Genomic DNA, 57,671 nt, shown 5'->3' on the forward strand with positions numbered 1-57,671 from the left:
ACGGAAACTCCTCCTGGATGTGTGGATGGATTGACTTGTCCGACTGGGGATTCAGACCTGGTCTTGATCACTCGGTGTCGATTCACATCGGTTGGGCACGACGAATCTCGACTTGATCGAGTGGGGGCTCGCCTACCGCGAGAAACCTCGGGGACTGCCGGTCGACGACCCCACGTCCCTCCGGTTCCACGTCATCTTGCGGGGATGGCCATCGGACTATGCCGCAAACTGATCGCTTCACAGGCGGCGACCTCGGCCATCGCCTTGTGTCACAGCCCTGCACCCGTGGAGTGCACCGACTTCCGAAGGCGCACTCCACGTTGCCTGGAAATTGACGAGATATCCGGACTCTGCGGGATCAGGACCCGAAGATATTGCCGAACAGATCGCCGAGGCTACCTCCATCTCCGGGGGTACCCGGATCGGTAGAGCCGGGAACCGTCAGCGCCTGCGGAGCAGAAGCCGAACCGATAAACCCTGCAGCGCCGCTGAATTCGGCGGTGATGCTGTACTCACCCGAATTGTTGAACGTGGTTGGGAGCGTCGCAACGCCGTTCACCACAGTGACGGGACCGCCGAGAGGGGCACTACCGATCTTGAATTGGACTGTACCGTTGGCATTGGCCGGATCGACCGTTGCTCTCAGCGTGACCGGGGTGCCTTTGGCAATCGTTCCAACCGCGTCGAGCGTGGTTGTGGATTGAACAGCGGCCGGCGGCGCATTGGTGACACTGACCGGGAATGCCGGTGCAACAGAACCTGACACACCTTGAGTGCCCGAATAACGTGCGACAACCTTATGGGTGCCGGTGCTGTCGAAATTGTACGGCGCGACCGCGGTGCCATCGGTGCCGACGGTACCGGAGACTGTGTTGTTGCCGTCGACGGTGAACTCCACGGTGCCACCCTGAACTGCCGGGGTGACCTGTGCGCGAAGATTGACGTCTTGTCCGACGTACGCCTCGTCCGGACTCGTCATCGTGAGGGTGGTGAGAGTGTCGTCGGTGCTGACATTGATGGTCTTGACCGACGACGTCGAGGCGATGAAACCAGCCGAACCGGAGAATGCCGCTGTGATCGAGTGGTCACCATCCGTGTCGAATGTGTGCGTAATCGAAGCTTTGCCGGCAGCGACGTCGACTGTTCCAAGTGAGGTTGCGCCGTCGAAGAACTCGACCGTCCCACCCGGCGCCGCAGGGGCGACGTTCGCGGTCAGGGTGACCTCCGCGCCGTTCTTTACAGCACCGGCAGCATCGATGGTGGTGGTGGTCTGCTTGTCGGCTTCGATGATATTGGTCGTAACCAACGGGCCTGCACCGGCGTTGAGTGACGAGGCTTCGTCGTCGCGCGGCGTACAACGGGTCGGCGCCCACGCGGTAATCACCAAAGTGGCTTTAGGAAGGAACGACAGAAAGTTCTTGTCGTTGTTCCACGTCCCGGAGTCGCCGCCAGTGCGCAATGTCATCTCGACCTTGCCCGATTCGCCGGCTCTGAGCCTCGCCTTGACCTGCGGCAACTTGAAGGTCGTGTTTTCGCCGCTGGTGGCCAAAGCGACGATGCCGCCCTCGCTACCGGTGCTCGTGTTGGGACCGTTTCCGATCGTGGCATTGTTGCCCGAGAGTCGGATGATTTTACCGGAGGGGTCAGGGTATCCGGATTCATTGATGCGCAGCACATTCGGCACCACACCACTGAGGCCGACGCTGGTGCCCGGAACGATCTCACCGCCCAGATACTCGGCATTCTGGGGAATATCTACGTCGATCTTGATGCGCGAAACACTCTTCACACTCGCACCCGAGACCGAATTAGGGACCGATATCGGCGGCGGTGTAATGATGACGTCAAACTCGTCACCGGCATTGACCGACGCTGGAGCCTCGGCGGACACCGTGGCCAACTGACTCATGGCGGTCGGCCCGGCTACCGCAGACGGCGTTGCCAGACATGACGACAGGAATGTGGTGTCGACGGTTTGAGCCTGCGCAGGTACTCCGGCGAACATTGTGACGCCGACGAGCGCTCCCACACCGATCGGTGTGACGAGTCGGCGAATCCTCTTCTTCTGCACGAATTCTCCTACGGATGAGTGGAAGTTATCGGGGTTGCCCCGCCTAAGGTTTCGGGGCGCTGCGTGCGCGCGCTCCGAACCTGGCTACGGGCGCGGAACTAGCTACCGAAGATGTCGGAGAGCGAACCCAAACTGCCGGTGCCGCCTTCGGGAGTGGTTGCGGTGGAGATACTGACGACGGTGGGGCCGGATACGGAGTCCTTCCAGTCGTCGCCGCCTGTGAAGACGGCCGTAACTGCGTAGGTACCTTCGGTTTCGAAGGTGTGCGAGGTGGTGGCGACACCGTCTACGACGGCGACGGGTGCACCGATCGGGGTGGTACCGACTTTGAACTGGATCATCCCGTTTGCGGTCGACGGAGCGACAGTTGCGGTGAATGTCATTGCGGTGCCTACCCTGGAGGATCCGGTGACGCCGAGGGCGGTGTTGGTGTCAGCGCGGTTGGGTTGGACTGCCGTGACGTTTACCGAGTACTGGGCAGATGTGGAATCGGTGAAACCGGGGGTTCCGAGGTACTTCGCGACCACTGTGGATGTTCCGACGGCGTCGAAGGTATGTGGGAGAACCGCGACACCGTCACCGGTACCTACGCTGGCAGTGCCAACCGGTACGCCGTCGACAGTGAACTCGACCTGACCGGCGCTGGGGATCGGACGCACGGTCGCCGAAAGGTTCGTCTCGACTCCAACCGTCGCCGTGACCGGCTCGAGGACCGTAGTGGTGGTGCCGAAGTCGGCGTCTGTGACGTTCAGTGCCGACGCGGTAGATGTAGAAGCGTTGAATCCGGCTTCGCTGGTGAAATCAGCTGTGAAGTTGTGCGAGCCTGCCTCGACGAAAGTGCGGGTGATCGTGGCCTGACCGTTCACGACTGCGACGGGTTCACCGACGTTGACGGAGCCGTCCTTGAACTGAATGGTGCCCACCGCGTCGGCGGGCGTGACGGTAGCCGCGATCGTGACGTCGGCGCCAACTACCGCGGTGGCCGGAGCGCTCAGTGTGGTCGTGGTGTCAGCAGTAACGTTCACGGTCGAGATTTCGGAGGTGGCGCCGTGGAATCCGGCTTCGCCGGTGAAGACTGCAGTGACGGCGTGCGCACCTACCGCATCGAACGTGTGCTGTGTAGATGCCGCACCACCCGATACTGTGACCGGTCCACCGATGTTGTCGTCGCCGTCCTTGAACTGGACGGTACCGACGGCGTTCGCAGGACCGACGTTGGCGCTGAGGTCGACCTGCTCACCTGTCTTTGCGTCGGTCGGGGCGGTCAGAGTGGCTGTAGTCGTCACATTCGGATCGACGACGCGCACCCCCGCACTGGAAGGGTTAGCGCCCGACTGCGAACCGAAGGCGTAGACATCGAACACGAAACCGGCATTGAAGTCGCCAAACGCCTGGGTAGTGGGGATTTGATAGGTTACGGCAAAATCACCTGATCGTAGTAGCCCTTGTTTCCCAGGATCGGCACCTTGCTGCAACCGCCGCCAGCGCAATAGGCCGTAATCCCCGCGGCGCCCCCGTTCGTGACTGACGACTCCCTGCTGACCGTGTGAGAGAGGTACTCGAAGCCGGCAGGCTGGATCTGCCGCATTCCGGTTATGTACCGGCCGATCCCGCCGGCACTCCAAATCTGTGAGGTCAAGGTGACGGTGTCGCCGGGGTGAACAACATTGACCCCCGGCTGCGTACGGTCGACCACGTTCCCGTTCACGGCGGTCAAGCTCAGGCTCCATCTGAGATTGTCCGCCGTCTTATCTCCCGACCACGCAGGCGGCGGTGGGGTCGAATCATCGGCGACGGCAGTGCCCGCACCGCTGAACATCAGCGTGATCGCGGCACCGGCCGCGATGACGGGTGTCGCAAGGCGACGGATCAAGGATTGGCGCATGGATACCTCCAGGTAGAACTACCAAGGTGGATGAAAATGTGATCTTCACGACATTACTGACGGGTAGCGTAGCCGTCGCAAACAGATTCTGGTGGGCGTTTTGAGAAGAATCTGAACATTCGTCCAATTTCGTGGTTGTGAGCGACATTTCTTCCGGTCGATCACGACTGGCTGGGCGCAGAGGGCCACCGGTGTCCCTATCGGCGCTGCCAGCAAGCTCGTGGTCCCTGCCCTGCAGACCGCTGCCATATGTCGAGTCGACGGAGCTACTGTGATCTTCGTAAGCGAAGGCAAGTGGTGACGGCTTCGGCGGGAGTTCATCTCCGGCGCGCGGCGGCGCTTCACCAGTTACCCGATCGCACACTGAAAGCACCTTCGCCGAACTGGCGATGTCAGGCCATCAGCCGATGCCGATGCAGAGCCGTTTCCCGGTCTCAGGTCGTGTCGGGTCGACGCTCAGGGCAGCTGAGAAATGCTCTCTGGGCCCTGGTGGGCGCCGAAGCCGCGCCCCACCGCTACAGAACCTTCGTGAAGATCTGCGCCGGCGCTGCCGTCTCGAGCTTGTCCAGCGCCTCAACCAACCTGACGAAGTGCTCGGTATGAGTGTGGGCGTCGAGGTGCTCCTGCGATTCCCATTCCTCCGCCAACACGAGCTCGCAGGGATTGTCGGTGCGCTGCAGTAACTCGTAATTGATGCAGCCGACCTCTTTTCGGGTCTCGGTGACAAGTTCGTCGTACAACCGAAGCACTTCCGCGAGATCGCCCTGCTCCACCGTTGTTGGCACCAACACCCTGATCACAAAGACTCTCCGATTCGACTGTCCTGCAATAGCCCGTCGGCCCGAAGTCTGCCGTAGACCTCCGACAGATCGACATTTCCGTTATGACTCGAAGTTTGCGGACAGGCGCAATATCTACGAAACACCCCCGATACCCGAGGTTCGTAGGGTTTGCCGAAGTCGGGCTCGCAATCAGCAGCGCAGCCCTGGGCCCGGGCGAGGGGTAAGCACATGAGTGGAAATGCAGTTCGCTTGCAAGCGATCAAGGACGTCGAGGCCTACACACCTCCGGTGGTCAGTTTCACCACCGACGAGACACCCGGCGAGGTGTTCGGTGCCAACGTCTTCAACAAGGTGGTCATGCAGAAGCGACTGCCCAAGCTCGTCTACAAGTCGGTGATGGCGACGATCGAGCAAGGCAAACCGCTTGATCCCATGGTCGCCGATGCGGTCGCGTCGGCGATGAAGGACTGGGCGTTGGAGAAAGGCGCAACCCACTACGCCCACGTCTTCTATCCACTGACCGGTTTGACGGCCGAGAAGCACGACAGCTTCCTCGAGCCGGTCGGCGACGGCAGTGCACTGGCGGAGTTCGCCGGCAAGACCTTGATCCAAGGTGAACCCGACGCTTCGAGTTTCCCGAACGGCGGGCTGCGCAACACATTCGAGGCTCGCGGATACACCGGCTGGGATGTCACGAGCCCGGCCTACGTTCTCGAAAACCCCAACGGCAACACACTGTGTATCCCGACCGTGTTCGTTTCGATGACCGGCGAAGCGCTCGACCACAAGACTCCCCTGCTGCGTTCACAACAGGCAATGGGTTTCCACGCCGAACGAATCCTGAAGTTGTTCGGCCACGACGACCCCGAGCACATCGTGTCGTTCTGCGGTCCCGAGCAGGAGTACTTCCTGATCGATCGACACTTCTTCCTCGCCCGCCCCGACCTCCTCAACGCCGGCCGAACACTCTTCGGCGCAAAGCCGCCCAAGGGCCAGGAGTTCGACGACCACTACTTCGGGGCGATCCCGGAACGTGTGCTCGGATTCATGATGGACACCGAGCGGGAACTGTTCAAACTCGGCATCCCCGCCAAGACACGGCACAACGAGGTTGCGCCCGGCCAGTTCGAAATCGCCCCGATGTTCGAGCGAGGCAACATCGCCGCCGACCACCAGCAGTTGCTGATGACCACCTTCAAAACCATCGCCAAGAAGCACGGCATGGAATGTCTGTTCCACGAGAAGCCGTTCGACGGTGTCAACGGCTCCGGCAAGCACGTCAACTTCTCGCTGGGCAACTCCGAACTCGGCAGTTTGCTTGTCCCCGGAGACAATCCGCATGACAACGCCCAGTTCCTCGTATTCTGCGCCGCAGTCATCCGGGCCGTCCACAAATACGCCGGCCTCCTGCGCGCGTCGGTCGCATCGGCAACCAACGATCACCGTCTCGGTGCCAACGAGGCTCCCCCGGCCATCATCTCGATCTTCCTCGGCGATCAACTGGCCGACGTCTTCGAGCAGATCGCCAAGGGCGCGGCAACATCGTCGAAGGACAAGGGCACCATGATGATCGGAGCCGACACCCTTCCCGTCCTGCCGACCGATCCGGGCGACCGCAACCGCACGAGCCCATTTGCCTTCACCGGCAACCGTTTCGAGTTCCGCGCACCAGGATCGCTGCAAACAGTCAACGGCCCGATGGTCACCATCAACACGATCATGGCCGAGGCCTTGGACTACATGGCCACCGAACTGGAGGCCGCGGTCGCCGACGGCGCGGATTTCGACACCGCCGTCCAGAATCTGCTCACCGAGATCATCACCAACCACGGTGCGGTTGTCTTCAACGGCGACGGTTACTCGGAGAACTGGCAGATCGAGGCCGAGTCTCGCGGTCTGCCGAACCTTCGCACGACGCTGGACGCCCTTCCTGAACTGATCACCGAGTCCTCGATGGAACTCTTCGAGAAGTACAAGGTCTTCAACCACCGAGAGATGCACAGTCGCTACGAGGTCGGACTCGAACAGTACGCACTGAGCATCGGCGTCGAGGCACGCCTGGCCGCCGAAATCGGTACGACGCTGATCCTTCCGGCTGCAGTGCGCCACCAGACGGAAGTTGCGCAGAACTTCGTCGCACTGAAGTCCGCCGGCCTCGAACCGGATTCAGCTCCGCTCGAAGAAGTGTCGGCGCCCGTTGCGGCTCTGCGCACAGCGCTCGCGGCCCTGCGCGCAGCAATCGACACCGACGCCGGCGAGTCGCCATTCGATCAGGCCAAGCACGCACAGGACGCACTCCTGCCCGCCATGGCAGAGGTACGTGCAGCGGCCGACTTCCTCGAAACCATCGTCGCCGACGATCACTGGCCACTCCCGACGTATCAGGAAATGCTCTTCATTCTCTGAGCATCACCGAAATCAACGCTCACAAAACTGTGGCCTGCAACTCGATCGAGTTGCAGGCCACAGTTGTCGAATCTTGCTCGGGCTAGCGGTCTTCCGGCATCGTGACTTCGAGGACGCGAGCCTCACCGGTGGTCGCGGGGTCAGGACGATCGCGCGAATCCGATGACGCCATCTGGAGTCCGTTCAAATCGGTCCGCATGTAGATGACGTTGTAACGGTCCCACGTGGTGGCGACGAATTCGAGGAACTGTCCGCTCGCCCACGGGTGCATGAATCCGCCGTACAACGCGGGCAACGTGATTCCACTCAACAGGGTCTGCGTACCACTCCACGGGCCTTGCGGTTGGTCGGCCTGACGGATCACCAGGTTGCCCTCGGCACTGGTGTACATGGCAACGTACTTGTTCAGGTAGTCGTTCCACTGCACGGCAAGTTCACTGACCGGTGCCTTGATGACCTGAACGGCATCGGTATCTCGCGGACTCCAACCGGAGCCGTCCCAGTATTCGTAGGCGCCGAGGTTTCTGATGTCGGCGCCGGCCACTCGCGCCAGGACCGCCTTACCGAAACGACCTGAGGGAGTTCCGTATTCGTACAGGTAACCATCGCGTCCGTCGAGGAAGGCGCTCTGCTGGAAGTTGGAATTGATCGGTGATACCGCCGGAATCCCCGGGATACCGAGTCCTTCTGTGTTCGCGCGAACCGTCGCCGGATCGAGCTCCCAGTTCTCGCCGTTGTCCGTGGAGAAAGCCAGAGCCGAGTAGTTGGTGGTCCAGGCTCCGGGTTCGTCCCACGACCGAACGGACATGAATCTGATGTACTGCACACCACCGTAAGAGATTCCAGCGGTCGGGATGGTGGTGAACTCGCCCGGAATGCCGAATCCCGGAATGATCTCCTTGGAATGATTGGGGCCGTCCAAAGGAGAACTGTCGATCTTCATGCCGTCGGCGATGGCGGTGTCGTTGCTGCGGAACAACACGTTGCTGCGCCAGTCGTCACCCGGGGTGTCGCAGTCGCCAACCGTATCGCCGAATGCCATCAGAACGTCGTGATCCGGCCCCGAAAGACCGTTGTCCCACATGATTCCGAGGTCGGTTCCCGACACGTTGAACCGCTCGATCGTGTTGTTGGGACTGCCTGGGCCAGTGACCATTTCGATCGCTTTGGTGCGGCCGGTCAGCACCGGCAGAGCACCGTTGGGCGCGCCGGTGATCCAGGGCAACGCGTTGGCGAGGGAGCCGGTACCGGCGGAACCACTGCCAAGTGATCCGGTCAGCGAACCGAGCGAACCCGTCATCGATCCGGCGGAACCACTTCCTCCCGACCCACACGGTCCGCCGATCGCCGACGCAGACGGTGCTGCGGCAATCGTCGCGGCAATCGTGACGACGCCTATCGACAACATCGCCGACATGGAGTGTTTATTACGCACGTGCAGCCCCTCTGATCATTTCGACTCCCGTTCGGACCACAGGCACAGTGATCCCCGACCGCAGAAGCAAACCATTTGGACTGTGTTAAGAGAGTGAAAGCTGAGCAAATTGTTATAAATCGCCCGTTCAACTGACACAAGTGACAGCTGTGTCCGATTTCACCTTCACAGGACAGTTGTCCGATACAGCAATAAAGGCGCCTAGTATGTAACGGAAATGTAAAAGAGTTCTCACAACGAGGTAGGTGAGCGGTGTCCGTACGTGACCGCGTAGCGCAGATTTACGATCAGGTTTTGGTTCGCAATGCAGGAGAGCCCGAGTTCCATCAGGCCGCCGCAGAGGTCTTCGAGTCTCTTCACGTAGTGCTCGAACGCCACCCCCGCTACGCCGACGCCGGACTCATCGAGCGGCTTTGCGAGCCGGAACGCCAGATCATCTTCCGCGTGCCGTGGACCGACGACCAGGGCAACGTTCACGTCAACCGTGGCTTCCGCGTGCAGTACAACAGTGCACTCGGCCCCTACAAGGGCGGCCTGCGCTTCCACCCCAGCGTCAACCTGGGCATCGTGAAGTTCCTCGGCTTCGAGCAGATCTTCAAGAACTCACTCACCGGCCTGCCCATCGGCGGCGGCAAGGGTGGCTCGGACTTCGATCCCAAGGGCCGCTCCGACGCAGAGGTCATGCGCTTCTGTCAGTCCTTCATGACCGAACTGCAGCGTCACATCGGTGAATACACCGACGTTCCGGCCGGCGACATCGGCGTCGGCGGTCGCGAGATCGGCTACCTGTTCGGTCAGTACAAGCGGCTGACCAACACGTACGAGTCGGGCGTCCTCACCGGCAAGGGCATCACCTGGGGCGGATCGCAGGTTCGCACCGAGGCCACCGGCTACGGCGTCGCGTACTTCGTCGCCGAAATGCTCAAGGCAAAGGGTGAAGGCCTCGAAGGCAAGAACGTCGTGATCTCCGGATCCGGCAATGTCGCCATCTACGCAATCCAGAAGATCCACCAGCTCGGCGGCGTCGCGATCGCCTGCTCGGATTCCTCGGGATACATCGTGGACAAGAAGGGCATCGATCTCGACCTCCTCAAGGAGATCAAGGAAGTTCGCCGCGGCCGCATCAGCGAGTACGCCGACGCAGTTCCGCATGCCGAGTTCATCGCCGATGGTTCCATCTGGGACGTGCCGTGCGACGTCGCACTCCCCTGCGCGACTCAGAACGAGCTCGACGAAGATGCCGCAAAGACCTTGATCGCCAACGGCGTTCAGGCCGTTGCCGAAGGCGCGAACATGCCCACCACCCCCGGCGGCATCCAGCTCTTCCGTGACGCGAACGTAGCCTTCGCGCCCGGCAAGGCGGCCAACGCCGGTGGCGTCGCAACCTCCGCCCTCGAAATGCAGCAGAATGCTTCGCGTGATTCCTGGAGCTTCGAGTACACCGACGAGCGTCTCGCCGGAATCATGCGCGGCATTCACAAGCGCACCATCAACACCGCTGCCGAGTACGGAAAGCCGGGCGACTACGTGCACGGCGCGAACATTGCCGGCTTCGTGAAGGTGGCCGACGCCATGATTTCGCTGGGCGTCATCTAGAGATTTCCGCAATACAGACAGCAGTACAAAAAGGGGTGATTTCACCCTGAACCGGTTCCCGTACATCGGACTGGTCGAATCAATACCTAGGCCTCGAGGGCCCTGGGTCCGCGAGGACCCAGGGCCCTCGAGCTTGATCTGAGCAAATCGCCCGCGACGAGCCCCGTAGGCGCCGGCAATGATCCCAGACGGAACTCGTGGTGTCCTCCGAATCCGTTTTCCGCTCTGACGTCGAAAAACACCGTAAGTGGACGATTGTTTAGGTCCGCAGCGCGTGGGGCATATGGACTTATCTTCACATTTGTCCATTTCACAGTTGGACGATCGTTCATGTGGTAGAAATCACAACGCCTGGCGCAATTCGATCCGCAAATTTCAGCGGCGAGTATGTCCCCGAACAAGGCCTCAGCGTGTACCCCGCTTCGTAACGCGCCGAGCCTCCGGGTGCCTGTGCCAGGCGACGCACCTGTCTAGAGGAGGCCACCCATGTCCCCAGCGCTGCTGAACAACCCGGGACCGCTCATGTTGGGAGGCAAGCCCGCCTCCACAGCGGTCAACGACGTCATCCCACTGGCAAGCGATCTCGTAGATCACCTGTCCCGTGCCAACCCGACGTTGACTTCCCTCCAAACGGAGGCAGTTCGTCGGGAACTGATTGCGGTGATCGTGCAGGGGCTCCAAGTGGGGATCCAGCTGCTGGATCACCGCAAACTTCCCACCGACCAAGAGTTGGACGGCATTCACACGATGACCGTCCAACAAGCATTGAAAGGCGTGCCACTCAGCGCGATCCTCAACTTGACCAACGAGGGCATCAGCACTTTTCGCACCCTCATCCTCAGCCGGGCCGACGCCGAGGACTCCGCCAATCTCGGGGATCTCAACGAGTTCTTGTTCGCACTCGCGCAGCGGCTTCACTCGTTCATCTCGATCAGCTATCTCTCGGCTCTTCCAGCTGGCTCCCAACTCGGGGAATACTCCGCCGGCGCTCTCGTGAAAGCCATGCTGGACGGCGACGATCCCACCCAGCTTGCGTTGCAGATGGGCGTTGAACTCGCACCCCGCTATCTCGTCCTGCGGCTCCTGGTGAACCTGCCGCCCATCCGCCCGGGAGCACGCAACGGCAACCACCAGCGCATACAGGCCTACCGTGACCTCTCCGTCGCTCAATCGAAAATCGCGGCCCACTTCGGGTCGGCGCTGCTCGAAGCTCCTGCACCGCAACGTGGTCTGGTCCTGATCGAGGGCACACCCGACTGGGGAACAGTGTGCGAGGTCATCCAACGTGCACGCGCAACGGTCGGGGTGGAGATCACAGCAATCGCCGAGAACGCCGCGGTACGAGATATCGCCGCCGCCCAAGCAACCACTCACGAATTGGCGCAACTCGTGCGGCGCCTGAGACTGCCGGCGCGGTCGTACCGAATGGAAGACCTCGCGCTCGAGTATCAACTCACTCGGGGTGGCGCAGGCCGCGACAGCTTGATCAATCTTCTAAGGCCACTCGACGGCAATCCGGAACTGCTGCAGACATTGTCCATACATCTCGCCAACGGCCAGCATCGTCAGCGCACCGCGTCGGCGCTCGGCCTGCACACCAACACCGTCGACAATCGAATCAAGCGCATCGCAACCCTGACCGGATTGGATCCGGCCCTGCCCTCTGAACTGCTCAAACTGCGCGCTGCCATGATCTCTCTGACTTTCGCAAGCACTGATGTGGACAATCGTCCAGCGAAAATGTGAACACTCACATCCTCGCTATTAGCTGTCCACGTGTGGCGCCTGGACCCCACTTTTCCGCTCCGAACCGGGCTATAAAAGTGTGGTGCGAATCACCGCGCAAACCAGTAACAATTAAGGGGAAACACATGATCAACGGCCAGGATAACGCTCTCCTCGGTGCCTTCTTCGACACCATCCTGCAGCTCTTCAACGCGGGCAGCACCGGCACGGGTTCGACGGATGGCGGCGGCGTCTCCTAGGACGAATCTCGGGCCCTGTGCGAGAGAATCTCTCGCGCAGGGCCCGCTCCAAGCCGCCTGACACTGTGATGGCGGTGACCACGGTGACCACCACGTCGCCACCGCTGAAACCAGGAGCAAGCACATGATCGCCGCACCAACCACAGGCGCTTTGGCCGTCGTCATGAACACCGTCCTACAGATGTTCAACGCCGGCAGCAGTTTCCTCTACACCAACAACTCTCCGATTGGCGGCGGCGGCGAAACTCCCACGACGCCTGCTCCCTGATCGACTTACCCGCTCGCATCACAAAGTCGCGGCACAGACAGGAACCACCGTGATAAACCAGCACACCCTGGGCAGCCTGGTCATCGACTTCGGCTCACTCTCCCGAGCACTCGGCTTCGGCAACGGCTCTATCGTGTCGCTCGGCAGCACCGGAAGTGGCTGAAACAGCCCGCCTGACCACGTCGACGAACCCGTCGCCGCTCACCTTGCTCACCACATCTCGAAACAGAAAGCAGGTCCCCCTGTGCCTACAATTCCGCTCACCGGCGACCCCATCGTCATCAACATCATCGTCCAGCTACTGAGCGCGGGTAGCAGCAATGCGCTCGCATTGGGCGGGGTCGGTAGCAGCGGTCTCGGCAGCACCGGGCTCGGCAGCTTCGACTCGGCGAGCCTCGGAAGCGCTGCTTAGGACCTCACTTGTGATCGGTGTTCGATCCGCGTCTTCGGCCGCCGAAACAGTCCACGAAACCCACGTTGCCCTCCGTCATCTGTGACGGAGGGCAACGTGGTCGTTCAGGCGAAACGGCTCGCGGTTGGGCGATCCGGCCGTCGGCCTTACTGTCTCGGCGATCGAAGAGTTGGAATCAACGCCAATCTTCCGGTGGATCGGTCTCGTCGTGCTCGATGGTCACGGACTCCGAACGATCGTCAGCCGCAGCCTTTTTCGCTGCTTCACGCATCTCGATTCCGTCGGACACCCAGTCACCGATCTCGCGCGTCACGTCTCGAACAGCCCCGGCGATGATCATCGCGATGGAGCCCACGTGGTTGGCTGCACTTTCGGTCAGTTCCTGGACCGTGTCCTTGCGGCGTTCGAATTTCCCGACCATCAGTGTGTGCCTCTCAGGCTGCAGTTCGCTGGCGCTCGACGATAACACCGGGAGGGGTCTTCGACTTGACCAAACCGGGCGGAAGAGCGAGCTTGAAGATCTTGCCCCATACCGAACCGATCTGCTTGAAGAACCCACCGGTGTTGTACGGCAAACCGTACTTCCCACACAATTCTTTCACCTGGGGAGCGAGTTCCGGATAACGATGCGCAGGCAGGTCCGGGAACAGGTGGTGCTCGATCTGGTGCGAGAGGTTGCCGGACATGATGTGGAAGAGCGGGCTTCCCTCGATGTTGGCGCTGCCGAGCATCTGACGCACGTACCACTGACCACGAGTCTCGTCGGCCGTCTCGTCCTCGGTGAAGCTCTGTACGCCGGTGGGGAAATGGCCACAGAAGATGATCGAGTACGTCCACACGTTTCGGACCAGGTTGGCGGTGACGTTCCCCGCGAGAGTGGTCACGAACAGCGGCCCCGTCAGAACCGGGAAGATGACGTAGTCCTTGAGGACCTGCTTGCCCGCCTTGTTCCACCAGCCCTTCAGAAGCGGCTTGACGTCGTGCCACTTGCGTTTGCCCTGGATGACGTTCTCGATCTCGAGATCGTGCATCATCACACCCCACTCGAAGAGCATCATCAAGGCAAAGGCCCAGACCGGATTACCGAGGTAATAGGGGTTCCACTTCTGCGCGTCGTCGATACGCAGGATGCCGTATCCGATGTCACGGTCTTTGCCGAGAATATTGGTGTACGTGTGATGCATGTAGTTGTGCGAGTGGCGCCACTGGTCGGCCGGGCACACCGTATCCCATTCGAAGACTTCGGAATTGAGCCCGGGTTCCCGCATCCAGTCATATTGACCGTGCATGACGTTGTGGCCGATCTCCATGTTGTCGAGAATCTTCGACACACTCAGCGCACCGACTGCCGCGAGCCACACCGGCGGTAGGAATCCGAGGTACATCAGGCCGCGACCTGCGACCTCGAACCCGCGCTGAGCCTTGATGATCTTGTAGATGTACTCCCGGTCTTCGGCCCCAAGCGAAGCGACGGTGCGATCACGCAATGCGTCCAACTCGCGGCCGATCTCCTCGACCTGCTCGTACGTCAGGACGACGGGAGCGTCGTCCTTCGCATCGGAACCGTTGCCGAGGAACGGAAGGGTGGGAAGTGAAAGTCCAAACATGTCGGTCTCCAGACAGTCGTGTGGAAAATGGGACTTCAGATGTCGACGGTGACGTCGCCGACGGGAGCGCTGACGCACAGCTGGATCTTCTTGTCCGGCTCGTCGTCTGTCTCACCGGTGCGCACGTTTCGGGTACGACCCGCCTTCTTGACGGAGGTGCAGGAGAAGCAGATTCCCATCCGGCATCCGTATTCGGGATTGAGGCCCGCAGCTTCTGCTTGTTCGAGAAGTGTTTCGCCGGAGTTCTCGGCCGCCACCCCACTTTTGGTGAATGACACCTCGCCGCCGGCCTCACCCGGCTCGGCCACCGCCGGCGCGAACTCCTCGGTATTGAGCAAGTGCTCGACGTCGACCTCACGGAACACCTCACGCACTCCCCGCATCAGACCGGGAGGCCCGCAGAGATAAGCCTGGGCGTCGATCGTGTCCGGATCGGCGATCCACGGAGCCACGGCGTCGAGGTGCCCGCGATCGAAGAAACCTTCGAGGTCACCTCCACCGCTTTCGGTGTACACGAGTACCAGTTTCACGTTCGGGTTCTGCTCGGCGATGGTCTTCAGCGCGCGCGTGTATGCCACGTCGGCATCGGTGTTCGCGTAATGCACGAACACGATCTCGCCCGAGTGCTCCTCCTCCACCAGCGTCCGAAGCATCGACATGACCGGGGTGATTCCACTGCCGCCACTGATCAACAACACCCGACGCGGGCGGTCGACGGGAAGGGAGAACACACCGTCTGCCTGCGAGAGGCTGACAACGAGTCCAGGTGCCGCGTTGGCGTACAGATACTGCGACACCAGGCCACCGGGATGCGCTTTCACGGTGAGCTCGATCAGCCCGTTGCGCGTAGACGCGCCGCCGGCCGGCGAGTAGCAGCGAGTGTGACGAACACCGTCGATCACCACGCCCAACTGCACGAACTGGCCCGCCTGAAAACCGCGCCACTGGCGAGTCGGGCGCAGCGTCAGAGTGACGGAGTCAGCGGTCGGATGGTCGACGGCGACAACCTGCGCGCGGATGTCACGAACGGTCGCCATCGGGTTGACCAACTCGAGGTACCGATCGATCTGATGTGGAGCAGCCATGGCTTCGATCAGTCCCACCAAGGACAGTCCGCGCCGAGGTGTGGACTTCGGTGTCGTGTTCTCAGGAGCAGATGCGATTGTCATGACCCTCCTCGTACTTCGATTGCCGGGTGTACCGATTGCTGGGCTAGCTTCCCCCGACTGCGTGAATTCAGTGTACAAATGTTCACCGAAGATAGTGTGACAGGTGCATACAAGTACATGTCAACAAGAATGTGATCCGAGTTACACGAGTTGCCGAAAGGAGCCGGAATGCCTGTACCTACACTCGACGTCGTGACGAAGGCCGGACCGGTGAACCCAGAGCGCAGGGAACCCGACAACAGGGAGCCGGAAAGTCGTGCCGCAAAGAAGGAACGCACACGCCAAGCGCTCCTGGACACTGCCATGGACCTCTCGGCCGATCGGGGCTTCGCCGGAATCAGCTTGCGAGAGGTAGCCAGGGAAGCCGGGATCGTTCCGACTGCGTTCTACCGCCACTTCGCTTCACTGGAGGACGTCGGTGTCGTCCTCGTCGAAGAGAGCATGCGCATGTTGCGCCAGATGCTGCGCGACGCAAGGCGTAATCCCAGCACCAAGGACGCCGCTACGTCACTGGGCATCCTTGTGCGACAAGTGCATACACACGAGCGACAGTTTCGGTTCCTCTGCCGCGAACGCTACAGCGGCGTCAGTGAGGTACGACGTGCGATAGCCACTGAAATGCGGTTGTTCGTCAGCGAACTGACCATCGACCTCTCCAGAATTGCCGGACTGGAAAGCTGGTCGTCGGACGATCTGGAAATGGCTGCCGACCTGATCGTCTCGACGATGTTCAGCGCTGTCGTCGAACTGCTGGACGCCGGGACGGCCGGGTATCGCGACGAAGCCGCCGTCATCACACGAGCCGAGAAGCAACTGCGAGTCATCATGCTCGGAATGGCCACCTGGAATCCACCTCGAAACTGACCTCGGGTTCACCTTTTCGACGTACGGTGAGAGTCATGTCTTCCACGAGTACATACGAAATCCCCGTTGGCGACCTCACCTTCGACGTACTGATCTCGGGCCCGGACGACGGCATTCCGCTGGTAGCGCTGCACGGCTTCCCGGAGAGCGCCGCATCCTGGGGCAAGGTCACACCACTGCTCACCGCGGCGGGATACCGTGTGATCGCACCGAATCAGCGCGGATACTCCGCCGGCGCGCGCCCCGAAGGGGTGGATGCCTACAAGATCGAGCACCTGGTAGCCGACGTCGTCGGATTGCTCGACGCACTCGGCCTGTCCGACGCGCATCTGGTCGGCCACGACTGGGGTTCGGCGGTCGCCTGGCAGGTCGCCGGTCGCCATCCGAACCGGATCCGCAGCCTGACAGCCATCTCGGTCCCCCACCCCACTGCCTTCGGTTGGGCACTCCGCGAGGACGAGGACCAGAAGCAACGCTCGTCGTACATCGGACTTCTCCGACGGGAGGGCAAAGCCGAGGAAGTGTTGTCGGAGGACAACTTCCGCCGGCTGCGCGCCATGTTCGACGGCCAGATCGATCCTGAATTCGCCGACGAGCACATTCGTGTCCTGAGCGGGGAGGGCGCGCTCACCGGCGCCTTGAACTGGTACCGCGCGATGACTCGCGACTTCGGCGACATCGATCGCACCACCGTGCCGACCACGTATGTCTGGAGCACCGGCGACACAGCGCTCGGCCGCGCAGGCGCAGAACGCTGTGGTGAATTCGTGGACGCTCCCTACGAGTTCGTCGTGCTCGACGGCGGAAGTCACTGGATTCCGGAAGAGCGAGCCGAAGAGTTGGCCGAGGCAATCCTCGCACGTGCAGGATCCTGATCGTCGCGACGAATTCGGCTCTATGTATGTTGTCATACATAGAGCCGAATTGATTCCACCACCAGGAGTTCTGCGATGACCGAGACCGTTGCACCACCCCATCCGTTCGACACCGCTGTCGGATTGACGCCACTCACGGCCGGCTTGTCGACCGGCGAAACCAATCCGGCGTACAACAACATGGTCGGGCCGTTCGGCGGCGTCACCGCTGCCACATTGCTCGAATCTGTACTGAAGCACCCCGAACGCCTCGGCGATCCGCTGTCGTTGACCGTCAACTTTGCCGGTCCGATCACCGAGGGCGCCTTCGAGATCTCCGCCCGGCCGGTGCGTACCAACCGCTCGACGCAGCACTGGTCCATCGAACTGTCTCAGGACGGAACCGTCGCCACTACCGCGACGGCAGTGTTCGGTACCAGGCGTGAAACCTGGTCGTCTACCGAGATCACGATGCCGGAAGTTCCGTCGGCCGAAAACGTTGCGCTGCTGCCGTTCCCCGAGTTCATCGCCTGGGCACAGAACTACGAGATGCGCTTTGTCGAAGGTGCGATCCCCGATCTGGAGTCGGGCGAGCACCCCGACTCGACCACGACGCTCTGGGTGCGCGATCAACCGGCACGCGCTCTCGACTTCACGTCGCTGACCGCACTGTGCGATGTCTTCTTCCCACGAGTCTTCTTGCGCCGAGGCAAGATGGCTCCGGCCGGAACGGTCTCGATGACCATCTACTTCCACGCCGACGCTCAGACGCTGACCGAACAGGCAGACAATTCCGTCCTGGGAACGGCGCGGACCCAACGGTTCGGAAACGGATACTTCGATCAGTCGGCCGAAATTTGGGGCAGTGACGGCGCATTGCTCGCTACGACACACCAGTTGGTCTACTTCAAGGATTGACGGGGATCGCACTGTCCCCTTCCGGCGCCTTCACCATCGACAATGCGGCAAGGCCGACGCCGAGAACCACCAGCAGCCCGATGATGCCGGCACGGTCTGCACCGAAGAGCCAAGCGAACAGGCCGAACAGTGTCGGCGCCAAGAACGACACTGCTCGGCCTGTGGTCGCATACAGGCCGAACATCTGACCTTCACGCCCAGGCGGGGTGATGCGTGCCAAGAAGGTTCGTGCCGAAGACTGAGCGGGCCCGACGAACAGGCAGAGCGCGAGACCGAAGATCCAGAACATCACCGGCCCGGACACCGCGATCAATATCGCGCCGACCACGATCATCGACGCCAGCGAGACGGTGATGACCTGTTTGGGTCCGATCCGATCGTCGAAGCGTCCGGCCACCAATGCACCGATTGCGGAAATCACGTTGGCGGCAACACCGAACAGCAGGACGTCGGCCGCACTGATTCCGTAGACGTTGACAGCCAACACGGCTCCGAAGGTGAACACACCCGCCAGACCGTCACGAAAGAGTGCGCTCGCGATCAGGTACCAGATCGTGCGCCTGTCGACGTTCCAGAGTTCGCGCAGATCGCGCCACAACACCCGATAGGAGTCCAGGAACCCGGCCTTGGACGCTCCCGGATCGACCGCGGGGCTGGGCAACTCGGGAACCTTGAAGAACACCGGAATCGCGAAGACCGCGAACCACACTGCAGCCAGCAGTGCCACCATCCGGATGTTCATGCCGCCGTCGGTGGTCAATCCCAGGAATCCCCGAGTGTCGCCGTCGCCGACGATGAACCCGAAGTAACACAGCAACAGCAGCACGATTCCGCCGAAATATCCCATGGCCCAGCCGAAGCCGGAGACTCGTCCCAGATTCTCCGGTGTCGACACCTGCCGCATCATGGCGTTGTACGGCACGCCGGCCAGTTCGAAAATCACCGAACCGATTGCGAGCAGAACCAATCCGAGCCACAGGTAGCGGTAGTTGTCCTCGACGAAATAGAGACCCGCCATCGAGAGCACGGTGATGCCGGTGAGTATCGCGAGTGAGAGTTTGCGTTTACCCGACGCATCGAAACGCTGTCCGGTGATCGGGGCGAGTATCGCGATGAAGAAGCCGGCGATTCCGAGAGCCCAACTGAGCCACGTAGTTGCCGAAATCGTGCCGGGCAGGTCGTCGCCGACCGCGTCGGTGAGATAGACCGAGAAGACGAACGTGAGGATCACGGCGTTGAATGCTGCCGATCCCCAATCCCACAGCCCCCACGCGAACACTTGACTCTTCGTGGCCGCACCACCGATGCCTGCGGGTGGCTCGGCCTGCATGCTCGTGGACTCGGCGCTCATACGGCGAAGCCTAACTGCGCGCGGGCGACTCGGCGCCTCTCTCCGAAGTCGACATACAAGACGTTCTATGCAACAAAGTTAGTACGCACTTAGTTGCATACGCACCTGAGTGCATAGATACTTTTTCCATGGCACTCGAACATGCGTTGCTCGTCTCCCTGTCCGAACAGGATGCGTCGGGATACGACCTCACACGCCGGTTCGACAAGTCGATCGGCTTCTTCCACAGCGCGACGCACCAGCAGATCTACCGAGTCCTCAAGCGAATGGACGAGGCAGGCTGGGTGGAGGTGGAGGCCATCGCGCAGGACGGCCGCCCGGACAAGAAGATGTACCGCGTCAGCGACGCGGGTCGCGCCGAACTGACCCGATGGATCGCCGAGCCGTCCGAACCGAACCACCTGCGCAACGAGTTGGCCATCAAGATCAGGGCCGCAGCGCACGCCGATCTCCCCGCTCTACGACGCGAAGTCGCTCGCCACCGCGACGGCCACGCCGCCCGCCTCGACGTCTACCGACTCATCGAAAAGCGTGACTTCCCCAATCCAGCAGCACTTTCCGGCTCTTCACTGCACCAGTACCTGGTACTTCGCGGCGGTATCCGCGTCGAAGAAGGATTCACCGACTGGTGCCAGGAAGTTCTGGACGCATTGCCCACTGGCGAGTACGCCATCGAAGACACCGGCGAGTACGCCACGGAAGGACATCTTCAGTCATGACGGATACACAGTTCCCCCGCCTGCTCGAACCGCTCGACCTCGGATTCACGACGCTGAAGAACCGCGTCGTCATGGGATCGATCCACACCGGCCTCGAAGATCGCGCGAAGGACACCGACCGCTTGGCCGAGTACTTCGCCGAACGTGCTCGTGGCGGTGTCGGCTTGATCATCACCGGCGGCTACGCGCCCAACCGCACCGGTTGGCTCTTGCCCTTCGGTGCCAAGCTGACCAACCGCATCGAAGCGCGCCGTCACCGCCGGATCACCAAGGCGGTTCACGACGCGGGCGGAAAGATCGCCATGCAGATCCTGCACGCCGGCCGCTACAGCTACCAGCCTTTCAGTGTCTCCGCGTCGTCGATCAAGGCGCCCATCAACCCGTTCCGTCCGCGCAAGCTGACCGGCCGTGGGGTGCGTTGGCAGATCCGCAACTACGTTCGCTGCGCGCGCCTGGCCAAGTCCGCGGGTTACGACGGCGTCGAAATCATGGGCGGTGAGGGCTACTTCATCAACCAGTTCCTCTGCGAGCGCACGAACAAGCGCACCGACCAGTGGGGCGGCAGTTCCGAGAACCGTCGACGCATGGCAGTCGAAATCGTGCGACGCACACGCAAGGCTGTCGGCCCGAACTTCATCATCGTGTTCCGGCTGTCGATGGCAGATCTGGTCGAGGGCGGTCAGACCTGGGATGAAATCGTCTCACTGGCAAAGGAAGTCGAAGCCGCCGGCGCCACGATCATCAACACCGACATCGGGTGGCACGAGTCACGGGTGCCCACCATCGTCACCTCGGTTCCCCGAGCAGCCTTTGTCGACATCACCGGCAAACTCGAGAAGCACGTCGACATTCCGGTAGCCGCCTCGAATCGGATCAACATGCCCGAGACTGCCGAAGAGATCCTCAACCGCGGTGACGCACAATTGATTTCGATGGCCAGGCCGATGCTCGCCGATCCTGACTGGGTAAACAAGGCCGAGAGAGGAGCGTCCGACGAGATCAACACGTGCATTGCCTGCAACCAGGCCTGCCTCGACCACGCCTTCGTTCACAAGCAGGTCTCCTGCCTGCTCAACCCGCGCGCGGGCCGCGAAACCACACTGATCCTCTCCCCCACTCGGCGGACCAAGAACCTCGCCGTCGTCGGTGCCGGTCCTGCCGGACTTTCCGCAGCACTCAATCTTGCTCAGCGTGGTCATTCGGTCACGTTGTTCGAGGCTTCGGACAAGATCGGCGGACAGTTCGGGATCGCACAGCTCATTCCGGGTAAGGAAGAGTTCGCCGAAACCATTCGCTACTACACCCGCATGCTGGACGTGGCCGGAGTGACGGTCAAGCTCGAAACCCGCGTCGCACCGGCAGATCTCATCGGATCCTTCGACGAAGTGGTGGTTGCCACCGGCGTGACACCGCGCGTTCCCAAGATCCCCGGCATCGAGAACTCGAAGGTGCTGACCTACGCCGAGGTCGTCCGAGAGGGCAAGCCCGTCGGCAAGTCCGTCGCCGTCATCGGCGCCGGCGGCATCGGCGTCGACGTGAGCGAATTCCTCACGCACCCCACTTCCCCCACTCTTCATCTCAAGGAGTGGAAGCAGGAATGGGGCGTCACCGAACCCGAAATGGCCCCGGGCGCTCTAACCACTCCGGTACCGGAGCTCTCCGAGCGGGAGGTCTACCTCCTCCAACGCAAGCCAGGACGCATCGGCGCCGGCCTCGCGAAGACCACCGGCTGGGTCCATCGGGCGGCCCTCAAGAACAAGGGCGTCCACGAGCTCTCGGGCATCAACTACGAGCGCATCGACGACGCCGGCCTGCACATCACCTTCGGTGAGAAGCACGAGAAGCCCCGACTTCTCGAGGTCGACACCATCGTCATCTGCGCCGGGCAGGAGTCGGTTCGCGATCTCGTGGACGAACTGACCGTCGCGGGCGTGGTGACCCACATCATCGGCGGCGCCGACGTGGCAGGAGAACTCGACGCCAAGCGTGCCATCGAACAGGGCACACGACTGGCCGCGAAGATCTGACCGGCTACGCTGACTGATCGTGAGCCTGCCGACACCCACAACCACAGCCCGCGCCGTAGTGACCGGCGCCTCCTCCGGCATCGGAGAGGCACTGGCCGCTGATCTGGCATCACGCGGACATTCCCTGATCCTCGTTGCCCGTCGTGGCGAGGTCATGGAGGTCCTCGCCGAGAAGCTTCGCGCCGCGCACGGCGTCGAGGTGGAGGTCCGTGCATCGGACCTCTCCGACAGCGCGGCGCGTGCCGTTCTGGTCGAGGAACTCGGTGGCCGCGACATCAGCATCCTGTGCAACAACGCCGGTATCGCCACCTTCGGGCCGATCGCCGAGCTGGACCCGGCATACGAGCGCGACCAGGTCGAGCTCAACGCCGTTGCAGTGCACGATCTCACGCTGGCCGTGCTGCCCGGCATGCTCGCACGCAAGTCCGGAGCCATCCTGATGGTCGGGTCCGCGGCCGGAAACATGCCGATCCCCAACAACGCGACGTACGCCGCCACGAAGGCGTTCGTGAACACCTTCGCGGAATCGTTGCGAGGTGAACTCAAGGGCACCGGAGTGAACGTCACCCTGCTCGCCCCAGGCCCAGTACGCACCGAAACCCCGGACCCGGCCGAAGCGTCGATCGTCGACAAGCTCGTCCCGGACTTCTTCTGGATCTCGAGCGAGTACACCGCCAAGGTCTCGCTCGACGGCCTGGCCGAGAACAAGATGCGCGTCGTACCGGGCATCTTGAGCAAGGCGATGTCCGTCGCGGGCGGCTACAGCCCGCGTGCCGTCGTTGCGCCCATCGTGGGCACGTTCTACAAGAAGCTCGGCGGCTGATTCACGCAAACTTCTCAGAGCAGGCCATAGCAGACCATATAGTCGGTTAATGGCGATGCGAAGAACACTGGCAGTCGGGGCAATCCTTCTTTTGACCGGAGGGTTGCCCTTACTGCTGCCCACGGCAGCGAATGCATGTTCGTGCGCATCATCGGCTACCCCGGAAGAAGCCGTGAGCGTCTCCAGCACCGTTTTCCTCGGGACTCCGACGGAGAAAACTTCGGACGGGTTCGAGGACACCTACCTGTTCGACGTCAGCCGGGTCTACAAAGGCGATCTGGCATCGGTGACGTCGGTGGGGACACTCGCGAACGGGAACGGTTGTGGCACAAGATACGTGCTCGGCACCGAGCAGCTGATGTTCGTTTCTGCGCCGTACGACGTCGACGCCGAGCACGAGGGGCACAGCTGCGGGCCGGCTACCGAAACCGGGTTCGACATCCAAGCGGCGGTCGAGTCCGTGTACGGCGCCGGTTACGCCCCGAGTGCCGGCGGAACTCCGTCCGTTGGTGTGTCCGCCGACAGATCGGCGGTCATCGGCGGAGGCGCCGCGGTGGCATTGCTCGCGGTGCTCGGTTGGTTCGGATGGAAGCGCCGGCGAGCACAGTGATTCGACAGGCACAGTGATTCGAGCCCCGTCAGGGCCGCGTCAACCTCGTTCGGCGGCGCGTCAAGTAAGCGTCAAGAACCGCCCCACCGGTGATCTTCGGGAGTAGATCTGAAGGTAGCCCGCAACACGGCGGGTCACCTTCAGGAGATCGACGTGACGCTACTCGAAATCTTCCCCTCCCTACGCGGCGCAATGACACCACGTATGGATCCTGCGTTGTGGCCCATCAGCACTCGCCACGACCACAGCGGGCGTGTCTGCATCGGCGACGTCTCCCTCGAAGAGATCGCGGACCAGTACGGCACACCGACGTACGTCGTCGACGAGGCGGACGTGCGGCACCGCTGCCGCACGTATCGAGAGATCTTCCCCGACTCGGAGATCGTGTACGCCGGCAAGGCACTGATGATTCGAGCGATGGCTACCTGGGTCTCCGACGAGGGACTCGGGGTGGATGTCTGTTCCGCCGGTGAACTCGCCGTCGCGCTTGCCGCGGGCGTGGACCCCCACCGAATCATCCTGCACGGCAATGCCAAATCGGTTTCCGAACTGAGGGCGGCGGTCAACGCGGGTGTCGGCCGGATCGTCCTCGACTCCCCCAGCGAAGCGGTACGGCTCGCGTCGGTGTGTACCCACCGACAGAAGGTGTTGATCAGAGTCACACCCGGCATCGACATACACGGACACAAGGCAGTGTCCACAGGCATCTTGGACCAAAAGTTCGGCCTACCAGCGTTTTCCGAAGAACTGGAACGTACGGTATCCGTCGTCGCCAACGCGACGCACCTGCAACTCATCGGCCTGCATTGCCATCTCGGCTCCCAGATCACCGATCCCGAACTCTTCCGCCCCGCGATCGAGACGATGATCGCACAGATGGACGACATACGACGCACGCATCGAATCATCCTCACCGAACTCGATCTCGGCGGTGGCCATGGGATCGCATACATGCCGGGAGACGCCCAACTGGATCTGACCCGCCTCGCTCACGTCATCGACGAAACTCTCGACGACGCGTGCACCCGAAACCGCTTCCCTCGCCCCGAAATCGTGCTCGAGCCTGGCCGAGCGATCGCCGCGCGCGCCGGAGTCACGCTCTATCGCGTACAGAACATCAAGTCGATCAGCGGCGGTCGAACCTTCGTTTCCGTCGACGGTGGGATGAGCGACAACCCTCGGGTGTCGTTGTACGACAGCCACTACGACGTCGAATTGGTGAACCGGCATTCGAGCGCACCGCTCCAGGAAGTCACCGTCGCCGGGCGGCACTGCGAATCGGGCGACGAAATCGCCGTCGGAGCAAGGCTTCCCGCCGACCTACATGAAGGTGACCTGTTGGCAGTGCCGTGTACGGGCGCATACCACCACAGCATGGCCTCCACTTACAACAGCGTCGGCCGGCCACCGGTCGTCGCTGTGCTGGGCGGGATTGCGCGGCCATTGATCAGGCGTGAATCGATCAACGACCTATTAGCCCGCGAGGTCGGCATCTGACCTCGCGGGCGCCTAAGCCTCAGCGCTTGCGACGGCTACCGGTACCGAAGATGTTTCGCGAAATCTCCCGCCCTGCAGCCGAAGCCGCCGAACGCAGGAAGCTCTTCACGGCCGAGTTACCCAAGATCTGCTCGGCGATGTTGGGGCCCTCAGGTTCGGCCGGCGGCGGTGGCGGCAGATCGGGCAGCGACGGAAGATCCAAGGACTGATCCGCCGTCGGAGCACCGGCCACCTTGGCCGTCAACTTTTCGTACGCCGACTCGCGGTCGATGGTCTGGCCGTACTTCTGATTCAGCGGACTCGACGACGCTGCCGCCTTGATCGCGTCGTTGCCGATGGTGTCCATCAGCGACCTCGGAGGACGAATCTTGGTCCAGGCCACCGGCGTCGGCGCACCCTTTTCCGAAAGCACGGTCACGATGGCTTCACCGATGCCGAGTGAAGTCAGTGCCTTTTCCAGGTCGTAGTGCTCGGTCTTCGGGTACGTGCGGACGGTCTTGTTGAGCGCCTTCTGATCGTCGGGCGTGAATGCGCGTAGGGCGTGCTGGACGCGCGCGCCCAACTGTGACAGCACCGAATTGGGAATGTCGGTCGGAAGCTGCGTGCAGAAGAACACGCCGACACCTTTGGAGCGAATCAGCTTGACCGTCTGTTCGACCTGCTGCAGGAAAGCCTTCGACGCGTCCGCGAACAGAAGGTGCGCCTCGTCGAAGATGAACACCAGCTTCGGCTTGTCCAGATCTCCCTCTTCGGGCAGCGTCTGGAACAGGTCCGCGAGCACCCACATCAGGAAGGTGGAGAACATTGCCGGACGCGCGGCCTGGGCACCGAGTTCGAACAACGTGATCACACCGGCACCGCCGACGACACGCAGCAGGTCCTCGGTTTCGAGTTCCGGTTCGCCGAAGAAGGTGTCACCGCCGTCGGCTTCGAGGTTGACCAACGCGCGCAGAATCACCCCCGCCGTCGCGGAGGAAACTCCGCCGATACCCTTCAGATCCGCTTTGCCCTCAGCGCTCGTCAGGTGGGCGATGACCGAACGCAGATCCTTGAGGTCCAGCAGGGCCAGGCCCTGAGTGTCGGCCCAGTGGAAGATCAGTCCGAGAGTCGATTCCTGGGTCTCGTTGAGGCCCAACACTTTGCTGAGCAGGATCGGCCCGAAACTGGTGATGGTCGCGCGCACCGGGATACCGATTCCGTCCGTTCCCAACGACAAGAACTCGACTGGCATCCCAGCGGGAGTCCACGAATCGTCGCCCGTCTCGACTGCGCGAGCCTTCATCTTCTCGCTCGGATCCCCCGCCTTCGACAGACCCGAGAGATCGCCCTTGACGTCGGCCATCACTACCGGCACACCCGCGGCGGACAGCTGCTCGGCGATGCCCTGCAACGTCTTGGTCTTGCCGGTACCCGTCGCACCGGCAATCAGACCGTGACGGTTGATCGTCGCCAATGGAATCCGCACCCGCGCGGTGGGATCTGCCACTCCGTCGATCACCACCGAGCCGAGCTCGAGTGCCCGCCCCTCGGATGAATAGCCCGCCGCGATTTCAGCTGCAGCACCCGACGGCGCCTGAGCAGCGGGGGTGGCTCCGGCCGATGCTTCGGCTTCAGCGGCAGCCGCTTCCTTCTCGGCTTCCTCAGCTGCTGCCGCGGCTTCAGCTGCAATCCGAGCGGCTTCGGCAGCGGCAGCCTTGGCAGCTTTCGCCTTCTCCGCCGGCGTCAGCGGCGCGGCTCCGTCCTTCGGATCCACGGTCATCGAAAAGCCCTCCTCGTTGCAATGCGGCGAAGTTCTTGTCATCACCCGAACGCCGTCTTACACACGTCGAGTTTCCACCGCAGACCTTATCCCGCGCCCGCGCGCACTACTGTGTTCCTGGTGCAGGACAAATTGGTATGGATCGATTGTGAAATGACCGGGCTGCGACTCGAGTCGGACAAACTCATCGAGATTGCGGCTCTGGTGACCGACAGCGACTTGAACATCTTGGGCGAAGGTGTGGACATCGTCATCCACGCCGACGACGACGCGTTGGCTGCAATGCCCGACGTCGTGAAGAAGATGCACGCGAAGTCGGGACTGACCGAAGAGGTTCGTAAGTCGACGGTCACCCTCGCCGAGGCGGAGAAAGAGGTGCTCGCGTACATCCGCAAGCACGTTCCCGTCGCCGGTACGGCTCCCCTGGCAGGTAATTCCATCGCCACCGACCGCGGATTCATCTCGCGTGACATGACGGCGCTGGACACATACCTGCACTACCGGATGATCGATGTCAGCTCCATCAAGGAACTCTCCCGCCGCTGGTACCCGAGAATCTACTTCGGCCAGCCCGAAAAAGGTCTCGCCCACCGGGCACTCGCCGACATCAAGGAATCCATCCGCGAACTCAAGTACTACCGCGGCACTGCATTCGTCGCGGCGCCCGGACCGTCGAGCGCGGAGATCGCAGCCGTCGTAGAGGGCTTGGGTCCCGCCTGACCTGCCGATTGGCTTCCTGACCGACTTTCGCGCTAGTATCTCTTTCGTCAAAGCAGCCGGGTCAAACCGGTGGCCGAGGCAATGGTGGGCGTAGTTCAGTTGGTAGAGCACCAGGTTGTGATCCTGGCTGTCGCGGGTTCGAGTCCCGTCGCTCACCCAAGCGGAACCCCCGAAGATGTCGAAAGACATTTTCGGGGGTTCTTTTGGTTTGTGCGCCGGCCCCAATCCCCCCCTTCCACAGCCGGGTGGCGACCGCGACAAATCGCCCGCTCCCGAGCAACCCGTGCCCGGGCCGAGCGAACGTACCTCTCGTCGCCTCAGATAGACCGAAAGCCACTTTCGCTCACATGGGGGTAGCCCGAAATCGCCGCAAATGGCCCAGCCGTCGATCACTCGGGCGACGGTTGCGGCTCCCAGACACCTGCGACGGTCCCCTCGCGAACGTGTCGCTCGTATGCCGAAACCTTGTCGTGGATGACGGTCAGGTTGTCCTGCAGCGCAGAGATCCTGGATCGAATCAACACCTCATGCTTTTGTAGAAGTGAAAGCCGTTCCTTCTCGTTTCCCGGCCCTGACCTGACGAGTGCGGCGAATTCGCGGATCGTTGCGATCGGCATACCCGAGTCTCGGAATCGATTGCACAGCTTCAACCAAGCGACATCGTTTTCGGCGTAGACCCGACGCCCACCTGCCGAGCGCGCAACCTCGTGAACGAGCAATTCCTCACGTTCGAAGTATCGAAGGGAATCGATGCTGATTCCGGTCTCGACAGCTACGTCACCGATTGATAGTTCACGCATTACCCGTCTACCTTTCCTTGACCTGGAGTGCACTCCAGATTTTACGGTCGCGGCCATGAATTCCATTCAGCGCAAAATCAACACCGAATTCTCCCGAATCTCCACTGCCGACGACGTACTTGCCGGACAAGATTTAACCGGCACAACTGCATTGGTCACTGACGGGTACTCCGGACTCGGATACGAGATTTCGCGGTCACTTTCTTCGGTCGGCGCGCGAGTTGTAGTTCTTGCCCGCCGACCAGAACAGGCACGGAGCGAGGTGGCCGACCTTCCGGGTATCGAAGTGCGAGCGTGCGACCTTTCGGACCCGAGCAGTGTCAGATCGTGTGCGCGAGAAATTCTCGAATCCCGGATCACTCCGGACATCATCATCTGCAATGCGGGGGTCATGGCCTGCCCGGAACTCCGTGTCGGCTCCGGATGGGAATCACAATTCGCGATCAATCACCTCGGGCACTTTGTACTGGTGAACCTGCTTGTGCCAGCCATGCCCGCAAACGGTTCTCGCGTAGTCGCTGTCTCGTTGGCGGGACATTTTCTGTCGGGAGTGCGTTGGGATGACATACATTTCCGCAACGGTTACGACCGCTGGCTTGCGTACGGTCAAGCCAAGACTGCAAATGCTCTATTCGCTGTCCAGCTGGCGAGCGCCGGTGCTTCACGCGGTATCACTGCGTTCTCCGTCCATCCCGGGAGCATCCTCACTCCCCTTCAACGTCACTTCTCTGCATCGGAGAAACACGATCTCGGATGGACGACGTCGAATGGCGACGCCGTGCCGGGATTCAAGACTCCCTCCCAGGGCGCCGCTACAACGGTGTGGGCAGCGACGGCACCGATACTCGCCGATCACTCCGGCGCGTACCTCCAGGACTGCAACATCGCGGACGTCGCGCAGACGGATGACATGAGCGTCGGCGGAGTGAAACCTTGGGCTACCGATCGCGACGACGCACGCAGATTGTGGGCGCTGTCCGCTGAAATGACCGGAGTGGACGCCTTCGGTCGACGCTGACGCCGAGCGAACGTACCTCCCGTCGCCTCAGATAGACCGAGAGGCACTTTCGCTCACAAAAGGAATACAGATGCAGAAATGCCCCCAACCGGACGGTCGGGGGCATTCTGACGTTCAGTGCTTCAGGGACGCACTCAGACGTCCGCGTTGCCGGTCTTCCAGACGCTCCAGGGAATGTTCCAGTCACCGAGGCCGTCGGTGCCGGAGAGCGTTCCGCCGACGGTGTTCTTGACGACGACGATGTCCCCACGCTTGGTGTTGTCGTAGACCCACTTGGCGTTGGACGGGCTCAGGTTGAGGCAGCCGTGACTGGTGTTGGAGTAGCCCTGCTGCCCGACCGACCACGGCGCCGAGTGGAAGAAGATACCGCTGTAGGACATTCGGGTCGCCCAGTCGACGGGGGTCTTGTAACCCTGCGCCGAGGTGACCGGGACGCCGTACGTGGACGAGTCCATGATCATGTTCGCGAAGCGGTCACCGATGATGTAGACCCCGTTGTCGGTGGGAGTGCTGTCCTTGCCCATGGAGGTGGGCATGGTCATGACGGTCTCACCGTTGACCTGGAAAGTGACCTGCTTGGTGTTGTCGTCCGCCGTGGCGATGACGGCATCACCGATGGTGAAGGAACTCTTCGCGTCTTCCTGCCCGAAGACTCCCTTGCCGAGATTGCGCCCGTACACGTTGACGCTCACGTCGACCTTGGTGCCGGGTGCCCAGTAGTTCTCCGGACGCCAACGGACCTCACGATTGTTGACCCAGTAGAACGCACCTTCGACGGTCGGAGTCGTGGTGACGGTGATCGCAGCTTCGGCAGCCTTGCGATCGGGGATGTTCTCGTCGAACTGCACCGCGATGGGCTGACCGATGCCGACAACATCGCCCTCGTTCGGCAAGACATACGGCTTCGTGACGTTGCCGGGTGCGCTGGTGGTGAAGGACGTGACCGTCGTACTGGCGCCGCCCAATCCGAATGCGCGGGCTTCGATTTTGTACTTGCGGTTGTAGCCGAGCGGTTCGGTGGTCGTCCACGACGCACCGTCGGCAGCAATCGCGCCGGCAACTGCCTTGCCGTCCTGATTGACCATCGTCACGTCGGACAGGGCGCCGTCAGCGACGTTGATCTTGACCGGGTCGCCCGGCGAGAAGCCGACAGCGCCGTCGGCGGCGGTCGAGGTGAGCTTCGGCTTGATGAGTTCGGTGAGCGGATTGGAATCGATCGGCGCCGATCCCTCGGTGCTGACGTCCTTGCCACCCGACGTGCACGCGGTGACCAGAACGAGCGCACCGAGAGACACCGCGATCATCGCCGCACTCTTCGACACTCGACCGTTCCCCCCGCGCACGGACAGACCCCACCTTTGACGACTCATCGTTCGACTCCGCTTCACAATTTCTCCGACTAACTTCCGCATCACATGCGAATCCCACTTACCGGAAGGCAAGTGGGACTTGCGGTATGACTGCGCTGCACCAATGATGCCAGGCGCGCTCGTTACCAACGGTCATGAAGGGCCACGCCGTCAGTAACGTTCAAGTATCAATCGCTCCGAACCGTCCGTTTTGTTACCGCTTTCAGCGGATTTCCTCCGATTGGACTACGGCAGCGAGGCCGCCACCTGGCGATTTGCTCCCGAACCGGCGATTCGGCTAATGTTCTGTCTCGCAAGAGCGAGCGCCTATAGCTCAGTTGGTAGAGCAAGTGACTCTTAATCACTGGGTCCGGGGTTCGAGTCCCTGTGGGCGCACTTGCAAGGTCCCCACCTTCTTCGGAAGGTGGGGATTTTTCTTTGTGGCTTGGTGGACAGGTCGTGGTGAATAGACTTCACAGTTACCGGAACCACGGCCTGGAGGTCTGATGACTGAGCGCGAATTCACGCCCGGCGGCGAACTGGCATTTGCCGGGGTGGCAGGTCAGGCAGCTCTGATCCGGTCCGGAGCTTTGTCCGCCCGCGAACTCACCGAGACCACACTTCGCCGTATCGAGCGCCTCGATTCGACGCTCAACGCATTTGTACGAGTTCTCGCGGACGAAGCACTCGACGAGGCGACACGGCTCGATCAACGTCAGGCCGACGGCAAAACCCTGGGCCCACTGCACGGAGTCCCGATTGCAATCAAGGACGAGAACGACGTCGCCGGAACGCCGACGACGTACGGCGGTGCGGCAGCAACGCGCATCGCATCGGCCGATTCAGAGGTTGTCCGTCGGTTGCGCGAAGCGGGTGCGGTGATCGTCGGCAAGACGACGATGCCCGAGTTCGGCATCTGGCCCTTCACCGAGACTGCCGCAAACGGATACACGAGAAACCCTTGGGACACCGGCATATCCACCGGCGGATCGAGCGGAGGATCTGCGTCGGCCGTCGCGTCGGGAATGGTCGCGGCGGCAATAGGCGGCGACGGCGGCGGTTCCATACGATTGCCTTCGGCGTTCTGCGGGTTGTTCGGACTCAAGCCGCAACGCGGTCGGGTGAGCACAGCGCCGAACCGAAACCTCTGGCGCGGACTCGGCACACTCGGGCCTCTCACTCGTTCGGTCGAGGACAGCGCGCTCGTATACGACGCAATCACCGGTACCACCGAGATCGACGACTACACAGCCGAAACGCTCCGAACCAGCTTTGCCGACGCGGCCGTGTCGGCACCCGGGCCGCTTCGCATCGCGGTGTCCACCCGGAGTCCGGTCCGGGGCGTCCGTCCGTCAGCGGAGATCGTTGCCGCGGTGCTCTCGATCGCAGAGATGTTGAGCGCGTTGGGACATCACGTCGAAGAACACGATCCCGAGTACCCGGATGCCACTGCCGCTTTTCTCCCGCAGGTGCTCGGCGGTGTCCGCGACGAAGCGCTTCGTGTCGATCATCCAGCGCTTCTCGAGAAGCGCACGCGAGCGCTCGCCTCGATCGGCCGGATAGCTGCACCCGCGCGCGTCGGTAAATTCGCCTACCGCAAAGGTGAGCGAATTGCAGCGACGGTCAACCAGGTCTTCGACACCTTCGACCTGGTCCTGATGCCGACAACGCCCGCGCTGCCACGCCCGATCGGACAACTCGAAGGAACCGGCCTTCTGTCCGCAGTCCGCAAGGCGTTGCCGATCGCCGCCTACTGTTCTATCTGGAATGTTTGCGGCAACCCGGCGGCCGCGGTACCCGCCGGGTTCTCCGAACACGGACTCCCCCTGAGCGTCCAACTGGTTGCGCGCAGCGGTGGCGAATCGGCGATTCTCGCCGTCGCACAGCAGTTGGAAAGCACCGTCCGCTGGCCGGATTCACGCCCGCCACACTCGTGAATTCCGGAAGCGATGTAACCATCGTCACCACGATGAACACGCGTTTTGCAAACTCCTGAGCCTGTCGGCTAATGTTCTGTCTCGCAAGAGCGAGCGCCTATAGCTCAGTTGGTAGAGCAAGTGACTCTTAATCACTGGGTCCGGGGTTCGAGTCCCTGTGGGCGCACTTGCAAGAAGGCCCCCACCTCACCAGGTGGGGGCCTTCTTCATGTTCTGCCTTCGAAAACTCGGGTCAGCGAATGATCTTCCGGACCACGAGTAGTCCCACCACTGAACCAACTGCGATAAGCGCGTACTTCACTGCCGGCTCGTTGAGCTTGGCGAGCACCGTCTTCTTGGTGTTCTCGACCAGCCGCTTCGGGTTGGTGCGGACCGTCAGTTCGTCGAGTGTGCTCGCGAGCTGGTTACGCGCCTTCTCGATCTCGCGTTCGATGCTCTCGGTGTCCCTGGGCACGTGTCCTCCAACTTGTCTGTGTTCTGCTGCTCTGTGTGCGGGTCTGCTGTGCGGACGCAGCGCGCCGACACTTCGCTCTACCGTAGAGGAGCAGAATGCCCTCGCGCCCACCTGCCGCGCAATTTCTCGACTAACCTCGATTCCCGTGACCGAGAACAGTAGATTGTCCGCCGGCGACGTCGCGCCGGATTTCACGCTCCCAGACGCCGACGGCAACGAGGTTTCGCTTCACGATTACCGCGGCCGCAAGGTCATCGTGTACTTCTACCCCGCGGCCAGCACCCCGGGGTGCACCAAGCAGGCCTGCGACTTCCGCGACAGCCTCGCCGAATTGAACGGCGCCGGGCTCGAGGTCGTCGGAATCTCGCCGGACAAGCCAGCAAAACTCGCGAAGTTCCGCGATACCGAAGAGCTGACCTTCCCGCTGCTCTCCGACCCCGAGAAGGCGACGCTCGAAGCCTGGGGCGCATTCGGTGAGAAGAAGATGTACGGCAAGACGGTCCAGGGCGTCATCCGCTCGACGTTCCTCGTTGACGAGGAAGGCAAGATCGAGGTGGCCCAGTACAACGTCCGGGCCACCGGCCACGTCGCCAAGCTACGACGCGATCTATCCGTCTAACTCCCGTACCTGCTCAAGAACAGCGCCTCCGCGAAAGCGAGATTCTCGATCTCCGACGGGTCGACGCTTTCGTCAGGTGCATGAATGCGGCACTGCGGTTCCTCGACGCCGATCAACGCGATCTCCGCGTCGGGGAACTGCTCGGCCAACGCACTGCACAGCGGAATCGATCCCCCTTGGCCGGCAAACCCCACTTCGCGGCCGTAGGCATCGGTCAGCGCAGACTTCAGCTGCGCGAATCCCGTCCCTTCCGTCGAGGACGAGAACGGTGATCCCGTCGATTCCGGTACGACCTCGATGTGGACGCCCCACGGCGCCGCTGCACGGAGGTGGTCAGTCAACAACTTCTGCGCCCGCGCCGGATCCGTGCCAGGCGGGACACGAAGATTCAGGCGTGCGGATGCACGGGGCGTGATTGCCGCCGCAGAACCCACGACCGGCGGGCAGTCGATACCCAGGATGGTCAGCGCCGGACGAGCCCACACCTGCTCGGCGACCGAACCGGAACCAGTCAGCTGTACCCCTCCGAGTACCCCGGCGTCGGAGCGGAACTGATCGCCGTCGTAACTGACTCCCGCCCACTCCTGGTCGTTGGTCAAGCCTTCGACAGTGGTGTTTCCGGCGCCGTCGTGCAGCGTCGAGAGAATGTGCACCAGCGCGGTGATCGCATCGGGTGCCGGTCCACCGAAGACACCGGAGTGAATCTCACCCTCGAGCGTCGACACGTGGACCACCACGTTGGCGATCCCGCGCAGTGATGTCGTGATCGTCGGCTCCCCCACCTCGGTGTTGCCGGTATCGGCGATCAGGATCATGTCGGCCGCAAAAAGTTCGGGCCGCTCTCGCACCAGATCCTCGAGACCGCCAGTGCCCATCTCCTCGGATCCTTCGGCGACGATCGTCAGATGGGCGCTCGGATCCACACCGGCAGCGGTGAGCGCTCGCAGAGCTGTCAGATGCATGACGACGTTGCCCTTGCAGTCCGAAGCGCCGCGTCCGTACCACCGTCCACCCCGCTCGGTTAGTGTGAAAGGCGGCGAGCCCCAGAGCTCTTCGTTTCCCGGCGGCTGAACGTCGTAGTGGCAGTACAGCAGAACCGTCGGAGCACCGCCTGGACCTGGTCGACGACCGACGACGGCGGCCGAGCCGTCGGAGGTCTCGATCGCCTCGATATCGGCGAAACCCTGATCGCGGAATGCCTCCAGGACCCAATGTGCCGCGGCCGCGCATTCTTCCGGCGGGTATTGCCTTGCATCTGCGACGGACTTCATCGCCACAAGTGCACTCAGATCCTCATGGGCACGCGGCATGAGTTCACGTACCGCGGTTCGCAGTTCTTCCGTCATCGTCTCCCTCTCCTCGGCATCGAACCTCGGTGTGCCCGAAGAATCTCAGTGTGCCCGAATCGGGCGTAGGGAGTCGGCAGGATCGCCGTTGCGCCACACCGCGCAGCAACCTCTTCAGCTACTGGACAGGTGGTCACCTAGTATCGAGGTGTGGCAACAGCATCGGGACTCATGTGCGCGCACCTGCGCGGTGCGTTTCGACCGATCACGACCGCCGAAGTAGGTGGCCGATGACACCGGATAATGCACAAGTCCCAAATTCGACAGAAAACACCGATAGCCTGGAAGACGTGCAGCCCACGACTCGTAACCGCGCGCGGCGACGAGTCGACCCAGCACTGGAGAATCCCCAGAGCCTCGAAGAACCGCAGGAACTGCTGCCGCGCAAGCGTCCGACGCAAGAGCGCAGCCAGCGTAAATTCGACGCACTCCTGGCGGCGTCACGGGAACTCCTCACCGATGTCGGTTTCGAATCGTTCACCTGCGAAGAGGTCGCGGCACGTGCTGACGTCCCGATCGGGACGCTCTACCAATTCTTCGCGAACAAGTACGTCATCGTGTGCGAATTGAACCGTCAGGACCTCGTCGGGGTCCAGCACGAGCTTGCGCAATTTGGCGGCGAAGTACCCTCGCTCGACTGGTTGCGGTTCCTGAACAGTTTCGTCGATCACATGGCCGGACTGTGGACGTCCGATCCGTCGCGCCGCGAGGTCTGGCTGGCGATGCAGTCGACGCCGTCCACGCGGGCCACCGGAGTCATTCACGAAAAGCAGTTCGCCGAGACCGTAGCGAAAATGCTCGGTCCGTTGACGCCGCGTACGCGGCGAGATCGCCGCCTGATGATGGCGGAAGTTCTTGTCCACGTGGTGTATTCGATGCTGAATTTCTCGGTTCAGGACGGTCAGTCGCATGCCGACGCCGTCGCCGAACTGAAAAGGTTGATGATCGCGTATCTCCTCGTCGCCGAGAAGGAATCCCGCACGAAGGACTAGTCGAACGACAAAGAGCCGGTCTCCCCTTGGGAGACCGGCTCTTTCGTGTCGGGCAGTGTTACTCCGGGTCGGATTCGATGACCGCGAAAGCGCCCGCCATGTCCCCGTCGTGGGTGAGCGAGATATGAATCTTCACTCCGGTGAGTTGTTTGGCCACGTCACCGCGAAGCCGTATGCCCGGGCGACCCCAGGCGTCCGAGACGACCTCGATCTGATTGTGGATCATCTCCCCCAGCACCGGCGGGCTGGCGAAGAGAGCAGTTGACCATGCCTTGATCACTGCTTCCTTCGCTGCCCACCGGGCGGCGAAATGTCGTGCCGGTTCGGAGCTCCGGGTAGCGGCGTCTCGACGCTCGCCCGGTGTGAAGTTGTCGAGCATTGCCGTTCCCGGCCTGTTCAATTGCTCGGCGAACTCCGACACCGTCACGAGGTCGAAGCCGATACCCAGAACTCCCATACCGTGATTATTACTTGCAGCCGGGCAAATTCGAGCGGTACACCAGATCTGCGCCGAGTCGTGCGTCCTCGCTCAGCAGCATGTCCGCTTCGAGCTGACGCGACGCCTTGGCCGGCGTTCCGTCGGCACCGAGGCGACGATCCGCCGGGCGCTCGTAGAGGCTGTCGCCACCGCACATCGCCTTGGCGAGGCGGCGCTGACCGTCGATCGTCCGCTGCTGCGCCGCAGCAACATAGTCGGCGCGCTTGTCGGCCGGAACCGACTCGACGAATGCCTGCGGGTGCACGACTGCGATCAGGCCGGAGACGTGACCGAAGCCGAGGCTGGTCAGCAGGCCGGCACGCAGCGGAAGCTGATCACCGAACTTGAGCGGCTGACGTGCCCACACGAGGTGCTCGAACTCGGCCATCTTGTCGTCGACGCAGTCGAGGCTGCGGTTCGGCGGGACGATGCCCTGGCTCAGTACCTGGCAGAGCCCGATCAGCTGGAAGGCTGCGGCACCACCCTTGGCGTGACCGGTCAGGCTCTTCTGCGATACCACGAACATCGGCGCACCTTCACTGCGTCCCAATGCCCCGGCGAGGCGCTCGTGCAGCTCTGCCTCGTTCGGATCGTTGGCGGCAGTGGAGGTGTCGTGCTTGGAGATCACGGCGATGTCGTCGGCGCTCACGCCGAGAGCGTTGAGCGAGAGTGCGAGCTGCGAATCCGCTCCCCCACGTCCGGCGCCCAGTGCTCCGAGTCCCGGTGCCGGGATCGAGGTGTGGACACCGTCGGCGAACGATCCGGCCCAGGCGACCACACCGAGGACGGGCAGGCCCATCTCGAGTGCCAGGTCTCCGCGAGCGAGGAGAATCGTTCCGCCACCGGCCGACTCGACGAATCCGCCGCGGCGACGATCGTTGGCCCGCGAGAAGCGGCGATCCTCGATGCCCTTGGCGTGCATGTCCTCGGTCTTGGCAGTTGCCGACATGTCACCGAAGCCGATGATGCCTTCCGTGCTCAGATCGTCGAACCCGCCGGCAACAACCAACTGCGCCTTGCCGAGTCGGATCTTGTCGACGCCTTCTTCGACGGATACCGCTGCCGTGGCGCAGGCGGCGACGGGGTGAACCATCGCGCCGTAACCGCCGACGTACGACTGAACGACGTGCGCTGCAATGACGTTCGGCAGCGCTTCCTGCAGGATGTCGTTCGGACGGTTCTCGCCGAGCAGCGTGTCGATGTACAGGCTTCGCATGGAGGTCATGCCGCCCATGCCGGTGCCCTGTGTGTTGGCGACCAGGCTCGGGTGTACCCAGCGGAGCAGTTCGCTCGGAGTGAAGCCGCCGGTGAGGAAGGCGTCCACCGTTGCGACGATGTTCCAGAGTCCGACGCGGTCGACCGAATCTGCCATGTCGGCGGGGATGCCCCACTTGGTGACGTCGAAGTTGGTCGGGATCTGGCCGCCGACACTACGAGTCAGCTTCATCTTGCGCGGGACGCGGATCTCGGTGCCTGCGCGGCGAGTGACTGTCCAGTCTCCGGACTCGGCGGAAACCGTCGCCGTCGTGTTCTCCGGATCGGATTCGACGAAGGCCTGAGCCTCTGCCTCACTGCCGACCACGAAGCTCAGATCCTTGTCCAGGAACACGGAGGTGAGCAGCGGAGCGGTGTTGTCGATCATCGCGCCCTCGTCGACGTAGCGACGGATGCCGCAACGCTCGACGACTGCGTCGTGGTACTTGTCGGCGATTTCCGCCTCGGGTACCAGGTCACCGGATTCGACGTCGTACCAGCCCGGCTTGGGGTCGTTCTCCCAGACGATGAGTCCGGTGTTCCACGCCAATTCGAGAACGCCTGCGGCAGAGAGCTGCTCGTCGACCTCCATCTCGAAGCGGGTACGCGAGGAACCGTAGGGTCCGAGCTCTCCGGCACCCACGATGACCACGAGGTCCGCGGGGGTGACGTCCAGTTCGGGCCAGCTCGGAGCCTTGACCGAGTCGTCGATGCGAGCCGGCGTGGGCAGCGCCAGGATGCTGGACTCGTCCACTGCTTCGTCGACAGCCTCGGCGATCTCGGCAACCTCGGCAGCTTCCTTGGCCAAAGCACCCAGATCCAGGTTGGCCTCGGACAGTCCGCCGGTCAGGTCGACCTCGAGCGGAGCCTCTGCTGCAGCGCGCCGCGACTCGCGGGTTGCCGTCTTCAGCAGTTGGGTCGCCATCTCCTGGGTGGACCAGGTGCGGACGCCCGCAGCTTCGACCGCGTCGACGATCGGATCGTTGTGACCCATGAGTCCGGTTCCGCGAACCCAACCGATGACCGCGTGTGCCAACGTGACCCGCTCGGCCCAGTTCCGCTCGGCCTTCCAGCGGTTGATCACGGCGATCAGCGAAGCCTTGGCCTCACCGTAAGCACCGTCGCCGCCGAACGTTCCGCGGTTCGGCGAACCGGGCAGCACTACGTGCAGGTGCGTGTCGACATCGCTGTCGTAACCGATCTTCGACAGACCGCCGATGAGGCGCTCCACCGACCAGAGCAGCACGCGCATTTCCATTTCGGCGCGAGCGCCGGCGTCGGAGAGTTCGCCGCCGACACGCGGAGCTGCGAACGGGAAGAGCATCGTCGGCGTCATGGCCGGCTTGATGAGCTTCTTTGCGCCGCCTGCGTTCTCGGTGGCCTCGTTGCCGATCCAGTCGATCAGTGCGTCGACGTCGGTGTACGACGCCATGTTCGCGGGAACCACCCAGAGGGCTGCACCGGCGCGAGCGTTCTCGCGGTACAGGTCGCGGTAGAAGCCGAGACGCTGACCGTCGAGTCGTGAGGTGGTCACGAATACCGTTGCGCCACCGGCAAGGAGCTTGCCCGTGACCGCTGCCGCGATGGAACCCTTGCTGGCGCCGGTCACTACTGCGACCTCGCCTGCCCACTCGGGTGCGTCGGATTCTGTCGTCACGGCTGCATCAACGATGCGGGTGTAGACCTCGGCGAGCGCCGTGCGGTCCTCGTCGGTTGCACGGGTGGCCCACCACTTGGCCTGTGCGGCGACGGTGGAACCGGCACCGATGAAGTTCTCGACCGACAACGCGGTGTCACCGAGCCAAATACGAGCGAGATCCTCACGCGCACTTGCCCAACGGTCGTCGAGCAGCACGGCCTTCTGTGCGTCGAATGCCGGAGCAACCAGACGCGGCCAGTCGGAGCCGAGTTCAGCCGAGACCAGGTCGACCAGTTCGGTGTCCTCGACCGTCGCGACTGCCGCTTCTTCGTTCAGTCCGAGCTGCTCGAGCACCAGGCGTGCAGCCGAGGCCAGAACGCCGTTGCGCCCGGTGATGTTCTCGGTGAACTCACCCAGGGCGGCTGCGTCGACGGTTCCGCCGCTTCCGCCGCCGGTGGCCGGCAACGAGACACTGACTCCGCGTGCAGAGCCCACCGAGGCAACTGCGCTGTCGATGACTGCGTCGACCGCTGCGGCGTCGGCCAGTGCGCCGGAGCTCAGGCCACCGAGGTCGCCGCCGCGGATGCTGGCGCCGTCACGGGTGCCGAGAGCCACTGCTGCGGTGACGTGGTGCGCCCAGCCGTCGCCCAGTTCCCAGACCTTCTTGACGCGGTCGGCGATGTAGCCGGGACGCTTGCCCGAGGGGCCGAAGACCTTGCGCAGGTGATCGTTGATCGAATCGGAGAGCACCGGTCCGAACGGCTTGTACGTACGGGCGAGCTTGTCGACGGTTGCTCCCAAGGAGCCCATGTCGGCATCCGCGGCACCGTCGATGGCGCCGAGGGACAGCTCGGAGCCGAGGTCGACCAGAAGCTGGTTACGACGCGAGGAGACGCCGTCGCACAGTGCCTCGATCGTGTCGGCGGGGCCGACCTGATCGGGACGGAGCTTGGTCCACAGGCTGATCAGGACCTTCGTGGCGTCGGGCGCCTTGAAGGTGAGGTCGTCCGGACGCGGTCCACCCGAGGGTGCAGCCGGCGCAGCAGCTGCAACCGGAGCAGCGGCCGCGGCAACCGGTGCAGCCTGCGCAGCAGGCGCTTCGATCTCGTCGTCGTCATCGACGGCGGGGTCGACGTCGGTGCCGTAGACGATCGCAGCTTCGCGCTCGACGTTGAGAACCTCGACCGGGTAGCCGAAGCGGCCCGGCAGCTTGAGGGTCTGCGACGCGAGGTTCGCAACGGTCGGGGCAGCGCCGAGACCGATCTCGACGAAGCGTTCGACCCCGAGTCCACCTTCGGACTCGTCACCGAAGAGCAGGTCCTGCGTCTCGATCCAGCGGACCGGGCTGGCGAACTGCCAAGCCAGCAGCTCGATCAGGATGATGCGGGACAACTCGTGAGTGCGCGTTGCGTAGCTGTCGAAATCTGCAAGGACTTCCTGCAGCGGCTCGGACGGCACCAGGTCGGCGATTTCCTGAACGAAGTCACGACGCAGCGAGAACGGCTTCGGAACCAGGTTCGGGATGTAGCGGCCGATCAGGATGTCCGGATCGATGTCGTGCGGGAGCAAGTCCTGCAGGCACACGCGGAAGTCCGCCACGCCGCCACGAAGGACGGTGGAGTGGAACGGCACGTCGATGCCGGGAACCTGGATGTATGCCCGCTTGCCACCGAATTCTGCTCGGCGACGATCGATTTCGACCTCGAGTGCGTCGAGACCGGCTACCGAACCGGCGATGGCGTACTGGCTGCCGCGCAGGTTCAGGTTGACGATTTCGAGGAACTCACCGGAGGTCTCGGCGACACCGGCGACGAAGCCCTGCACGTCGTCGTCGGAAACACCGATCTGCGACGGGCGAATAGCAGCCATGCGGTAGTCGGAGCGACCGGCTTCGTCACGGGGAACGAGCTGGTGCATGGCGGAGCCACGCTGGAAGACGACCTCGAGAAGTGCTTCGAGCGGGAAAACCTCGGCGACAGCAGCGAGTGCGTTGTACTCACCGACCGAGTGACCGGCCAGAAGGGAATCCTCGATGAATGTTCCGGATTCGCGCAGCTCGGCAACTTGGGCAACACCGAGAACGGCCATGGCCACCTGGGTGAACTGAGTCAGGTGCAGGACACCGTCAGGATGCTTGTGCTCGACACCGCGCGCCTTGACGGTCACCGGGTTGTCGCGCACGACAGCGAGAATCGAGAATCCGAGCGCCTTGCGGGTGTGCTTGTCCGCACGCTCCCAGACGTCGCGGGCGGCCTTGGAGCGTGCACGAGCGTCGAGGCCCATGCCCGGGCGCTGGATGCCCTGGCCGGGGAAGGCGTAGACGGTCTTCGGTGCGGCAGTGCGGCCGGTGGCGACCATCACCAGTTCGCCGTCGATGCGGCAGCCGACCTCGACGATTTCTGCGCCCTGGTCGATGCCGACACGGTCGACGCGGACGTCGATCTCGGCGCCGGGGCGAACCATCCCGAGGAAGCGGGCGGTCCAGGCGGTCAGGCGGCGCGGCGGGACGCGGGTCTCGGCCGGGTCGACTGCGGTGACTACCTGCTGCGCTGCGGCGGAGAGCCACATGCCGTGCACGATCGGGGTTCCGAGGCCGGCCAGCAGAGCGGCGTTGTCGGAGGTGTGAATCGGGTTGTGGTCACCGGAAACCTGAGCGAACGCGCCCATGCTGACCGGCGCGAGGATCTTCGCGTCACGGCGACGACGACGCGAGGTGTCGACAGCCGCATCGCTGATCGATCCACCGGCGCGAGCCGGGTCGGCGAGTTCGCCAGCGCCGGTGCGTCCGCGGATCGCGAAACGCTCGGTCATGGTGACGACTGCGGGGGCGTCGAGGCCCTCGCCGAGCATGGCACCGACCTCGACCTTGACCTCGACGACGCGACCGAGGTCGGTGTCGAGAACCGAGGCGACCTCGGCATTGACCACGAGAATGCTTGTCTCGGAGGGAAGTTCACCGACGAAGTCGACGGTGTGGTCGAGGTGGACCAGGTCGAGCATGCCTTCGATAACGGAAAGACTGTCGAGCTTGGCTGCGCCGAGGACTGCGAACACTGCAGGCCAGCATGCTCCGACGACGACGTCCGGAACAGCCTTGCCGCTGACACTGAGCGTGGTGGGCAGGCCGGAACCGGTGACACCGGCGTGATCGGCGATGCGATCGGGAACCCACGCGACGTTGAGGCGGGCCTTTCCGTTCTTGACTGTCGGAAGTTCCTGTCCGGCAGCAACTGACAGCAGCGCGGACATCGCACCCTCGGCGTCTGCCTCGGTGACAACCGGAGCGCCGCCGTCTACGACGGACTCGGGGATGGTGATCGTGATGTCGACCGACTTGTCTGCCACCAACGGAACCGAGAGCAGCACGCGCGAGGAATCGACGACGGTCAAGCTGGACCCCGTGGTGCCGTGAACTGCCTTGTCGGCAGACTCTGCGTTCCACTCGTCGAGGTCGCCGAGGCGACGGACAGGGTTCTGGGTCAGGCGGCCGGCCCACTGGAGGTCGGGAGCGGAGAGGACGGCGTCGAGAAGTCCGGGTGCGGAATCCTGGTGGCGACGGCTCGCGAGTGCAACCGGAGCGGCTCCGGCAGCAACCAATTCGTCGTAGGTCGCCTTCTCGAAGCGATCGAGCAGGTCACCGACCGGCTCGTCGACACGGGTGATGCCCGCGACGGCGACGGTGCCGGGGATGACACAAACCTGATCGGCGGTGTAGCGGGGATCGTGTGCCTGCCACAGGGAGTCGCTGCGCCACCAACGGCGAACGTCACCGTCGACGACGGGAACGAAGTTGACCGGCTTGCCCGGCGTCTTGCACAACGAGGTGAAGAACGAGACGTCTGCGGGATGCAGAACCGTCGTCGAGTAGTCCGGGTACGACGCCTGCAGTGCGCAGATCGCAGCCTCGGGGCGCTCGAGAGTCTCGGCGTCGCCGAACAGTGTGGGGATCGGGCCACGGTCGACCGGGTGCAGACGCGCCTCGGTGCGCTGGAGCATCTCGCCGAAGCGAGCACGCCAGGTGATGTCGAGCCACGGGCTCGAAGTCGCCTCGACGATGGCGTCCTGAAGATCTGCGCCGCAATCGAATTCCTTCGCCGCGTCGATACCGACGGTCAGCTCGAGGTAGCGGCGCAGCCACTGTGCGTACGTCATGGTCTCGACGTCGCCGAAGTACGGCTTGGCGGTGACGTCGAGGGCGGCGATGATCTCGTCGCGGCGCTCTGCCACTGCCTCGGAATCGCCGGCAACCTCGTCGAGGAGGCGTCCGGTGCGCGAAGCCGCGTTGTCGATCTCGTGAATGTCGGCACCGAGCTGGCTACGGCCAGAGGCCATTCCGCCTTCGGCGGTACCGGCACCGACCCAATCCGGTGTTCCGGGCGTGTCGACGAGGAGCTGCTTGACCTCGGGAGAGGTGGTGGCCTCGAGAGTCGCCATGGCTGCCGTGCCGACCAGGATGCCGTCGACGGGCATGGCCGGGAAACCGGCTGCGGCAGACCAGCGACCGGTGAGGTAATCGGCTGCGCGCTCGGGTGTTCCGATGCCGCCGCCGACGCAGATGACCAAGTTCGGACGTGTACGCAGCTCGGCGTACGTGTCGAGGAGCAGGTCGTCGAGGTCTTCCCACGAGTGGTGTCCGCCGGCGCGGCCGCCTTCGATGTGGACGATGACCGGGAAGTTCGGAACCTCGTTGGCGATGCGGATCACGGAGCGGATCTGCGCCACGGTGCCGGGCTTGAACGCGATGTTGGTGATGCCGATCTCGGACAGCTCGTCGATGAGGGCAACGGCCTCTTCGAGTTCCGGGATACCGGCGGTGACGATGACGCCGTCGATGGGAGCGCCGGCAGTACGGGCACGCTGCACCAGGCGCTTGCCACCGAGCTGCAGCTTCCACAGGTAAGGGTCGAGGAACAGGGAGTTGAACTGGACCGCGCGGCCCGGCTCGAGCAGCATCTTCAGCTCTGCGACACGGTCTTCGAAGATTTCCTCGGTGACCTGTCCGCCACCGGCGAGCTCAGCCCAGTGACCGGCATTGGCTGCCGCGGCAACGATCTTGGCGTCGACCGTCGTCGGCGTCATGCCTGCGAGCAGGATGGGTGAACGACCGGTCAGCTTCGTGAACGCTGTCTCGACGCCGATGCGGCCACTGGGAAGCGAAACAGGCTTCGGCGCGAATTCGCTCCACGAACGTGAGACCTCAGGCGCAGCACCGGGGGTGAGCAGATTGCGGTGTCCGCCGCGGGTGGCGGCGGCGATGATGCCGATGCCCTGCCCACGCAGCGAAGAGGACGTCATACGGGTCAGCTGATCGCTGGGCCCGAGATCGAGAATCCACTTGGCGCCGGCGGAGATTGCGCCGTCGACGGCCTCGACCCAGTCGACCGGATCGACGAGGACACCCTGTGCAAGTTCACGCGCACGGTCGGCATCGAGTCCGCAACGGGTTGCCCAGCTGCCGACAAGTTCGACGGCCTCGGCCAATGCTGGGTGATGGAAGCCGATTTCGGTGTCGAGCGGATCGAAGGACGGAGCGAAGACGGAACCGCCACGCTTCTTGCCCTCTCGCTCGCGAGCTTCTTCGGCTTCGATCTGCTCGCAACGCTCTTGCACGCGTGCCAGCTGAGCGGGCGGTCCGGCGAGAACGACGCGGCGACGGCCGTTGCGAATGGCGAGAACAGCCGCGCGTTCGGGGGCAACACCCTCGGCAAGCTCGGCGACGATGGCGGCGAGACGCTCGGGATCGACGCCCGAGACCGCAACCATCGGCTTCGCGGAGGCGCCGGCGATGACGCCGCGGCGACGGCCGACCAAGCTGGCAGCAGCACCGACGAGCTGTGCGACGGCGAGGAGTTCACCGTCGTCGTTGCCCTGCGCGGCTACGGCAGCGGTGGCCAGCAGGCCCTGCGAGTGGCCGATGACGGCAGCAGGCGGGTTACCGGCTACATCCAGACCCTGAGCGGAGAGTGCACGCAACGCCGCAAGCTGCGTGAGGAAGACGCCGGGGAGTGACACCGGAGCTGCGGTGAGCGCGGCAGCGGAAGGCCCGGCCGACTTCTCACCTTCTTCTTCGTCGACGATCTCGGCTTCGAGCATCCACGCGATCGGATCGAATCCGACCGGGCGAACCACGAGGAGATCCTGTGCGACGGGCGCGAGGCGTGCTGCTGCGTCATTGACCAGATCGGTCAGAACGGGCTCCAGGCCGTTGTCACGGCTGAGCTCCTCGAGCGAGGTGAGCCAGGGAGCGCCCTGTCCACCGAAAGCGATTGCGTAGGAAACGCCGTTGTTCAGCGAATCGACGAGGGCACCTTTGCTGGTCGTGCGGGACTGTCCCCCATCGACGCCGAAACGGCGTCCACCCTTCGAGTCGCGTCCGTTTCCTGTAGGTGTCGTGTCATCGATCGTCACGCGTACGTCCTCTCCTGGTCACCTCTGCGGCGAGGTGGGATTTGCGGTGTGCTGCCCGGCTGAAGTGCTCGCGAATTCGTCGAGAGAATCGACGGAGTCAGGGCGTTCGTGCAAGACAAGGTTTACACAGAATCATGAGGATTTCCTCACGTTTGTCGGCACCCTGGAAATCTGGACTTTCAGGGCCGTGATCTTCCTCACGAGACTTCGAGAAAGTGACTCGCGAGTAGGTCGCGAACGCCCTGCCTGGGACTGTTACCGGGATTTTCAGAAACCTGAGGAACCCCTCATATTTATTGTTACCAATTCGTGACCTCCTTGACGGACGGTCGATCCCGTGCGTTCCGGGCCACAATCTGTCGGACCCCCTCGCTACGTTCAGCGCGTCCACACCGGACGACTTCTCGGGGGGAGAAATCATGAAAGACACAGACGTAGTCAGAGCGGCCGAATTCATCGGCGCCGAGCTTCCGCGCGAGGCGTGGCCGCATTGGAATCAGGGATGGCCGCGCGAGTCCGAAGCCGCCCTTCTCGACGCGATCTTCTCGTCGCGCGCCGCCTACGGAACACCGAAGACCGGCGTCCGCGCCGTCGTCGACCGTTGGCGCACACACCGCTCGGTGGCCGCAGGCGATCGCCTCGACAGCTTGTCCGCTCTCGCCGCCTTCACCGACCGTGGCGACGAGCTCGCAACGATTCTCGGCAATCGCCAGCGCGTGCCGGGCAACTACTTCACCAAAGCCGAGGGTGCGGCTCGTGCGGCCAAAGCGCTCGTCGATGCCGGTTGCCGGTGCGGTGCCGACGTCGAGGACACCGAAGGCCTCCGTTCGGCAGTCGTCTCCGTTCCAGGCCTGGGCCCCAGGACCTTCGAGACGCTGGTGTTCCTGTCCGGGAAGTTGACGGCAACTTCGATAGATCTACTTGCACGGTTCGCCACCGAAGCAAGCAGTAGCGAGGAATTGTTGTCGAGCACCGACGCAGCCGAGTTGCTAGTTGCGGTTGCCGAACATCTCGATGTCGATGTTCCAACACTCACCCACGCTGCGTGGCGGTATCAACGCACGGCCGAGCAACCTCGCCGATCGAAGAAATCCACCATGCCGCCCGCAGCGGATCCACTCGCCGAAACGGCCTGAGAGCGGGCGGGCGCATCCCGACCAGGGTGGTGTGCCCGCGAGCGATTCCACTCGCGTATCCTTTGAATTCCGCGCGCGAGTGGCGGAATTGGCAGACGCGCTGGATTTAGGTTCCAGTGTCTCAGGACGTGGGGGTTCAAGTCCCCCCTCGCGCACAACGAAAAAGCCCCGCCGGATCAGATCCGGCGGGGCTTTTTCGGTTCTAGATCAGGCTCAGCGCTTTCGAGCCTTGACCGGCGGGGTCATGTACGTCGTCCGGCTCGGCGTCAGCCCCAGACGGACCGAGCTCTCCAACCACGTGATCGCCGACGCCGTCGGATCCACAACCGGAACGTGAATCCCTTTGCCATGCAGCCTGTCTCGGACTGCACTGGTCACACCGAGCATCCCGGTGCAACCGAGAACGACGGAATCGGCCTCGCCGTTCTGCACTGCCGCAGACGCCTGAGCGGCCAGTCGATCAATCAGTTCCTCCCGATCGGTGAGGCCCAGCACCGGCATGTCCACGACTCGAATACTGCCCAGCCGACTATCGAGCCCATACCGCCGAGTGAGCGATCGGAGCATCGGCACGACGTTCGGCAGGATGGTCACGACACCGACGCGATCGCCCAGACTCATCGCTGTCAGAAATGACGGCTCGAAGCCGCCGACCACCGGTGCGTCGATGATCTCTCGGGCGGCATGCACTCCGGGATCGGCGAAACACGTGATGAATACACCGTCGACGCCGTCGACTGCCGCCTCTTCGACCCGCTGCACGATCCCGGGGCCGGCCAGTGCCTCGTCGTACTCGGACTCGATGCTCGCCGTGCCAGAGAGCAGTGACACGACATCGACCGTCGTGCCGGGCGCCGCCCAGTGCTCCACCTCGTCTGTCACCGCCGGAGTCAGTGTGGTGTCGATGACCGGGCGAATCACTCTGATGTGCATGAAACACTCCCCTGCTTTCGGATACGCCCGAGGTTATCGATGCAGCACAGCTGGGTGAATGTGTTCAGTGCCTGGCGGTGCGGTGTTGGATGGGCATAGCGCACATGCTGCTTCTGCGACACGCCGTGGCACGGCTTCTACGACACGCCGTGGCACGGCCTCTACGACACCGTGTCGGAGATCGCAGGGCGAGGCACTATAGCTCTCAGGTACCGTCTTAGTGTGTCCAAGAACGCTACTAAACGCCGACCTGCGCTGATTCTGCTGGTCATCGTGTCAGCTGCCGGCTGCCTCTCGCTCGGCTGGTGGCAGTGGGAGCGCTTCGAAGCCGTCGGAGGCACCGGACAGAATCTCGGGTACGCGTTCCAGTGGCCGCTGTTCGCGGCGTTTGTCGTGTACGCGTATCGCAAGTTCGTTCAGCTCGAAGACGTGGACCCCGAAGAGGCCGAAGCCGAGGAAGCCGCCGCGGAGCCGCGTGAGATTCCCGCCGACCTCTTGCCGCAACGCCCGCAGGCCGAGTTCGACGATGTGAACCTCGACGTCGACGACCCTGAAGCCCGCCAAATGCTGGAATACAACGACTACCTTGCGCAGCTCGCCGCTCGCGAGTCCGATAGGAGCACGACGTGAGTACCGGTTCGGAAGCGAGCATCGCTACCCCCGCAGTCAACGCAGAAAAGCAGAAGAAGGTTGCGTCGGCGCTCGTCCGATACCGCGTTCTCGCCTGGATCACCGGCCTCTGGCTGCTGTTCCTGACCGGTGAGATGGTCTACAAGTACCTGATTCTCGACAATTCGGCGGACGCACCGTCGTGGTTGTTCTACATCGGCCAGATCCACGGCCTGTTCTACATGCTCTATCTCGTGTTCACGATCGACTTGGCGATCAAGGCCCGGTGGAAGCCCGGTACGACGGTTGCCACCGCGCTCGCCGGCACGATCCCGTTCCTGTCGTTCGTGTTCGAGCACAAGCGGACTGCCCAGGTGAAGCAGGCTTATCAGCTCTGAGAGTTTCGAAAAGTAGAGCCCTGAACGCAGACGCGTTCAGGGCTCTACTTTTCGGATTCGGTTCAGCCGGCCAGTGCCGCCAGCGCCGGAACGAGCTGCACGAGCGCGCGCCCTCGATGTGACGCCGCATCCTTCTCGGCCGGGGTGAGTTCTGCGGCAGAGCGGGTGTCGCCGTCCGGACGGAAGATGGGGTCGTATCCGAAGCCCCCGTCGCCGGCTGGTTCTCGGCCGATCACCCCGCGCCATTCGCCGCGCACGACAGTCTCGTCGCCGCCGGGGATCACCAGTGCACAGGCGGAGACGAATGCCGCGCCGCGCCGCTCGTCTGGCACGTCTCCCAGCTGAGCCAGGACAAGCGCCGTGTTGGCGCCGTCGTTTCCGTGAGTGCCCGACCATCGCGCAGACAGCACGCCGGGCATACCGTTGAGTGCATCGACCTCGACACCGGAATCATCTGCGATGCAAGGCATTCCGGTTGCCGCCGCGCCGTCACGCGCCTTGGCGAGTGCATTCTCCTCGAACGTCGCCCCGGTCTCGGGAGCCTCGGGGAACGGCGGCACCTCGTCGAGCCCGACCAGTTCGATTCCGTTCACTCCAGCGGCGTCGAGCACCCGGTGAAGTTCCTTCAGTTTCTTGGCATTTCGGCTGGCAACCAGTACTCGTACGCTCACAGCTCACGCACCGAACTTCTTTTTGGGTTCCGGATTCTTCGGTTCGGGTAGCACCCCGGGATACGGCTCGGCCAACGCTTGACGCTGGATCTCGAAGAGTTGCTCACAACCAGCCAGAGCGGAGTCGAGCAGCTTGTCCAGCGTCGAGCGTGGGAACGTGGCGCCCTCACCGGTTCCCTGGATTTCCACCAGCGTGCCGGTATCGGTGGCCACGACATTCATGTCGACCTCGGCGCGCGAATCCTCTTCGTACGGAAGATCGAGGCGCACTCGTCCGTCCACGACGCCGACGCTGACGGCCGCTATGCCACACGAGATGGGCTGAGGGTCGGAGAGCAGGTCGGCTGCGCGCAGGTACGTCACGGCGTCGACCAGGGCCACGTACGCCCCCGTCACTGCCGCGGTGCGGGTGCCGCCGTCGGCCTGGAGGACATCACAGTCCAGGGCGATGGTGTTCTCGCCGATCGCAGCGAGATCGATGCAGGCCCGAAGTGATCGGCCGATGAGTCGACTGATCTCCTGCGTACGGCCGCCGACCTTGCCCTTGACCGATTCGCGGCCACTGCGCGTGTGCGTGGCGGCGGGAAGCATCGCGTATTCGGCTGTCAGCCAACCCAAGCCGGAGCCCTTGCGCCAGCGGGGTACACCCTCTTCGACGCTGGCCGTGCACATGACGCGAGTGTTCCCGAACTCGACCAGAACGGATCCGGCCGGATGACTGGTGAACCCGCGGGTGATCTTGACCGTGCGGAGCTCGTCGTCCGCCCTACCGTCTTCTCGTGTAGTCACCTTCGTGAGCCTAGCGGTCGCCCGGTCGGCACTGCATCGAATGTGAGGGGAATCAGATGTCGTAGACGCTTCCGGCGGAGACGGCATGGACCGGTCCGGAGAATTCGGATTTCGCTTCGGCGATCACGTCTTCGCGGGAGGTCCACGGCGGGATGTGCGTGAGGAGAAGTTCCTTGACGCCGGCGAGGGCAGCCACACGGCCGGCTTCCTTACCGGAGAGGTGAACTCCCTCGGGGCGATCCGGACTGTCGGTCCACGAAGCTTCGGAGAGCAACACGTCCGCTCCACGGGCGAGTTCGACGACGTTGTCGCACATACCCGTGTCACCGGTGTAGACGAGCACGCGGCCGTCGGCGCCGGTGATCCGGAAACCGTAAGCCTCGGGTGGATGATTCATCCGACGGGCGACGACGCTCAGTTCTCCGAACGTCACCGGCTCGTTCTCGGCCCAGAGCCGGACGTCGATGGTGTCGGAGATGTCATCCATCTCGCCGGCGCACTCGGCGGAGGACACTCCGATGCGGCAGGCCGTGTCGGTGGGGCCGTAAACCAGAGCCCGCCCGACCGGCGGGTTGGGGTGATAGCGACGCCAGACGAGCAGGCCGGGCATGTCGAGACAGTGGTCCGCATGAAGGTGCGAAAGCAGGATCGTCACCTCGCCCGGATCGGCGTATCGCTGCAACGCCCCAAGAACTCCCGGGCCGAAGTCGATCACGAGCGGCGGAGTTCCCGGTGCCGTGAGCAGGTATCCCGAAGCCGGTGAATCCGGACCCGTGACGCTGCCGGAACACCCCAGGACGGTCATGCGCATACCGGTCATGCTGCCACGTCTACCCGTCTGGAAAAAAGCTCTTGGTGGTTTTGGCGCGTCGAAGTCACACCGCAGCGAGGGTGTGACCCACGTCCGTTCAGAAACTCGGTGGTCGGACGGCCGGCGCCGACCCTGCGCGCTTGGCCCTCTCCCTCGACGTCAGCGCCCAGGCGGCCACCACGCCGCCGATCGCTCCGAACAGATGTCCTTGCCAGGAAACCCGTGGATCGCTCGGGAGAACGCCCCACAGCACTCCGCCGTACACGACGAAGACGGCAACGCCGATCAGGATCTGTGTGAAGCTCCGCGTGAAGAACCCGCGCACCAGCAGGTAGGTGACCCAGCCGAAGATCAGCACGGACGCACCGACGTGATTCGAGTTCGAGCCGGCGAACAACCAGGTCCCGACACCGCCGATCACCCAGATGATGCCGGTCGCCGCGAGTCCGCGCGCAATTCCCGACACCAGCACGAGGAACCCGAGGATCAGGACCGGAATGGTGTTGGCAATCAGGTGAGCCCAGTCGTCGTGCAGGACCGGGGCGAACAGGATTCCCCACAGGCCGTCGAGCGTGCGCGGGGTGACGCCGGCGTTCTGGACGTTCTGACCGGAGATGACATCTACGATCTCGATCACGTAGAGCAGGATCGCGAAGCCGCCCACCAACACGGCCGACTGCTTCCACACCGAGGGCGGACCGGATTTCGGTGCCGGCGTCCGGGTGCCGAAGTCCGGATTGTTGAAATCCATCGTCATCGTGTGCGTCCTCCACGGTCGATCCGGTTTTCTGATTCGGTCACTCGCGACCAGGCTCAATTCGAGATTACCGCCGATTCCAGGAGTGCTGCCTAGAGAAATGCCGACGGAAAGAGCTCGCGGTAGCTCGGGATTCCGGCTACCGACGTGGCGTCGAGAATCGCTGTGACGATCGCACGTTCGACGACCTGCGCCGAAGCCGCGCACACCGCGTCGAGTATCGGCAGATCGTTCGGGAAAGCGGCCGGAACTGCGATCTCCGAATTCGGAGTGTGATCGCCGGTGGCGAGCGCAAAGATCGTGTCGCCGTCGAGTGGCGAATGCGCGGGCCGAATCGCACGAGCCAGACCGTCATGCCCTGCGACGGCGACGCGTCGGCACCCGGCTTTTGTCAAGGCGGCGTCAGTGGCGACCACACCGATCGTGGTGTTGAGGACTGTTCCCTTGGCTGCAACGGCGTTGGCCGCCGCGAGTTCGGACGCGTCGGGAAGCCTGAGCCCGAACGACTCCGCCCCGTCCGAGCCGACGCCCCACGGCAAGCCTGTTCTGGGATCGAAGACCGAACCCACCGGGTTCGCCACGATCAACGCGGAGACCGTCGTACCCTCGGCCGGGCCGTCGGCGATCACGACGCTGGCCGTTCCCACCCCACCCTTGAGCGCTCCGGCTCTGGCACCTACCCCGGCGCCGACCGTGCCCGTGGCGAATTCGCGCGAAGCGGTGTCGGCAGCGAGGAATCCGAAGTCTCCGGTCGGACGAACGGTCCAGTCCCCCACCGGCAGATCGAAGATCACGGCGCCGGGCACGATCGGTACCACCTGACCAGGAGCACCCATCGCGATCCCGCGATCGTGTTCCTCGAGCCAGCGCATCACTCCATCGGCCGCGGCAAGTCCGTAGGCACTACCGCCGGTCAACAGCACGGCATTGACCTGCTGGACCGAATGGCTCGGGTCGAGTAGGTCGGTCTCGCGGGTACCCGGACCGCCGCCGCGGACGTCGACTCCGGCAACCACACCGGCCGACGCGAGCACGACCGTGCAGCCGGTGGCTGCGCCGCTTCCGAGAGTGGCTCCCTCGTCGAGCTTGTGGTGATGACCGACAGCGAGGCCGGCGACATCTGTCAGTGAATCAGTGGGCCCGGTCCGCGTCGTGGTCATGGCATGAGCGCCTGGACGAGGGAGTCCTGCATCCACGTCAACCAGTGATAGACGTCGAGATGCGGGGCGCGCGGGTCGTCGGGTTCGAGGCTCTCCGGGGTGTCGGCGTCGATGCCGAGATTGGTTCCGAGCGCGAGACGGACGTCGTTGAGCGAGGACAGCCACGCATCGGCCTGTTCCTGCGTGAGAACGACCTTGCCGCCGGCCTCCGGAAGCGAAGCCAACAACATGCGAGCGGACTCACGCTTGGCATCGATGATCTCGGGCTCGTGCAAACTGCGCAGCGCGCCGTTGACATTGGCGCCGGCGTCGTCGAGATCGTCACTGTCCGGAGCGACCTTGTCCGGATCGGTGCGCTGGAAGTCGGGAAGCAAACGCGCCAACACCGGATTGTCGGGTGTCTCCGAATTTCCGGTACGAAGGCCCGTCAGCGCGGCGAGCTCGTCTTGCGGCGCCGAAGACGCGCGCTCGTCGAGAAGCCCGGCCACCGACTCCACGAGCGAGCGCAGAACCGCCGCCTCGTGGCCGTCCATCTCGGACTTGAACTTCACTCCGCCGAGTGAACTCTTCCTACTCCACGTCCGCACGCGTCGGACTCCCGTCTACGAGTTAGGCGAACAAATCGGTCGAAAAAGTGCTTTTCTCAGGGCTTTTCTCAGGTGTCGTCGCGTTGCATCGTGGCCCAGAGACCGGCAGCGTGGAGGCGACGAACATCGGCCTCCATCTTGTCGCGCGAACCGCTCGAGACCACGGCCTTGCCCTCCGAATGGACCTGCATCATCAGGTCGGTGGCCTTGGCTTTGCTGTAACCGAACAACTTCTGGAACACGTAAGTCACGTAATGCATGAGATTGACCGGGTCGTCCCAGACGATGGTCACCCAGGGCCGATCTGCGGCTTCGATGGTCGCAACAGCCTCCGACTGCTCGGGCGTGGCTTGAGGAGAAGAAGCCGTAGCGCCTCTCATCGTTACGTTCGCCGAGTAAGTGCCGGACACGGTCGCGCCGCCGAAAACCATGTATCCAGGGTACGGCGCGACGAGAGGCGACAACACCCACCCACGTCGTCTCGCGCATAGAGTTGTGTGCGTGCCTACGCAAATTTCCGACATCCGCGACGCCGGTGCCAGCACCGCACTGCTCACCGATCAGTACGAACTGACCATGCTCTCGGCGGCTCTCGCCGACGGATCTGCCTTCCGCAACTGCAGTTTCGAGGTATTCGCACGGCGGCTGCCAGACGGTCGTCGCTACGGCGTCGTCGCCGGTACCGAACGCCTTCTCGACGCACTCGAGCAGTTCCGGTTCGGTGAACCGGAACTGGCGATCGTTGCGAGATTCCTCGACGACACGACCGTCGAGTGGCTGCGCAACTATCGATTCTCCGGTGACATCGACGGCTACCGCGAGGGCGACTTCTACTTCCCCGGCTCACCGATCCTCTCGGTCCGCGGAACGTTCGCCGAGTGCGTCATCCTCGAAACCTTGATTCTCTCGATCCTCAACCACGACAGCGCGATCGCTTCGGCCGCAGCCCGCATGGTGAGCGCAGCGGGCGGTCGACGGATGATCGAGATGGGCTCGCGTCGCACACACGAACAGGCCGCCGTCGCCGCTTCACGTGCCGCGTATCTCGCCGGCTTCGACGCCACCTCCAACCTCGAAGCCGCGCGGCGTCACGACGTACCCAGCGCGGGTACCAGTGCACACGCCTTCACTCTCCTGCACACCACCGAAGACGGTCCGGACGAGGCAGCGGCATTCCGCGGTCAGGTCGCGGCACTCGGCGTATCCACCACGTTGCTCGTCGATACCTACGACATCACCGAGGGTGTGAAAACGGCTGTCGCCGTTGCCGGTCCCGAGCTGGGCGGGGTTCGCATCGACTCCGGCGATCTTGGCGTTCTTGCTCGTCAGGTACGCCAACAACTCGACGATCTCGGTGCTACCAAGACACGCATCGTCGTCTCCGGCGACCTGGACGAGTACGCGATCGCGGCTCTGCGCGCCGAACCCGTCGACTCGTACGGCGTCGGTACTTCACTGGTCACCGGATCAGGCGCACCCACCGCAGGCATGGTTTACAAGCTGGTCGAGGTCGACGGAATCGCGGTCGAGAAGAGAAGCACCAACAAGGCATCTCGCGGCGGCGCCAAGAAGGCACTGCGTGTGGTTCGCCCGACCGGAACGATCGTCGAAGAAGTCATCTACCCTGCCGGCTCGCCCGCTCCGGTTTCCGAGGCGGACGGCGCGACCGAACTGCTGATCCCGTTGGTTCGCGAAGGCAAGGTCGTCGAGAGCGCACCGACGCTCGAAGAGAGCCGCGCAGTTCTGAAGGCTGGGCTCGTGAGCCTGCCGTGGGAAGGACTCAAGCTCTCGCGCGGAGACTCGGCTGTGCCCGTTCGATTCTCCGGAGGTGAGCACCAGTGAGTGCAAAAGCACTGATCGTCGTCGACGTTCAGAACGATTTCTGTGAAGGTGGCGCTCTCGCGGTCGACGGCGGCGTTGCGGTTGCGGCGGCCGTCAACGATTTCGTCAACTCCCACGAGTACGACGCCGTAGTCGCGACTCGCGATTTCCACATCGATCCTGGGGCGCATTTCTCCGAGACCCCAGACTTCGTCGACAGTTGGCCGATTCACTGCGTCGTCGGGACGGCCGGCGCCGAGTTCCACCCGGCGTTCGACGCTTCCGTCGCCGGTTCGGCGATCTTCTCCAAGGGCGCCTACAGCGCGGCCTATTCCGGTTTCGAAGGAGCAGCCGAGGACGGCACGACGCTCGAGGACTGGCTCCGCGCCCACAAGATCACCGACGTCGACGTGATCGGCATTGCCACAGATCACTGTGTCAAGGCCACGGCCATCGACGCGGCGCGCGCGGGATTCGCCACGACGGTCCTTCTCCCCTTCACCGCAGGTGTGTCGACTGCCACGATCGAGTCGGCATTGGTACAGATGCAGGAGGCGGGAGTGCAGCTGATCGGGCGAGACGAGGCGTCGTCGGAAGAAGACTCGAATGCCGGGGAACTACCCCGGGAATCATCCGTGGACGTTTCTGACGTAGGGATCCATTAACCTTCGTGGGTGGCCGATCAACTCCCGAACGTTCCCGAACTGCTCCAGACAGCGGTGCGGTCGCTCGGCGGTGCCGAGCGAACCAGTCAGCTGACGATGGCGTCGGCCGTGGCGCACTCGATCGACACGGGCGAGCATCTGGCCGTCCAGGCCGGCACCGGTACCGGTAAGTCACTCGCCTACCTCGTTCCGAGCCTGCGCCATGCGGTCGAGTCTGGGCGCACTGTGGTCGTGTCCACCGCCACCATCGCGCTTCAGCGCCAGCTCGTCGATCGAGATCTGCCACGGCTGGCCGATGCACTGAAGAAGCCACTCGGTCGGCGCGCCGAGTTCGCAATCCTCAAGGGCCGCAACAACTACCTGTGCATGAACAAGATCCACACCGGCGCGTCCGAACAGCCACCCGAGGACGAGTTGTTCGATCCGTTCACGGTCTCGCGTCTCGGCCGGGAGGTCGTCCGCCTCACCGAATGGTCGTCCGACACCGAAACCGGTGATCGTGACGAATTGGTACCGGGCGTATCCGATCAGGCGTGGAGGCAGGTCAGCGTCACCTCCCGCGAGTGCATCGGAAAGAACCAGTGCCCGGTCGGTGAGGACTGCTTCGCCGAGCGCGCCCGTGTCGAGGCGTCGAAGGCCGACGTCGTCGTCACCAACCACGCGCTGCTCGCTATCGACGCCATCACCGGCATCCAGATCCTCCCTGACCATGACGTCGTGGTGATCGACGAAGCCCACGAATTGGTCGACCGCGTCACCGGTGTTGCCACGGCCGATCTCACAGCTTCTTCGATCAGTGCCGCGGCCAGGCGTTGCGGCAAGATCGCCGAAGAGCAGGACGCCGACCGACTCGAAGCTGCCGGCGAGGGTTGGGCGGGGCTCCTCGAGGAATTGCGTCCAGGTCGATGGGAAGGCCTCCCGGACGGTGCGGCGCCCGCACTAGCCGCGATACGCGACGCGGCCTGGTCGCTGCGCACCGCGATCGGTCCGGCCAAACCGGGCATGGCAGCCGCAGACCCCGAAGCCGCTGCAGCCCGCAACGCTGCGCTCTCGTCCGTCGACGACGTCCACGACAGTGCCGTGCGTATTCTCACCGCCTTCGACGAACCAGACCCGGCCAAGCGCAAGGACGTCGTCTGGCTGTCCTCGGACGAGTTCCGCGGATCGGTTCGGCGCTCCGTCCGGATGGCTCCGCTCTCCGTCGGTGGATTGCTGCGCTCGCGACTGTTCGCCGAATCCACCGTCGTTCTCACCTCCGCGACGCTGACCGTCGGCGGATCGT

Annotated in this window: 48 protein-coding genes and 4 tRNA genes (1 of these 52 running past the window's edge); 28 read left to right on the forward strand and 24 right to left on the reverse strand. The window is 63.2% G+C overall.

The annotated features are described in order from the left end of the window. Nucleotides 1-358: 358 nt before the first annotated feature. The 4 genes from QMA15_RS28070 to QMA15_RS28085 all read right to left on the reverse strand — a co-directional run bounded on the left by QMA15_RS28070 (nt 359) and on the right by QMA15_RS28085 (nt 4,741). Nucleotides 359-2,071 carry an Ig-like domain-containing protein gene (locus QMA15_RS28070; RefSeq protein WP_290287594.1) on the reverse strand — a complete coding sequence of 571 codons (1,713 nt, stop codon included), beginning with the start codon at nt 2,069-2,071 and terminating at the stop codon, nt 359-361. Nucleotides 2,072-2,169: 98 nt separating this feature from the next. Continuing rightward, a complete protein-coding gene (locus tag QMA15_RS28075) occupies nt 2,170-3,435 on the reverse strand; it encodes an Ig-like domain-containing protein (protein WP_290287596.1) in 1,266 nt (421 codons plus the stop codon). Nucleotides 3,436-3,485: 50 nt separating this feature from the next. Then, nucleotides 3,486-3,956: a hypothetical protein gene (locus QMA15_RS28080; RefSeq protein ID WP_290287598.1), complete on the reverse strand. Its 471-nt coding sequence runs from the start codon at nt 3,954-3,956 to the stop codon at nt 3,486-3,488. Between the two features lie 515 nt (nt 3,957-4,471). After that, nucleotides 4,472-4,741 (reverse strand): putative quinol monooxygenase, encoded by a 270-nt coding sequence (locus tag QMA15_RS28085; RefSeq protein ID WP_223257903.1) that lies wholly within the window; start codon nt 4,739-4,741, stop codon nt 4,472-4,474. Between the two features lie 225 nt (nt 4,742-4,966). Here QMA15_RS28085 and QMA15_RS28090 point away from each other — a divergent pair, with 225 nt between their 5' ends. After that, nucleotides 4,967-7,144: a glutamine synthetase III gene (locus QMA15_RS28090; RefSeq protein ID WP_019749120.1), complete on the forward strand. Its 2,178-nt coding sequence runs from the start codon at nt 4,967-4,969 to the stop codon at nt 7,142-7,144. Nucleotides 7,145-7,226: 82 nt separating this feature from the next. Here QMA15_RS28090 and QMA15_RS28095 read toward each other — a convergent pair whose 3' ends face one another. After that, nucleotides 7,227-8,561 (reverse strand): DUF4185 domain-containing protein, encoded by a 1,335-nt coding sequence (locus tag QMA15_RS28095; RefSeq protein ID WP_029255687.1) that lies wholly within the window; start codon nt 8,559-8,561, stop codon nt 7,227-7,229. Nucleotides 8,562-8,831: 270 nt separating this feature from the next. Between QMA15_RS28095 and gdhA the strand changes: the two genes are divergently transcribed. The 4 genes from gdhA to QMA15_RS28115 all read left to right on the forward strand — a co-directional run bounded on the left by gdhA (nt 8,832) and on the right by QMA15_RS28115 (nt 12,840). Continuing rightward, a complete protein-coding gene (gdhA, locus tag QMA15_RS28100; RefSeq protein WP_003945368.1) occupies nt 8,832-10,175 on the forward strand; it encodes an NADP-specific glutamate dehydrogenase in 1,344 nt (447 codons plus the stop codon). A 486-nt stretch (nt 10,176-10,661) separates the two neighbouring features. Beyond that, complete coding sequence (locus tag QMA15_RS28105) at nt 10,662-11,921, forward strand: helix-turn-helix domain-containing protein (protein WP_019749122.1); 1,260 nt, start codon at nt 10,662-10,664, stop codon at nt 11,919-11,921. A 363-nt stretch (nt 11,922-12,284) separates the two neighbouring features. Further along, the gene (locus QMA15_RS28110) at nt 12,285-12,428 is read left to right on the forward strand and encodes a hypothetical protein (protein WP_256064257.1); all 144 of its coding nucleotides are present in this window, start codon (nt 12,285-12,287) and stop codon (nt 12,426-12,428) included. Between the two features lie 244 nt (nt 12,429-12,672). Then, nucleotides 12,673-12,840, forward strand: a complete 168-nt coding sequence (locus QMA15_RS28115) for a hypothetical protein (protein WP_003945367.1) — start codon at nt 12,673-12,675, stop codon at nt 12,838-12,840. Nucleotides 12,841-13,015: 175 nt separating this feature from the next. On the opposite strand, the gene QMA15_RS28120 is transcribed toward QMA15_RS28115, so the two are convergent. The 3 genes from QMA15_RS28120 to QMA15_RS28130 are packed head-to-tail and all read right to left on the reverse strand — an operon-like array spanning nt 13,016 to nt 15,616. Beyond that, nucleotides 13,016-13,261 carry a hypothetical protein gene (locus QMA15_RS28120; protein ID WP_019749125.1) on the reverse strand — a complete coding sequence of 82 codons (246 nt, stop codon included), beginning with the start codon at nt 13,259-13,261 and terminating at the stop codon, nt 13,016-13,018. 13 nt (nt 13,262-13,274) lie between these two features. After that, a complete protein-coding gene (locus QMA15_RS28125) occupies nt 13,275-14,447 on the reverse strand; it encodes an acyl-CoA desaturase (RefSeq protein ID WP_020908255.1) in 1,173 nt (390 codons plus the stop codon). A gap of 35 nt (nt 14,448-14,482) precedes the next feature. Next, complete coding sequence (locus QMA15_RS28130; protein WP_021344756.1) at nt 14,483-15,616, reverse strand: ferredoxin reductase; 1,134 nt, start codon at nt 15,614-15,616, stop codon at nt 14,483-14,485. A 168-nt stretch (nt 15,617-15,784) separates the two neighbouring features. Between QMA15_RS28130 and QMA15_RS28135 the strand changes: the two genes are divergently transcribed. The 3 genes from QMA15_RS28135 to QMA15_RS28145 all read left to right on the forward strand — a co-directional run bounded on the left by QMA15_RS28135 (nt 15,785) and on the right by QMA15_RS28145 (nt 18,252). Beyond that, the gene (locus QMA15_RS28135) at nt 15,785-16,480 is read left to right on the forward strand and encodes a TetR family transcriptional regulator (RefSeq protein ID WP_003945327.1); all 696 of its coding nucleotides are present in this window, start codon (nt 15,785-15,787) and stop codon (nt 16,478-16,480) included. Between the two features lie 35 nt (nt 16,481-16,515). Continuing rightward, on the forward strand, nt 16,516-17,355 hold the full coding sequence (locus QMA15_RS28140; RefSeq protein ID WP_019749128.1) for an alpha/beta hydrolase: 840 nt from the start codon (nt 16,516-16,518) through the stop codon (nt 17,353-17,355). 75 nt (nt 17,356-17,430) lie between these two features. Continuing rightward, nucleotides 17,431-18,252: a thioesterase family protein gene (locus QMA15_RS28145; RefSeq protein WP_021333443.1), complete on the forward strand. Its 822-nt coding sequence runs from the start codon at nt 17,431-17,433 to the stop codon at nt 18,250-18,252. Here the strand turns inward: QMA15_RS28145 and QMA15_RS28150 are convergent. After that, the gene (locus QMA15_RS28150; RefSeq protein WP_046378786.1) at nt 18,242-19,603 is read right to left on the reverse strand and encodes an MFS transporter; all 1,362 of its coding nucleotides are present in this window, start codon (nt 19,601-19,603) and stop codon (nt 18,242-18,244) included. The two genes, QMA15_RS28145 and QMA15_RS28150, sit on opposite strands and share 11 nt — an antisense overlap. A 128-nt stretch (nt 19,604-19,731) precedes the next feature. On the opposite strand from QMA15_RS28150, the gene QMA15_RS28155 reads away from it, so the two are divergent. From QMA15_RS28155 to lysA, 5 genes are all read left to right on the forward strand, one after another. Then, nucleotides 19,732-20,322, forward strand: a complete 591-nt coding sequence (locus QMA15_RS28155; protein WP_020970016.1) for a PadR family transcriptional regulator — start codon at nt 19,732-19,734, stop codon at nt 20,320-20,322. Next, nucleotides 20,319-22,349 (forward strand): NADPH-dependent 2,4-dienoyl-CoA reductase, encoded by a 2,031-nt coding sequence (locus QMA15_RS28160; RefSeq protein WP_290287611.1) that lies wholly within the window; start codon nt 20,319-20,321, stop codon nt 22,347-22,349. Before QMA15_RS28155 ends, QMA15_RS28160 begins: the two co-directional genes overlap by 4 nt. Before the next feature lie 19 nt (nt 22,350-22,368). Beyond that, nucleotides 22,369-23,172: a mycolate reductase gene (gene cmrA, locus QMA15_RS28165; protein ID WP_019749133.1), complete on the forward strand. Its 804-nt coding sequence runs from the start codon at nt 22,369-22,371 to the stop codon at nt 23,170-23,172. A gap of 172 nt (nt 23,173-23,344) precedes the next feature. Further along, complete coding sequence (locus QMA15_RS28170; protein ID WP_046378788.1) at nt 23,345-23,782, forward strand: hypothetical protein; 438 nt, start codon at nt 23,345-23,347, stop codon at nt 23,780-23,782. A 153-nt stretch (nt 23,783-23,935) separates the two neighbouring features. Then, on the forward strand, nt 23,936-25,279 hold the full coding sequence (gene lysA, locus QMA15_RS28175; protein ID WP_046378789.1) for a diaminopimelate decarboxylase: 1,344 nt from the start codon (nt 23,936-23,938) through the stop codon (nt 25,277-25,279). Nucleotides 25,280-25,298: 19 nt separating this feature from the next. Here lysA and QMA15_RS28180 read toward each other — a convergent pair whose 3' ends face one another. Further along, complete coding sequence (locus QMA15_RS28180; RefSeq protein ID WP_020970020.1) at nt 25,299-27,038, reverse strand: helicase HerA-like domain-containing protein; 1,740 nt, start codon at nt 27,036-27,038, stop codon at nt 25,299-25,301. A gap of 120 nt (nt 27,039-27,158) precedes the next feature. Between QMA15_RS28180 and orn the strand changes: the two genes are divergently transcribed. Together orn and QMA15_RS28190 are read left to right on the forward strand one after the other, a co-directional pair. Next, complete coding sequence (gene orn / locus QMA15_RS28185) at nt 27,159-27,758, forward strand: oligoribonuclease (protein WP_024487359.1); 600 nt, start codon at nt 27,159-27,161, stop codon at nt 27,756-27,758. Nucleotides 27,759-27,842: 84 nt separating this feature from the next. Continuing rightward, nucleotides 27,843-27,915 (forward strand) — tRNA-His (locus tag QMA15_RS28190). Nucleotides 27,916-28,147: 232 nt separating this feature from the next. Here QMA15_RS28190 and QMA15_RS28195 read toward each other — a convergent pair. Next, the gene (locus QMA15_RS28195) at nt 28,148-28,558 is read right to left on the reverse strand and encodes a MerR family transcriptional regulator (RefSeq protein WP_019749137.1); all 411 of its coding nucleotides are present in this window, start codon (nt 28,556-28,558) and stop codon (nt 28,148-28,150) included. A 55-nt stretch (nt 28,559-28,613) separates the two neighbouring features. Here QMA15_RS28195 and QMA15_RS28200 point away from each other — a divergent pair, with 55 nt between their 5' ends. Beyond that, on the forward strand, nt 28,614-29,576 hold the full coding sequence (locus tag QMA15_RS28200) for an oxidoreductase (protein ID WP_290287616.1): 963 nt from the start codon (nt 28,614-28,616) through the stop codon (nt 29,574-29,576). A gap of 134 nt (nt 29,577-29,710) precedes the next feature. Here the strand turns inward: QMA15_RS28200 and QMA15_RS28205 are convergent, their stop codons facing one another. Next, the gene (locus QMA15_RS28205) at nt 29,711-30,919 is read right to left on the reverse strand and encodes an Ig-like domain-containing protein (protein ID WP_019749139.1); all 1,209 of its coding nucleotides are present in this window, start codon (nt 30,917-30,919) and stop codon (nt 29,711-29,713) included. Between the two features lie 329 nt (nt 30,920-31,248). Here QMA15_RS28205 and QMA15_RS28210 point away from each other — a divergent pair. The 3 genes from QMA15_RS28210 (at nt 31,249) to QMA15_RS28220 (ending at nt 33,028) form a co-directional block, all read left to right on the forward strand. Continuing rightward, nucleotides 31,249-31,321: transfer RNA gene (locus QMA15_RS28210), tRNA-Lys, on the forward strand. Between the two features lie 110 nt (nt 31,322-31,431). Further along, entirely contained in the window at nt 31,432-32,862 is a 1,431-nt protein-coding gene (locus QMA15_RS28215) for an amidase (RefSeq protein ID WP_290287618.1), read from the forward strand. A 93-nt stretch (nt 32,863-32,955) separates the two neighbouring features. Next, a tRNA-Lys gene (locus QMA15_RS28220) sits at nt 32,956-33,028 on the forward strand. Nucleotides 33,029-33,094: 66 nt separating this feature from the next. Here the strand turns inward: QMA15_RS28220 and QMA15_RS28225 are convergent. Beyond that, on the reverse strand, nt 33,095-33,316 hold the full coding sequence (locus QMA15_RS28225; protein WP_003945299.1) for a DUF3618 domain-containing protein: 222 nt from the start codon (nt 33,314-33,316) through the stop codon (nt 33,095-33,097). A gap of 145 nt (nt 33,317-33,461) precedes the next feature. Between QMA15_RS28225 and bcp the strand changes: the two genes are divergently transcribed. Beyond that, nucleotides 33,462-33,935: a thioredoxin-dependent thiol peroxidase gene (gene bcp, locus QMA15_RS28230; protein ID WP_019749140.1), complete on the forward strand. Its 474-nt coding sequence runs from the start codon at nt 33,462-33,464 to the stop codon at nt 33,933-33,935. Here the strand turns inward: bcp and QMA15_RS28235 are convergent. Beyond that, complete coding sequence (locus QMA15_RS28235) at nt 33,932-35,281, reverse strand: dipeptidase (RefSeq protein ID WP_290287620.1); 1,350 nt, start codon at nt 35,279-35,281, stop codon at nt 33,932-33,934. The genes bcp and QMA15_RS28235 overlap by 4 nt on opposite strands. A gap of 290 nt (nt 35,282-35,571) precedes the next feature. Between QMA15_RS28235 and QMA15_RS28240 the strand changes: the two genes are divergently transcribed. Further along, the gene (locus QMA15_RS28240; RefSeq protein WP_019749142.1) at nt 35,572-36,273 is read left to right on the forward strand and encodes a TetR family transcriptional regulator; all 702 of its coding nucleotides are present in this window, start codon (nt 35,572-35,574) and stop codon (nt 36,271-36,273) included. 58 nt (nt 36,274-36,331) lie between these two features. Here the strand turns inward: QMA15_RS28240 and QMA15_RS28245 are convergent, their stop codons facing one another. Together QMA15_RS28245 and QMA15_RS28250 are read right to left on the reverse strand one after the other, a co-directional pair. Beyond that, nucleotides 36,332-36,730: a holo-ACP synthase gene (locus QMA15_RS28245; RefSeq protein WP_172932173.1), complete on the reverse strand. Its 399-nt coding sequence runs from the start codon at nt 36,728-36,730 to the stop codon at nt 36,332-36,334. A gap of 10 nt (nt 36,731-36,740) precedes the next feature. After that, nucleotides 36,741-46,052 carry a type I polyketide synthase gene (locus tag QMA15_RS28250; protein ID WP_290287624.1) on the reverse strand — a complete coding sequence of 3,104 codons (9,312 nt, stop codon included), beginning with the start codon at nt 46,050-46,052 and terminating at the stop codon, nt 36,741-36,743. A gap of 419 nt (nt 46,053-46,471) precedes the next feature. Between QMA15_RS28250 and QMA15_RS28255 the strand changes: the two genes are divergently transcribed. Further along, nucleotides 46,472-47,188, forward strand: coding sequence for a hypothetical protein (locus tag QMA15_RS28255; RefSeq protein WP_279163993.1), 717 nt, complete (start codon nt 46,472-46,474; stop codon nt 47,186-47,188). A gap of 73 nt (nt 47,189-47,261) precedes the next feature. After that, nucleotides 47,262-47,343, forward strand: a tRNA-Leu gene (locus QMA15_RS28260). A 58-nt stretch (nt 47,344-47,401) separates the two neighbouring features. Here QMA15_RS28260 and QMA15_RS28265 read toward each other — a convergent pair. Then, nucleotides 47,402-48,121 carry an aspartate/glutamate racemase family protein gene (locus QMA15_RS28265; protein ID WP_019749146.1) on the reverse strand — a complete coding sequence of 240 codons (720 nt, stop codon included), beginning with the start codon at nt 48,119-48,121 and terminating at the stop codon, nt 47,402-47,404. Nucleotides 48,122-48,343: 222 nt separating this feature from the next. Here QMA15_RS28265 and QMA15_RS28270 point away from each other — a divergent pair, with 222 nt between their 5' ends. Then, complete coding sequence (locus QMA15_RS28270) at nt 48,344-48,751, forward strand: transcriptional regulator (RefSeq protein ID WP_279163994.1); 408 nt, start codon at nt 48,344-48,346, stop codon at nt 48,749-48,751. Next, nucleotides 48,748-49,128, forward strand: coding sequence for a DUF3817 domain-containing protein (locus tag QMA15_RS28275; RefSeq protein ID WP_003945334.1), 381 nt, complete (start codon nt 48,748-48,750; stop codon nt 49,126-49,128). Before QMA15_RS28270 ends, QMA15_RS28275 begins: the two co-directional genes overlap by 4 nt. A gap of 62 nt (nt 49,129-49,190) precedes the next feature. On the opposite strand, the gene rdgB is transcribed toward QMA15_RS28275, so the two are convergent. The 7 genes from rdgB to clpS all read right to left on the reverse strand — a co-directional run bounded on the left by rdgB (nt 49,191) and on the right by clpS (nt 54,283). Beyond that, nucleotides 49,191-49,799 carry an RdgB/HAM1 family non-canonical purine NTP pyrophosphatase gene (rdgB, locus tag QMA15_RS28280; RefSeq protein ID WP_279163995.1) on the reverse strand — a complete coding sequence of 203 codons (609 nt, stop codon included), beginning with the start codon at nt 49,797-49,799 and terminating at the stop codon, nt 49,191-49,193. 3 nt (nt 49,800-49,802) lie between these two features. Beyond that, on the reverse strand, nt 49,803-50,588 hold the full coding sequence (gene rph, locus QMA15_RS28285; protein ID WP_003945332.1) for a ribonuclease PH: 786 nt from the start codon (nt 50,586-50,588) through the stop codon (nt 49,803-49,805). Between the two features lie 52 nt (nt 50,589-50,640). Then, the gene (locus QMA15_RS28290; protein ID WP_007733274.1) at nt 50,641-51,399 is read right to left on the reverse strand and encodes a cyclic nucleotide-degrading phosphodiesterase; all 759 of its coding nucleotides are present in this window, start codon (nt 51,397-51,399) and stop codon (nt 50,641-50,643) included. A 97-nt stretch (nt 51,400-51,496) separates the two neighbouring features. Further along, a complete protein-coding gene (locus QMA15_RS28295) occupies nt 51,497-52,156 on the reverse strand; it encodes a rhomboid family intramembrane serine protease (RefSeq protein ID WP_020908272.1) in 660 nt (219 codons plus the stop codon). 92 nt (nt 52,157-52,248) lie between these two features. Continuing rightward, nucleotides 52,249-53,316, reverse strand: coding sequence for a P1 family peptidase (locus QMA15_RS28300; RefSeq protein ID WP_020970034.1), 1,068 nt, complete (start codon nt 53,314-53,316; stop codon nt 52,249-52,251). Continuing rightward, nucleotides 53,313-53,903: a DUF2017 domain-containing protein gene (locus QMA15_RS28305; RefSeq protein WP_020908274.1), complete on the reverse strand. Its 591-nt coding sequence runs from the start codon at nt 53,901-53,903 to the stop codon at nt 53,313-53,315. Before QMA15_RS28305 ends, QMA15_RS28300 begins: the two co-directional genes overlap by 4 nt. Nucleotides 53,904-53,971: 68 nt before the next feature. Then, complete coding sequence (gene clpS / locus QMA15_RS28310) at nt 53,972-54,283, reverse strand: ATP-dependent Clp protease adapter ClpS (RefSeq protein ID WP_029255695.1); 312 nt, start codon at nt 54,281-54,283, stop codon at nt 53,972-53,974. A gap of 121 nt (nt 54,284-54,404) precedes the next feature. Between clpS and QMA15_RS28315 the strand changes: the two genes are divergently transcribed. The 3 genes in view from QMA15_RS28315 to QMA15_RS28325 are tightly spaced (at most 9 nt apart) and all read left to right on the forward strand, a layout consistent with a single transcriptional unit that may run on beyond the window. Next, nucleotides 54,405-55,745, forward strand: coding sequence for a nicotinate phosphoribosyltransferase (locus QMA15_RS28315; protein WP_021344775.1), 1,341 nt, complete (start codon nt 54,405-54,407; stop codon nt 55,743-55,745). Next, nucleotides 55,742-56,389: a nicotinamidase gene (locus QMA15_RS28320; protein ID WP_279163997.1), complete on the forward strand. Its 648-nt coding sequence runs from the start codon at nt 55,742-55,744 to the stop codon at nt 56,387-56,389. Before QMA15_RS28315 ends, QMA15_RS28320 begins: the two co-directional genes overlap by 4 nt. 9 nt (nt 56,390-56,398) lie before the next feature. Further along, on the forward strand, nt 56,399-57,671 hold the 5' portion of the coding sequence (locus QMA15_RS28325) for an ATP-dependent DNA helicase (RefSeq protein WP_019749155.1). The gene runs 776 nt beyond the window's last position; 1,273 of the gene's 2,049 nt are visible here — the first part of the coding sequence; the start codon lies at nt 56,399-56,401; its stop codon lies beyond the right edge, outside the window.

The sequence above is a fragment of the Rhodococcus sp. APC 3903 genome, assembly GCF_030407755.1.
Taxonomy (GTDB): Bacteria; Actinomycetota; Actinomycetes; order Mycobacteriales; family Mycobacteriaceae; genus Rhodococcus_F; species Rhodococcus_F erythropolis.

Bases quoted from the DNA above. Each gene is read 5' to 3' on its own strand.
- QMA15_RS28080 (WP_290287598.1), bottom strand. From the start codon at position 3,956: ATGCGCCAATCCTTGATCCGTCGCCTTGCGACACCCGTCATCGCGGCC.
- QMA15_RS28090 (WP_019749120.1), top strand. From the start codon at position 4,967: ATGAGTGGAAATGCAGTTCGCTTGCAAGCGATCAAGGACGTCGAGGCC.
- QMA15_RS28095 (WP_029255687.1), bottom strand. From the start codon at position 8,561: ATGTCGGCGATGTTGTCGATAGGCGTCGTCACGATTGCCGCGACGATT.
- QMA15_RS28105 (WP_019749122.1), top strand. From the start codon at position 10,662: ATGTCCCCAGCGCTGCTGAACAACCCGGGACCGCTCATGTTGGGAGGC.
- QMA15_RS28110 (WP_256064257.1), top strand. From the start codon at position 12,285: ATGATCGCCGCACCAACCACAGGCGCTTTGGCCGTCGTCATGAACACC.
- QMA15_RS28120 (WP_019749125.1), bottom strand. From the start codon at position 13,261: ATGGTCGGGAAATTCGAACGCCGCAAGGACACGGTCCAGGAACTGACC.
- QMA15_RS28125 (WP_020908255.1), bottom strand. From the start codon at position 14,447: ATGTTTGGACTTTCACTTCCCACCCTTCCGTTCCTCGGCAACGGTTCC.
- QMA15_RS28130 (WP_021344756.1), bottom strand. From the start codon at position 15,616: ATGACAATCGCATCTGCTCCTGAGAACACGACACCGAAGTCCACACCT.
- QMA15_RS28135 (WP_003945327.1), top strand. From the start codon at position 15,785: ATGCCTGTACCTACACTCGACGTCGTGACGAAGGCCGGACCGGTGAAC.
- QMA15_RS28140 (WP_019749128.1), top strand. From the start codon at position 16,516: ATGTCTTCCACGAGTACATACGAAATCCCCGTTGGCGACCTCACCTTC.
- QMA15_RS28145 (WP_021333443.1), top strand. From the start codon at position 17,431: ATGACCGAGACCGTTGCACCACCCCATCCGTTCGACACCGCTGTCGGA.
- QMA15_RS28150 (WP_046378786.1), bottom strand. From the start codon at position 19,603: ATGAGCGCCGAGTCCACGAGCATGCAGGCCGAGCCACCCGCAGGCATC.
- QMA15_RS28155 (WP_020970016.1), top strand. From the start codon at position 19,732: ATGGCACTCGAACATGCGTTGCTCGTCTCCCTGTCCGAACAGGATGCG.
- QMA15_RS28160 (WP_290287611.1), top strand. From the start codon at position 20,319: ATGACGGATACACAGTTCCCCCGCCTGCTCGAACCGCTCGACCTCGGA.
- QMA15_RS28180 (WP_020970020.1), bottom strand. From the start codon at position 27,038: ATGACCGTGGATCCGAAGGACGGAGCCGCGCCGCTGACGCCGGCGGAG.
- QMA15_RS28195 (WP_019749137.1), bottom strand. From the start codon at position 28,558: ATGCGTGAACTATCAATCGGTGACGTAGCTGTCGAGACCGGAATCAGC.
- QMA15_RS28200 (WP_290287616.1), top strand. From the start codon at position 28,614: ATGAATTCCATTCAGCGCAAAATCAACACCGAATTCTCCCGAATCTCC.
- QMA15_RS28215 (WP_290287618.1), top strand. From the start codon at position 31,432: ATGACTGAGCGCGAATTCACGCCCGGCGGCGAACTGGCATTTGCCGGG.
- QMA15_RS28235 (WP_290287620.1), bottom strand. From the start codon at position 35,281: ATGACGGAAGAACTGCGAACCGCGGTACGTGAACTCATGCCGCGTGCC.
- QMA15_RS28245 (WP_172932173.1), bottom strand. From the start codon at position 36,730: ATGGGAGTTCTGGGTATCGGCTTCGACCTCGTGACGGTGTCGGAGTTC.
- QMA15_RS28255 (WP_279163993.1), top strand. From the start codon at position 46,472: ATGAAAGACACAGACGTAGTCAGAGCGGCCGAATTCATCGGCGCCGAG.
- QMA15_RS28265 (WP_019749146.1), bottom strand. From the start codon at position 48,121: ATGCACATCAGAGTGATTCGCCCGGTCATCGACACCACACTGACTCCG.
- QMA15_RS28290 (WP_007733274.1), bottom strand. From the start codon at position 51,399: ATGCGCATGACCGTCCTGGGGTGTTCCGGCAGCGTCACGGGTCCGGAT.
- QMA15_RS28295 (WP_020908272.1), bottom strand. From the start codon at position 52,156: ATGACGATGGATTTCAACAATCCGGACTTCGGCACCCGGACGCCGGCA.
- QMA15_RS28300 (WP_020970034.1), bottom strand. From the start codon at position 53,316: ATGACCACGACGCGGACCGGGCCCACTGATTCACTGACAGATGTCGCC.
- clpS (WP_029255695.1), bottom strand. From the start codon at position 54,283: ATGAGAGGCGCTACGGCTTCTTCTCCTCAAGCCACGCCCGAGCAGTCG.